Source organism: Nostoc sp. MS1, assembly GCF_019976755.1.
GTDB lineage: Bacteria > Cyanobacteriota > Cyanobacteriia > Cyanobacteriales > Nostocaceae > Trichormus.
In genome coordinates, this window is sequence record NZ_AP023441.1 from 519,043 (window position 1) to 576,713 (window position 57,671).

The window sequence follows — 57,671 nt, forward strand, 5'->3', positions numbered from 1 at the left end:
GCAGGAGCGCTTAATGCAACAGGAGCAGCATCGCCAGCAGCCAAGTCTAAGGGGAAGTTGTGAGCGTTACGCTCGTGCATGACTTCCATACCCAAGTTAGCGCGGTTGATGATGTCAGCCCAGGTGTTGATGACACGACCTTGTGAGTCGATGATCGACTGGTTGAAGTTGAAACCGTTGAGGTTGAACGCCATTGTGCTTACACCCAACGCGGTGAACCAGATACCAACTACGGGCCATGCAGCTAGGAAGAAGTGCAAGGAACGGGAGTTGTTGAAGGATGCGTATTGGAAGATTAAGCGTCCGAAGTAACCGTGTGCTGCAACGATGTTGTAGGTTTCTTCTTCTTGTCCGAATTTGTAACCGTAGTTTTGTGATTCGTTCTCGGTTGTTTCACGAACCAAAGAGGAAGTTACCAATGAACCGTGCATTGCACTGAACAAAGAACCACCGAATACACCAGCCACACCTAACATGTGGAAGGGGTGCATCAGGATGTTGTGTTCTGCTTGGAACACGATCATGAAGTTGAATGTACCACTGATACCCAAGGGCATTCCATCTGAGAAGGAACCTTGTCCGATGGGGTAGATCAAGAATACTGCGGTTGCTGCTGCTACTGGAGCAGAGAATGCTAGGCAGATCCAAGGACGCATACCCAAGCGGTAGGATAATTCCCACTCACGACCGAGGTAGCAGAATACGCCGATTAGGAAGTGGAATACTACTAATTGGTAAGGGCCACCGTTGTACAACCACTCATCTAAGGATGCTGCTTCCCAAATTGGGTAGAAGTGTAAACCAATTGCGTTAGAAGAAGGAACAACTGCACCAGAGATGATGTTGTTTCCATATAGTAAGGAACCAGCTACGGGTTCGCGGATACCATCGATGTCTACTGGAGGTGCGGCGATGAAGGCGATGATGAAGCAGGTGGTTGCAGCTAGCAAGGTGGGGATCATGAGTACGCCGAACCAACCGATGTATAGGCGGTTGTTGGTGCTGGTGATCCAGTTGCAGAACTGCTCCCATACGTTGGCGCTTTGGCGCTGTTGTAAGGTTGCTGTCATAATTTTATGATTGCGGTTGCGTTTTGTACGCAGGAATAATTGCTTATGTCTATTATCTTAGAGTCTTTGTAACAGATTGTAAAGGTATTTAACAAAATTAATACTTATGCTTAATATAAGATAATCTTATAACTAACTTCATACCTGTATTTGAACAATTCTTTCTCTTATTCCAAAACGGTCAGACTCTTTTACTGACAACAATTTGAAAAAATAATGGAACAGATACTTGGATAGGGGCGTATAGCTTTATGCCCCTACAAATAACAGACGTGTTGCAAATCTTTTTTGAATTGGTAAGACTTGGCTTCGGCAGCTTTGTTAAGTTGCTGCTCGTTCACGAGATTTTCAAGGTACTTCCCACTCAGCACGGGCTAAACGCCCAGATACCACTAAGATGACTCAGCACGACGCACGAAAGGTAAAAGGTCTTCTAGGATGGTTTTGTGATAGTGTTCTTGGGGGTAGTGACCGACGTTGTTGAGTTTGATTAATTCGGCATTGGGAACAGTATCAGCAAACTTTTGTGCGACCTCTACAGGCAGCCAAGGGTCAATCATGCCCCATTGAATTAAAATGGGTTGTTGCCATTGTTTAAAGCCTGATTCAATTTCTGTCATGGCTATTGGGAGTTGCAGGTTGCGAATCGTTGTTAAAAGCGCCCGTCCCACAGCAGAGGTTTTCAAGAATGGTCGGCGATAAATATCTAAATCTTTGTCTTCGATGCGATAACGACTACCACCTTCTAGCGTCCTGTCGATTAATAATGGGTCTTGTGTCATCATGTCACCGACAAAAGGTAGACCCATTTGTTTCAACTTCCACGGTAATTTGGCATCTGTGGAAATTGGCGCATTGAGGATGGCTATATTGGCAATTTGTTCAGGATATTTTAAGGCATATTGTAGACCGATAGACCCTAGAAAACCTTGAACAACTAGAGAAAAACGCTCCAGTTCTAATGCTTGAACGAATGCTGCTAAGGCTGTGATGTATGCTTCGGTGGTATAGGCGAAGTCTTGTTTTTCCGGCTTGGCAGAAAAGCCAGAACCAATCCAATCTGGTGCGATCGCTCTTGTTCCTTGACTACCTAATGCTGGTAATATATTACGCCAACTGTAACTCTGTGAAGGTATGCCGTGTAGAAACAATACAGGTAACAAGTCAGTTCTACCAATTGGTGCAGCTTCCCGATAAAACCATTCTAAAGAATTTACTGTTATTTTATTTTCTGTGATTGACACGTTTTTTTCCAAATAGTCATTAGTTATTAGTCATTAGTCCATAGTCAACAGTCCATAGTCAACAGTCCATAGTCCATAGTTACTCTCCCTCATCCCCCTCATCTTCTCCACTCCCCACTCCTCTTAATTGATACAATTTCACAAAAAACCTGATACAGATGCAAACGCTTAAACCTTTGCTACGTATCACTTTCTTAATTTTGAATTTTGAATTTTGAATTTTGAATTGGTATGAGAATCTTCTCACGAATTGCCTGAGCGGTGGCGGGTGCGAGTAAAACGCCGTTGCGATAGTGTCCAGTTGCTAACAGGACGTTACTAAAGCCTGGTAATTCATCAATTACTGGTGCGGGACGACCTTCAGGACGGGGGCGTAAGCCTGACCAAGTGCGGATGATTTCGGCTGTTGCTAATTCTGGACAGAAAGAAATAGCTTGTTGTCTGACAGATTCTAGTAATTCTTGATTAGGGGGAATTTCATCACCATTTGTCGGAAATTCTACTGTTGCACCTATCCAATAGTCTCCACCACCTACAGGGACTATATGCACATCATTACCTGTAATTGCTGGTTGAAAATCGGGATTTCCTAATGAATGCCCTAAGCGCACTTGCAAAGCTTGTCCCAGCACAGGACGAATATCTATTGTTTGGTTGAGTTGTGCTGTTATGGGAGTGGAACCTAAACCAGCCGAGACAATAATCCAATCAGCATTGATTTTACCTTCTGTTGTCTCAACGGACGTGTATTTGTTGCCTTCTATTGTGACGATACCTAATACAGTTACGCCAAATTTAAAAGTTACACCATTGTATTCGGCAGCCTCAACTAAGGCTAATGTTAAGGCAGTGGGGTCTAATTGACGGTCTTGTGGAGAGTAGACAGCGCCAGTAATCTGCGGATTATTGAATTGAGGGCAAATAGCTTTGAGTTTGGCTGTATCCCAGATTTCTAATTGCCAGCCTTGAGAGTGGCGAATGGCTGCTAATTTCTCCCAGTCTTCTGTTTTTTCTGCTTCCAGGCAAAGACTGAGAATACCTTGACGATTGAAAGGGATTTTACGTCCTGTGATGGTTTCGAGTTCAGGAATTAAAGTTTCATAACGCTGGATGCTATATTGCCGCATCTGCCAAGCCTTGCCTTTGACTTTTTGGCTGATGATGCCTACTAAAACACCCAGTGCTGCACCTGTAGAAGCTTGCGCGGGTGGTTGTTTGTCAAAAACTGTAATTTTGATTCCTGGCACTTGGGACAGTTCGTAGGCGATCGCCGCCCCAACTACGCCACAACCGATTATCGCTACGTTCATGAGTGTTGTTTAGTGAAGAGAGTAAGGAGAGTGAGAGGAAGATGGGGAAGTGGGGGGAGTGGAGGAAGATAGGTGAGAAAAACTATAAATTCTTCCTCACCTTCTTCATCTCCCTCATCTTCCTCATCTCCCTCATCTCTTAATTCTCTCTTGTCTAACCCGCCTGTGACTGGCTGCTAGTATCAGGTAGCAGTTGTAGGAACTTATCAATATCTGCAAATGCAGCTTGATAGTTGTTTAAGGCAAGCTGACTATTGCCAGACGTAGCAGCCTGATCGATTTTCACTAGGTGGTTAAGCAAATCTTTGGTGATTTGCCGGGCTGTGGGTTGGTCTTTAGGCAGTAGGTTGGGTGTGATATAGCTCATGGTTAACCTTGCTTCTGCAATGGGGCCATGAATAAAATTACCTACATCAATCCATTCTTTTTTTTGGATCAGGTTTTTCAGTTCGTCCGCGCGATCGCGCACAGCCTGAACATCAGGTGCGTATCCTTGAATCCTTTCAAGTTGTGCAGTTGTGTAGGTTGGGGGTGCAACTGCGGTAGTAGGGCTACCACAACTAATTAAGAAAGTTGCTAATAATGCCAGGAGTAATGAGAAAATTGAGCGTTGACGCGCCATACACTGAAATTGGTTGGTTTCTTTTTGCCGATTCACAGTGTAATTTTAGATCGCAACGGTAATTTATCGTTCTTACTCAGAAATGATTTTCTTAAAAATTTTTGGATCTGCTGAGTTGGTACTTCCTACAGAGGATGTAGTAACAGTTTTTTTTGAGTATAATTACTCAATATAATTTAATATACTGTTTCTACTAAAAGTACATCATCCTCAATATAAGGAAAGCATGATATAGAGTTGCTAAATTCTCCTAGTCTTGATAAGCTAAAACACCAATACAATAAGCCTTCTGGCGGTTTTTTGTTGTTACCTTCACCTACACTGACAAAATAAAGGAGTGTTTTTTAGTGAACGCAGCTGAACAAGCAACCAACCTTGAACTCGCCAGCAAGATTGCTACAGCAGTAAATTTATTCAAGTTTGAGTTTCCTGATGCTAAATCAGACTTGAAACCTTGGAATAATGATCCAGAAACTAGAGAGTTAATTGATCCAGATTCTATTGATATTGGTTTTCATTTTCCTGGTGTCAGCAAATCTTGGCGTAGCCGCAGTGTGTTAATTCAAATCCGATTTTACCAAGATCCCATCACAAAATTACGTCGAGCGATCGGTTTAGAGGTAGCTGGATTTGATCATCGGGGGGAAGTGTGGCGGTTGTCTACAGTGGAAAACTGGAGTTTTGTGGGTAATTCTGTACCATCTCCTCAAGTTGGAAATCAGCTTAAACAAGTTTGCCGACACATTTTAGAGGTATTTAATCAACCTGGGGATTAAGTAATTTATCACTCTTGCAGTTGGTTTAGCTGCTTATACTTATTTACTTCAATATTTCCCCCGATTTACCCTGATTCACTAAAATTCTTCAACAGATCCAAACTCAGAAACTCTTATCAAACTTGGGTTTCTTAGTTTTGAATTGGTATTACTTGTTTTATCATCGAACTTATATTCCTGTTAAGTAGGGCTGGCTGAATAAGGGCGAAAGATAGCAGAATGAAGAGTTTCAGGGTCAGGAAAGAAAAATAAGGTGAAAAGAAAAAGGGTAAGATAAGTAAAAATCCTTGTAGCAAGTTGCGTTAAAATGTATCGAAGAGCGCAAAAGCAAGAAAAAGCAGCAGAAAACTTTGAACTACCCTTTGGGGGAAAACTAGCGTCAGATAACCGATGGGTAATCATGGCGAACATGATACCTTGGTCAAAATTTGAAGCAGAGTACGCAGAAATATTTTCAGCAAGAATGGGAGCGCCAGCCAAAACATTTAGAATGGCGTTGGGAGCATTAATAATTAAAGAAAAATTAGGAATAAGTGACAGAGAGACAGTAGAACAAATTCGGGAGAACCCGTATCTGCAATACTTTATAGGAATGTCAGCATATAGTAATGAATCTGCATTTGACCCGTCAATGCTAGTTCATTTTAGAGAAAGGATAGATATAGAATTAGTCAATAAAATCAATCAAGAAATAGTCAGGAAGATGTTAGAAAATAAACAGGAGGTAGAAGTAAGAGCAAAAAAGCCAGAGGTCGAGGATTCAAAAAGTAAGCCAGCCAATAGAGGAAAATTAATATTAGATGCTAGTTGTGCGCCAGCAGACATAAGTTATCCGACAGATTTAGGATTATTAAATCAAGCCAGAAAGCAAACAGAAACAATCATAGATACATTATATAAGTCCTTATTAGTAAGAAATATCAACAAACCAAGAACCTACAGAAACAAAGCAAGAAAGGATTATTTAGCAGTAGCCAAGAAAAGAAAACCAACAGTTAAAGAAAGAAGGAAAGCTATCAGAAAGCAACTGCAATATATCAACAGAAATTTAACTCATATTCAGCAGCTAATAAATTTAGGTGCGTCACTATTAAAACTGAGCAACAGTCAATATAAGATGTTGCTAGTAGTAGCAGAAGTTTATCGTCAACAGTTATGGTTATATGAAAATCAAAAAATTAGTATACAAGACCGCATTGTCAGTTTAAACCAACCACACATTCGTCCGATTATCCGAGGTAAAGCCGGGAGAACAGTAGAGTTTGGGGCTAAGTTTTCAGCTAGTTACTATGATGGCTATGTATTTTTAGACCATATTAGTTGGGACAACTTTAACGAATCAGGAGACTTAAAATCACAAGTAGAAGCATACAAAAACTACACCGGATATTATCCTGAATCAGTTCATGTTGATAAGATTTATCGGACGAGGGAGAATCGAGCTTGGTGTCAAGAAAGGGGAATTAGAATTAGTGGCCCACCACTAGGTAGACCCCCCCAAAATGTCAGCCCTGAAAAGAAGAAACAAGCCGCTTATGACGAAAGGATTCGTAATTGTATTGAGGGCAAGTTTGGACAAGGTAAACGAAGATTTAGCCTTGGTAGAGTTATGGCTAAACTTCCTCATACTTCTTTCACCGCTATTGCCATAACTTTTTTAGTTATGAATCTTTCTACTCTGCTATTACGGCTTTTTTGTGTATTTTTTTGCCTATTTTTCAAAACTGAGTCTTTTTTTACTTCTTCTATTATCGAAACTGATATTTCATTAAACCTTAAACAACAAAAACTTATCTTTTTTCTGGACTGACTACTTAATCAATTTTTCTCTTCCTTTGAAATGACTTTTTCAGCAAGCCCTAAGTAGCTCAGTGTTAAAAATTATCGCTATGGCAAGGCAGGAGGCAGAAGGCAGGAGGCAGGAGGGTTATAGCCTTGTTTACCTTTCTTAACTTAGCTTTGTTTTTTCCCACCGACTTACTTAGTATCAGGCATTGCTGATGAGGATGAATCAATCAGATCGATTCATCCCTTCATGCAACAACTCCGAATTGTTAATTGCGATTAATCCGAATTAACTCGGTCAAAATGTTGTCCAAACTGCCATTAACTTGAATTTTTTCAATTTTTTCGGCAATTCGTTCCAACACTTCCAACTCTTTCAAACGCAACGCCACAGGATTATCTTCCATTACCTTGGCAGTATTTAACATACTACGGGTAGCAGCCGTTTCTTCACGACGGCGAATTACGTTTGCTTGAGCGGCTTTTTCGGCTTCTACAACTTTGCTTAAAATCGTCTTAATCTCACCAGGAAGAATGATATCTTTTACCCCAACGGAATCGATTTCAATCCCATAGTCGGCAGTTTTTTGACGAATGTATTCAAAAATACTGCTGTCAATTGCGCCCTTATCCTCCAGTAAAGCATCCAAAGTTCTCTCACCTACAGCGCCACGCAAGGCAAACTGCAATTCTTTATATAAATAGTTAGGAATATCCGATAAACCATTTTTGGCTCTCAGAGGGTCGAGAATGCGGTAGCCAGCCGTTAAGTTCAAGCGCAACGGAACTTTATCTTTACTGAGTATGTCCTGCCCGGCTACTTCTAAAATAGAGTAACGTAAGTCAAAAACTTCTGTACGCACAGAACGTCCAAACAACCACCATGCGTGCTTCCCAGATGGGAGTTGTGCTTGAAATTCCTGATTCACATATAGCAAACCAACGTGCTGTGTAGGTACTTCGCAAATATGTAAGTAATTGCGGCTTAAAACTAGAACTTCAGGTAAACCGGAAACTAACTCCGCAATAAGGCGAGTAGGTAACTTGGCATCGTTGCTGATGTCGATTACTTCTACCTCAACACCCCGCCAGAATAGCTTGCGGCTGGTTGGTGGTAGGATAGCAATGACTTTACCTTGATAACGTGCAATCGCTACTTGTTGAGTCTGCAATTGGACAATCTGGCAATAAGCCTCCACAAAATCAGGGTGTTGTTCAATCAAGATTTCTTCTAGTGGAAGTTCAGGATTAGGAATAATACGGCTGAAACTCCGTACCGAAACATCCTGATCAACAGACCAGAAAGCATACTCACCTGTTTCTAGTGGTCGGGAAAAATTATTCTGCACATATAGCAAACCAATCTCATACTCCAAGATGTGGAATCTCTTAATTCCATCCAAAGCAATTCCCCGCACCTGACGGACAAACTCAGCAGGTAATTCCAAGCCTTCTTCTAAATTGAAAAAATGAGCTTGTACCTCAATAAAACCACGCCAAAACGCTCGTAATTGATTTGGTTTTACACTTACCCAACTTTGACCCAAACGTACCAAAGCAGCCTGATTAAATGCCGTTCTGACTATGAGTAAATATTCCTGTAACTCTGAGGCGTGATTTCGTACTAATAGTTCTAAGTTTTCAATATAAGCTTCAGGTTTATTGAGGTCATAAGTAGTTACTCGCCAATGCCGACCAAAATAAGTGTAAGTTCCAGGCTGTAATATTTTCTTAAAATCACTACGATGATATAAAATACCGACTTCGTTAGGCTTGATGTAAAAAGTCTTCCACATAGAAATTAGTGTAAATACCATGATTATTCTGAATCTAAATAACGACCTTTATAACTTAGGAATTTTATTTTGTGCTACTGAATCTATAGTCTGCTCAATTCGTCTTAGCCTCGTTTCTGGACGTTTAGCGCTGGCAATCCAAGAGAGGATATTCTTCTTAGTAGAATTACTTAATCCTGCGAAATATTGATTAGCGATCGCATTTGCAGCTAAAGCCTGTTGTAAATCATCTGGAATAATTAATGCTTCTATTGCATCTAATGTATTCCATGAACCATCCTGTTTTGCAACTGCAATTTTTGCTAAACCAGCTTCAGCCATTAAACCTTGGTCAATAAGTTCTTGAATATATTGCTTATTCAATTTTGACCAGACACTTTTCGGTTTTCGAGGCGTAAATATCTGCATATAACTGTCCTCGTCCAAGGATTTAACTTTACTGTCAATCCAACCGAAACATAAAGCTTCTTTTACCGCCTCACTATATCGAATACTCGGTTTACCACTTTTGACTTTGTAATAAACTAACCAGATACCAATAGCACTTTGATAGTTCCTTTCCAACCATTCCCGCCATTCTTGGCGATTTGCTGCCTGAAATGTTTGTAATTGGTTATCGAAGTTAGGCATAAGGATAACTTAATTCATTACATGTAAATACTCAGATGGAACATGATCCACCAAATAAACCCCATTATCTGAACAATAAAAAGTAAATCCAGCTTGATACATAACCATAGCATCAATAGTAAAAATCACTGGTTTACCATGTCGCATTCCTACTTTTCGCGCAGTTTCCACATCTGTAGATAAATGCACATGGTGACGTGACATTTTTAGTAGTCCAGATTGCAAAATTGCTGGTACTGATTTCTCCCCTGTACCGTGATAAAGAATAGTGGGTGGAAGTTGTGGTTGTAGTTGCAAATCTACTTCCACACTATGTCCTTGATTAGCTCGAATTTTAGTTCCAGTCTCATCAAACGAAAAACGCTGCTTATCGTTGTTAGCAACAACCTGTTTCAATTCTGCATGGGAAATAGGAAATCGATGAGATTGACAAGCACTCAGTAACTCATCAATTGCTACCCAACCGCCAGGAGCCAAAACTAAACCAAGGCGTTCTGGTGTATGACGCAAATGCTTACTTAAAAATTTGCTGATTTTGACCTGGCGTTCTTGATTCATTGTCTCTCAGACTTCAACTTTCCATGCTTATACTACATATACTACATTATATTTTAAAACTCTGCAAATGTAGGTGTGGCAGTTCGGTTGCGGACGAGATGCGTCTTCAAAACTGGATTAAGATTGCTGCTACTCGCTTCTAGGCTACCCTTGGGTACTCTAGAATAACAGCTTTCAAATACGTCGTTCATTTTGCCTAATTGGGAAAATGAAGGAACATACTCAAGTTATGGAGAGGACATTCGCTCTAGCTTCTTCACTGCTACTATTGACCATCACTAGGTGATGACCAACAGTAAACCTACATCGCAGAGTTTTTACTAAAGTTAAAGGGGCTACTTTTACAGAGTAGTGTCTTTTAACCCGGACAGGGTTGGGAGAAAGTATAGGAATCGAACCTACAACAAATCGATCCGCAGTCGATCGCTCTACCAGTGAGCTAACTTTCAAAGGTGTTTGATTTTGACCAGATCAAACGGTGTAAAGCAGTAACCCATAACTTTACGGCATACGCTCAAGCCAGAGGTTGGCGCACCAGTTGGGCATACAGAACCCAAACCATAGCTCGGTAAATGTATTACTACCTTGTAATTCAATGTAGCACAGGAAAATTTCAGGTGGCAATGGATATAGCGGTTCTCAGTTGGGTGCAATATAGTAACAACAGTGAGTAAACCATCCAATAATGTCTTTTTTAGTCACTGCATCTAGGGCATTTGTGATAGCTTGATCTAATTCTTCGTAGGTTCTAGCAGCTTGCGAGCGCAAAAATTCTGTCACCTTAGACCAACAATTTTCAATTGGTGAAAAATCAGGAGAATAGGGAGACAAATAAACCAACCTGGCCCCCACAGCTTCAATCGCCCACTTTTTGTATTTCACTCAAGCGAGAACCGCTATAGGTAGGAGGTAGGGGGGAGATGAGGGAGATAAGGGAGAAATTGTTACTTAATACTCACAACGGGCTAAACGCGCCGCTGCCGCTAACACAACTCAGCACTAAACCAGATTATCTCCTGCTGGCTGACTAATAACTAATCGCAAAACTGATAAGCCTAAAATTATCAAAAAAAGTACAAGTCCAATTGTGCAGGCGTAGCTAATTTCTAAATCACTAAAGGCTCGCTCATATAGATAGTAAACAATTGTTTTCGAGCTATTGAGCGGCCCGCCTTGAGTCATAATGTAAACTTCTTCAAATACCTTGGTGGCAGAAATTGCCGAAATTACAGCTACTAGAGCTAAATAAGGTTTCATTAAGGGAATTGTCACATCCCAATGTTTGCGAATCCCATCTGAGCCATCAATGGCGGCGGCTTCGTACACATCAGCCGGAATTGATTGCAACCCAGCTAAATAAATCACCATATAGTAGCCAAGTCCTTTCCATATCGTCACAGCCATGACACTGGCAAGAGAAATTGGCACAATGCCGAAAACTTTAGCGGAAGTGGTGAGCCAGGGAATACCATCTGGCAAACCAAAGGTTTTGAGCAATTGATTGAGTAAGCCATTTTCTGCATATAGCCATTTCCAAGCTATACCTGCAACCACCATAGAAATTACCACTGGTGTATAGTAGGCGGCTCTAAACCAATTAATTGCGCGGAGTTTTTGATTAACTAAAATTGCCAACCCTAAAGGCGCAATCACCAAAATAGGTACTACACCGACAAGATAAAGAAATGTATTTTCTAAAGTTTTCCAAAAAACGGCATCTTTCCACAATCGGAGGAAGTTAGTAAAACCTATCCATTGCGGTGGTTGGCTCAAGTCTTCGTAGCTGGTAAAACTGAGGTAAAACGCTTGCAATGCTGGCCAAAAGACAGTCAAACCCAACAAAATCAAAGCAGGTAGCAAGAACAGATAAGGAGTTAGCCGTCCTTTGATGAGTATCCAATCTTTAGCCGTCAATTGATTCATAAAAGCGTTTTTCATCAGTAGATAGCAAAGCTAATTCATATTAACAGGGAGCGGGGAGTGGAGAAGATGTGGTTCGACTACGCGGGAGTTTCGACTTCGCTCAACTCCCGCGTAGTCGAAACTCAACTCTCGCGGAGTCGAGATTCACCAGCCGGGGGAGGGGGGAAACTAGGGAATAAAGAAAACTGTTTACTATGAACTATGGACTAATGACTAATGACAAATTGTTATGCTATATTAAACGTAGTCGTTATGAGTTCGTATATATATCATGTCTAACCCAACTGTAGAAAACTTAGTAATTATCGGTTCTGGGCCAGCAGGGTACACGGCGGCTATCTATGCGGCGAGAGCTAACCTGAAACCTTTGGTATTTGAAGGTTTTCAAGCTGGGGGTTTGCCTGGCGGACAGCTAATGACAACGACTGAAGTAGAGAACTTTCCAGGGTTTCCTCAAGGTATTACTGGGCCAGAATTAATGGATCGGATGAAGGCTCAGGCGGAGCGCTGGGGGGCTGAGTTATATACTGAAGATGTGACATATGTTGATTTAAGTCAGCGTCCATTCACTGTGCGCTCCGATGAAAGGGAAGTTAAGGCGCATAGTATTATTATTGCCACTGGTGCAACAGCAAGACGTTTGGGTCTACCTAGTGAGCATCAATTTTGGAGTCACGGAATTTCCGCTTGTGCAATTTGTGATGGTGCAACCCCCATTTTCCACGGTGCAGAATTGGCTGTAATTGGTGCTGGCGACTCGGCGGCGGAAGAGTCAATTTATTTAACTAAATACGGCTCGAAAGTTAATTTGTTGGTGCGTTCTGAGAAAATGCGGGCTTCTAAAGCTATGCAAGACCGCGTTTTGAGTAACCCCAAAATCACAGTGCATTGGAACACAGAAGTTGTGGATGTGTTTGGTAATGGTCACATGGATGGGGTACAAGTCCGCAATAGCAAAACTGGGGAAGAAACTAAGCTGCAAGTCAAAGGTTTGTTCTACGCTATTGGTCACACTCCTAACACATCCTTATTTAAGGGACAACTGGAACTGGATGAAATTGGTTATGTTGTAACTAAACATGGTTCACCAGAAACTAGTGTAGAAGGTGTGTTTGCAGCTGGTGATGTACAAGACCATGAGTATCGCCAAGCAATTACGGCTGCGGGTAGTGGATGCGCGGCGGCGTTGTTGGCGGAACGTTGGTTATCTGCTAGTGGTTTGATTCAAGAGTTCCATCAAGAACCAACAATAAATAATGAGTTAGAACATCAGCCAGAAGCGCAGAAAACCGAGGCTGAACAAGCGGCGGAATTTGATTTGCAAGCAACACGCCATGCTGGTGGTTATGCTCTAAGGAAATTATTCCATGAAAGCGATCGCCTACTAATTGTTAAATACGTTTCTCCGGGTTGTGGGCCTTGCCATACCCTTAAGCCGATATTAAATAAGGTAGTCGATGAATTTGACGGCAAAATTCACTTTGTGGAAATTGACATCGACAAAGACCGTGATATTGCCGAAAATGCCAACGTAACCGGAACACCAACTGTCCAGTTTTTCAAGGATAAAGAACTGGTAAAAGAAGTCAAAGGTGTGAAGCAAAAGAGTGAATATCGTCAGTTGATTGAGAGTAACCTTTAGAGACTGGGTATTGGGGATTGAGAAATAGCATTCTAACTGTATTATCTCATCCCCATACCTGTTATTTAATGTTTACTACAGACTTAAAAACTTAGGCAATAGCATATTCTGTGTGTTGCCTAACATTAGGTGGGTGAATCCTAAAACAATTTTATCTTTGGGAATACCTGCGGCTACTAATTCATCCGCTACGCCTTCTTGGGAGGAACGCAGTGAGGTTGGGTAAAAAATGTGCGATGGCTACGCCCACCACAAGCATCGTTAAAAACCAGATTTAAGGACTGCGAACTTTGTATAATCCCTTTCAAGAGTTGTTTTGAAGAGTATTCATGAAAAATCTCGCACCAGATATTTTTAGACAACGACTGCTCATTGAGGGTTTTTACGTAACTGATATGAGCGAAGAAGTGTTAGAAAAGTATCTTTTGAGTATTGCCGAACATCTCAATCTTCGTACATATGGCAAACCGATTATTTTCTCACCAGCATCAGGAATGGGACGCGAGGAAAATGCAGGATACGATGCTTTTGTACCTTTGATTGATTCTGGTATTTCAGCCTATGTTTGGAGTAGTGTCCAGTTCTTCTCAATTGTGATCTACACTTGCAAGGGTTTTGATGAACAGGCAGCGATTGAATTTACACGAAATTACTTTGCAGTATCCGGGGAAATAGCCAGCACATCCTTCTGAAACAGTCTAATTAAACACAATCTGCCAGTTAGGCAGATTGAATTGATACTATTTTGAAACACTTAGGCAATAGCATACCCTGTGTGTTGCCTAACATTAGGCGGGTGAAATCCTAAGACAATTTTATCTTTGGGAATACCTGCGGCTACTAATTCATAAGTCACACCATCTTCTGTGTCGTCCCTTTGCACCCAAATTTTGCCATCAATAATGTCAAGATGAACTAAACAACCGTGGATTCTTTTGACACCATCCCAACCTAAAGTTACAAGCAAATAACTGTCATTTTGACTATCAAATATAGTCTTGCACTCAATGGATGCGTAAGAATAAGGGATTTGTGTATAGGGCAGTAATACAGCTTTAATAATATGCCGATAATTTTCTAAGTTATCCATTGGATAATCCTCTCAGTTTCTGGATTAAACACAAGTAATTTTAGACTTTCAGCTTCTATTAAAAGTGTACCAATTGGTTCTTCAAATAAAGCTGTAAAAACACTGTCGCGCACAGCTAGATATAAGGTTCTTTCTGGTTCTAGACGATTAATAACAGCACGATACATTATAAACCCACCAATAGCATCTTTGAGGTCTGCCATTTCTGAAGGACTAACAAAACTTTTAATTTCTACAGCGATTTTTCTACTTCCTTGTTCTGCTGCTAAAAGTTGTTTAGCCCCTAAATCTACATACATATCTTTTTGCCCCCATTTTAAATGTAGGGGGTCATCTGTAATTATCCATCCTTCTTGAATTAGGGCATTCTTAACAGCTTCATGATAAATATCTCTTGCAGGCATATTTTGGTAAAGTAATCATATTTATTTAGCTCATCTCTACCAAATTACAATCATTTACACAGTTCCCAGTCCCCAATCTTTACTTTGATATGTAAAATGGTCAGCGTATCTTGCGCTATGCAGGCGATCGCTCATGACCATAATTAAACGTCAGTTGCCTAAATTGGGACTCTTTGTCAAAAATCCCAACCTTTCCCACAAATTAATGTTAATTGGGTTAGCCATGACCCTGTTTTTCATCTTCCTAGCATTCTTTGCACCTGTATTTCAGGCTTTGGGATGGCTACAAGATCCCACAAAATTCCTCAACAATGATCCTCAAGTACCACCATCGGCTCAACACTTGTTTGGTACTAGTCTTTTAGGACATGATGTATTTTCCCGCACCATATTTGGCGCTCAAGCAGCATTAAAAGTAGTGATTTTAGCTACAGCATTAAGTATGTTGATTGGTGTGCCTTTAGGGATGGTAAGCGGCTATCTGGGTGGTAAGTTAGATAAGCTGCTACTATTTATTATGGATAGTATTTATACTTTACCTGGGCTGTTACTGTCAGTAACATTAGCATTTATAGTAGGTAGGGGAATATTAAATGCTGCGATCGCAATTAGTATTGCATATATTCCCCAATACTATCGCGTTGTCCGTAACCACACCGTTAGCGTCAAAACCGAAGTCTTCATCGAAGCCGCGCAAGCAATGGGTGCTTCTACTTGGACTGTGCTATCTAAGTATCTATTTTTCAACGTTATTCAAAGCGTACCTGTACTTTTCACCCTCAACGCCGCCGATGCAATTTTGGTACTAGGCGGTTTAGGCTTTTTAGGGCTAGGATTACCGGAGGATGTTCCAGAATGGGGCTACGATTTAAAACAAGCTCTAGAAGGACTACCGACTGGGATTTGGTGGACTACACTTTTCCCTGGTTTAGCAATGACATTGATGGTGGTAGGGTTATCACTACTTGGTGAAGGGCTAAATGAATTTGTCAATCCGCGTTTGCGGGGAGAAAATCGGAAGTAGTCATGAGTCATTAGATTTTTGACTGTTGACTATGGACTGTGGACTATTGACTTTAGATATTACTGAGAGATTAAAGTGAAAGATAACATTTCGTTAATAGCGGCGGCGGCTGGTGGGTTTATGCTTTCTGTGGCGCTGGCGGGAATTTTAAAAGGTGCGCCAGTTACAGTTGCACAGGAAAATTCTAGTTTTCGTACTAGCTTTGTTACAGATTTAAGAGTTACAAGCAAAAAAACAGATAACTTAGAATTTTCAGGGCCAGCAGCACCAAAAAGCTAAAGCTCGTAGTAAGGACTTTAGTCCTTATAATCTTATATAGCGGTGTTGAGGCGCACAAATCATGCTTTTCGTGACAGATAATCTCGAAATATGCGCCTAACACACCGATGATTTTATTTTCACTCAATAAATAACCTTTTAAGCTTCTATTTACTAATTAGCTCTGTATTTCGTCAAGTCATGTGTTATACATGATAAGTGTTATTACTGTAGGGCTGATGTCTGATTCTCAACCTTCTACCTCTTCTAACGCTAATCCCTTGGATTACTTTGAGCTAGATTTATTGAAGCAGGAATATTTTTTCCTGCAAAATACTATTGAAGACTACAATAAGCAGATTTGGGCAATTAAAGCCCTTGGTATCACTGGAACTGGTGCTGTAATTGTCTTAGCACTGCAACAGAACAAGAGTGTACTGGCTTTGGTTGGCTGCGCTATTCCTATCTTTTTTTGGGTTTTAGAAAGTCAGTGGAAACATTTTCAGCGTGGCTTTTATCCCCGTGTTGGCGAAATTGAAAAAATCCTCTTGGAAAGCTGCAAATTAAGAGGGCCTGCTATCTTTAATAGCTGGAGTTATTCATTGAAACGGGTTACTGTTCCCAAACGTAAAGGTTATATTTGGGACGGTTTGCTCAATCCCACCGTCTTTATCAGTTACGTTTTAGAAATTGTTTTTCTCCTAATTGCTTGGAAGGTAATCCCCTTAATTTGAGGCTGGTTAATAAGGAATTTTCTCAATGGCTCAAACACTGACATGGCTACATCTTTCAGACCTCCATGCTTGTAAACCTAAGACTGGTTGGGATGCTAGACGAGTGACTGATACTCTCTGCAAGGATCTAAAAAAAATGCAGGAGAGGTATGAGTTAAGACCGGATTTGATTTTCTTTACAGGTGATGCCGCGTATGGTCACATCGGAAATAGTGATGGAAAATCAATAACCGAGCAATTTCGTGAAGCTCATGATTTCTTAACAGCCGTTCGAGAATCTTTTGAGCCAGCCATTGAGCAAAGAAACCTTTTTCTTGTACCGGGTAATCATGACGTTAATCGAACTAAAATATCTAGGTTTGAGAAACAAGTATTAGAGAGTATTACCTCACTTGATGAAATTACTAGTATTGTCAAAGATGCTGGTATAGATTGGCAAAGAATCAAGATTCGGTTAGAAGATTATGCTCACTTTCTCGAAACTTATGGTTATGACCATTTACTTACAGGAAGAGAGCATTTAATTTATGCCGATGCTCGTGAAGTGGCGGGTTTGCGTGTTGGTATTGCTGGTTTTAACTCTGCTTGGTCATCATCAGGAGCAGGTCGTTCAGAAGCAGGTAAATTATGGATGGCTGGTAGGTTTCAGTTGGAAACTCTGCTGAGTAAACTTCCAAAAAACGATTTTGCTATTGCCCTTTTACATCATCCTGCAAATTGGTTAGTTCCTGAAGAAAACCCAACTTTTGGTAGGCAGTTAGAACGAGATTTCCCTTTTGTATTACATGGGCATGAACATCAGGATTTTGTTCGCCCTAATGCTTCAAACGGACACACCATTATTTCCACAGGTGCTTGTCATGAATGGTCTGATAGTAAAAATAATGGTTATAACTTTGTGCGGCTTGACTTTGCACAAGGAACTGGTGAAGTTTGGTTGCGCCAGTACGATTCTACAGGGGCGGGTTGGATTCCTAGCGTTATTTATGGGCAAACAGATGATTTAGGATGTTGGAATCTAACACATTTAAAGCCTTGGATAGAAAATTTATGTAGTTCTGTTTCTGCAAAAAAAAACTCTAACTCTGCTGTAGAAGTATCAATAAATAATAATTCGATTGAGATTACTCCTGAGAGTAAAGATGACCCAGCAGCAGATTATGAAGTTCGTTATCGTCAAGCTGTGGTTAATAAGTTAGATTATGTACAGCTTTTCGGGATTGAAGTACCCAAGGAGTCTAAAGAATATTCACTGACTGTTGCTTATGTATCTTTGAATTTGTCCGATGAAGATGAGGAGATTACAGAAGCAGAAGAATTAGAAGGTGATATTAACGAACTAACAGCACAAGATGCAAATACATTTCCAGCAGAGGAGGTTTTCGATAATCTTTGTGTGAAAAAGCGTTTGCTGATACGTGGAGTCGCTGGTAGTGGAAAAACAACCCTTTTGCGTTGGGCGGCTGTGCAATCTGCTAAAGATGAACCAGTTTCTAGAGACAGAGCAAAACAAAAATTACCATTAATTAAGTCTTCATTGAGTCAGTTTGATGGTGAGGCTGATACTCAATTTGCAGATAATTCTGGTGACTGGCGAGAAAAAATTCCCTTTATTATTCGCTTGCGGGATTACACTAAAGGTCAGTTGCCACGACCTAGCACATTTCCTGTTTTACTAGCAAAAGAACTACCTGATCCTCCTGCTAATTGGATGGATGATGTTTTAAACAGTGGTCGTGCTTTGGTGATGTTTGACGGTGTAGATGAAGTTCCCCAGCAAGTGCGGGATGAAACTATGCGGGAAATCCGTCAATTAATTAATACTTACCCAGATAATTACTATGTGGTGACAACACGCCCTGAAGCAGTTGAACGAAAAGAGTTTATTGAACTTGGGTTTGAATCCGCGCGGGTTGAACCGATGACCCCTGTTGATCGGGATACCTTCATTGATAAGTGGCATGATGCGATGGAGGTTCGGTTACGAAATTGGAACGAACCAGCCGATTTACGACCTTTGGCTAAACGCTTAAAGCAGCGCCTTGAAGCTAACTCTACTGTGGCTCGATTAACCAGTAATCCTTTGCTTTGTGCTGTAGTTTGTGCGCTTCATCGGGCAAGAAATGAGAACCTTCCAGAAACACCTGTTGATTTATGCGAAAAGCTGTGTGAGATGCTGCTAGATCGCCGGGATAAAGAGCGATCGCGTTTTGAAGACCAAAAATGGATTAATAAAGCGTATAGAGGCTTAGAATTTCGGGTTCGTAAAGGATTGCTGTCTCAACTTGCTTTCCACATGGTTAGTTCAGGTTTATCTGCAATTACTGTGGCTGAAGCCCAACAACAAATTACTCAAGCTTTAGAAAGTTACAAGCTTTCTAATATTAAAGCTGCCGATATTCTTCAAGCACTTGTAGAACGTAGTGGAATGCTTCAGGTATTGGGTGAGCAAGTTGAATTTCTGCACAATACTTTAAAAGAGTTTCTCGCAGCCGAACGTTTTGTTAATATCGGTGATGTTCAGACATTAGCAAATCATACTGATGAAGCTTCCTGGCAACCTGTGATTTTATTTGCTGTTGCGTTACCACGAGATGGTTCTAGCTTTGCTACTGACCTTGTAAGAGCAATTCGTAAAAAAGTTTCTTTAGATGCTCCCGCTAAAGCACGGTCGAAAAAAGACCGAGTAGAAGCTGCAAAAATTAGGACACAGCAGTTTTTTTTCCTTCGGTGTTACACAAATGCCTACCAGCTAAATAATTCAGAAATTACTGAAGCTTTTACCCAGTTATCAAAACAGCTTTTACCACCTCAAAATATAACGGATGCAGTAGCCTTAGCATCCTGTGGTGAAGCTATCATACCTTATCTTAAAAATCGAACAGGCTGGAAAGCACCAGACCGTGCAGCTTGTGTGCGAATGCTGGGATTAATTGGTGATCAAAGAGCTAACGAGCTTCTGAAAGAGTTTTTAGATGATAAGACTCTCACAGTTGCTCAAGAATTAGCCAACTTTGTTGATGATTGGAGTCAAATATCACTCATTAGACAACAAGTTGAAGAATATGGGCTTCTTCCAATTTCAATTCCTAGAAAATTAGGTGCATTAAATCCATTGTCCAATTTAACCAACCTCAAAAAGTTAAATCTTTGGGGAACACAAGTGAGGGATATTTCGGCTCTGTCCCACCTGACCAACCTTACAAATATTACTCTTCTAGAAACACAGGTGAGCAATATTTCGGCTCTTTCCAACCTGACCAACCTTACATCGCTCTATCTTAAGGGAACGCAGGTGAGGGATATTTCCTCTCTGGCTCACCTGACTAACCTCACAATCTATCGATGAGGCTAATAATCCCACAAAATGAGGATAAAAACCTATGATGCCTCTACCTTAGATAAAGTGTAGCTGTGAGTGTCACCCAAGAATACTAAAAAAACGATCGCTCGCTCTTCCCCTCCCCAACCGATCGCCTACAGTGGACGTTAGGTGCGATCGCAATATAATCTTAATAATCCTGGTTCTGAGTGATAAATCACTTACTACGAACTAAAATACTACTTTGTCTTGAATAATATCCACCTAGTTGAAAAAAGAGCCAAGTAACCAAGCCCCTTTTTCAGTCCTGGTGGTGTGAGGAAATTAAAGTGGCAGATACTCAAGTAATTGGCATTGACTTGGGGGGAACGGCAATTAAACTAGGGCGATTTACCCAAGATGGTACTTGTTTACAATCTTTAACTGTAGCGACTCCCCAACCCGCCATACCTGAAGCAGTTTTCATGGCGATGGTGGATGCGATCGCTCAAATTGACCCCGATAATCAAGCTATAGCTATTGGTGTCGGTACACCCGGCCCGGCTGATGCAGCAGGACGCATTGCCCAAATTGCCATTAACTTGCCACAATGGGTAAATGTGCCTTTGGCTGATTGGTTAGAAGTGAAAATTGGCAAGCCTACGGTAATTGAAAATGATGCCAACTGTGCGGGAATAGCCGAAGCATGGTTAGGAGCCGGTCGCCAGTACAAAAATTTTATAATGCTAACCTTGGGAACTGGTGTAGGCGGGGCAATTTTTTTGGATGGTAAATTATTTGTCGGACATTGCGGCGCGGCGGGAGAACTGGGATTAATTACACTCCAACCTGATGGCCCTATGTGTAAGAGTGGTAATCAAGGTTCCTTAGAACAATACACTTCAATTAAAGCTATTCGTCACCGTACTGGTAAAGAACCTGCCGAATTAGGTTTATTGGCTAAAGAGGGTGATGTAGAGGCTTTAGCATTTTGGCGAGAATATGGTAGGGATTTAGGTACAGGTTTAGCCAGCCTAATCTATATTTTAACACCAGAAGCGATCGTCCTTGGTGGTGGTGTCAGTGCTAGCTTTGAATTTTTCTTTCCCACCCTCAAAGCAGAATTGGAAAAGCGAGTTATGTATACATCTCGCGCAGGGTTACAAATCCTTCAAGCAGAATTAGGCAACTCAGCAGGTATGGTGGGTGCAGCGAAGTTGGCGTGGGATAAATTAATTCGTAATTCGTAATTCGTAATTCGTAATTAAAAGTGACCTTATACTATTGACTGTGGACTAATGACTATGGACTAATGACTAATGACTAAGAAAAAGAATATCCTGTAGTCCTCTGTACGTAATCCAAAACTTTTCCATAAGAATCTGGATTACTTACGGGGTTGATAATTATAGGAATAGTGCCATCGGGCAACCAAAATGTGATTCTGCCGTTTGCTTCTTGGCAAAAAGAACTAATGCAATTGAGATTGATTACGTATTCATTTCTTTCGTAATTAATTTTTACCCAATGGGCATTTTCCACTTCTAAGCCTGTCACTTTTTCTAGATATTCTAGAATTTTGTGATAGTCTTCTAAGTTAGTTTGGGGATTAATTACAATAGGAATGGCACTGTCTGGCAACCAAAATGTGACTCTGCCGTTCTGTTCATAACAAAAAGCATTTACGCGCTCAAAATTGATCACATATTCTTTCCTGTCATAGAGAATTTTCACCCAGTAAGCCACACCAGCTCCTCAAGTCCGAAATTCATGAATGATGCTACCCTGTATGTGATGAAATATGCTGACGTTCTAAGTTAATGTTGCCCAATGTTACTGCAAAATCCCAAGATTAATCTTGAATTTTATGAAAAGTTATCTGGACAATAAGTTAAAGGCTGTTGGAGGGTGTTTCTCAATGAAAAATATCCAATCTCGTAAGATGGGCTTTTTGCCCACCCCACAAGATAGATGATTTATTTACTGGAAATACTTGAAGATACTTCCACTGGTGTTGGGAAATTGGTAGTTGGATGATTCCGGGCGATCGCAGCCTGCATAAACCCTTTAAATAAAGGATGGGAAGTGCTGGGACGCGATTGAAATTCTGGGTGAAACTGGCAAGAGATAAAAAATGGATGATGGGGATATTCCACAATTTCCACTAAGCGTCCATCGGGTGATGTGCCGCTAATCACATAGCCAGAATCTAACAACAACTGGCGGTAATCATTGTTAAACTCATACCGATGGCGGTGTCTTTCTTGTATAACTTCGGCTTGGTAAAGTTTGGCGGCGAGGGTATTAGGTAGAATATGGCAATCATACAGACCTAAGCGCATTGTTCCGCCTAAATCTACTACATCTTGCTGCTCTGGCAACAAGTTAATAACTGGATGCTTAGTGGTTGGATCAAATTCCGCACTATTAGCGCCTGTTAACCCACCGACGTTTCGCGCCCATTCAATTACGGAACATTGCATTCCTAAGCATAAACCTAAGAAGGGAATTTGGCGATCGCGGGCGTATTTAATCGCCGCAATTTTGCCATCAACCCCACGAGTACCAAAACCTCCAGGTACAACTATGCCATCCACACCCGCGAGATAATCCTCTACTGGTTGGTTTTCCAAATCTTCAGAGTTTACCCAACGTAAGGTTAATTTTCCTTGCGTAGCGATCGCCGCGTGTTGTAACGCCTCGACTACGGATAAATACGCATCACTCAATCTGACGTATTTACCAACGATGGCAATTTCTACGTTATGCTTAGGACTATACAAGCCTTGCACCATTGCTTCCCATTTGGCTAGATTTGGTTGCCGTTGTTCCATTTGCAACAAATCTAGGGCTTGTTCTGCTAACCCTTCCCTTTCTAGAATTAAAGGTACTTCGTAGATACTTCTGGCATCTTGGGAGGTAATGACACACTCTACAGGAACATCGCAAAATTCCGATAATTTTTGCTTTAGTCCTCTAGGAATGGGGCGATCGCTCCGACATACTAAAATATCTGGTTGAATACCAATTGATCTAAGTTCCTTCACCGAGTGTTGTGTCGGCTTAGTTTTCATTTCCCCAGCCGAAGCAATATAAGGCAAAAGGGTAAGGTGCATATACAGCACATTTTGCCTTCCTACCTCTTTGCGTAGCTGGCGTATAGCCTCCAAAAATGGCAGGGATTCAATATCGCCTACCGTACCACCAATTTCCGTAATAACTACAGATGGATTTGTTTCTTTAGCGACAGACAAAATCCGCTCTTTAATTTCATTCGTAATATGGGGTATTACCTGTACTGTGCCGCCATTGTAGTCACCGCGACGCTCACGCATGATTACAGCTTGGTAAATAGAACCAGTCGTAACGCTGTTGAGTCGTGACATCGAAGTGTCGGTAAAGCGTTCGTAATGTCCCAAGTCTAAATCGGTTTCTGCACCATCTTGGGTAACAAACACTTCGCCGTGCTGAAAGGGACTCATTGTACCCGGATCAATATTAATATAAGGGTCGAGTTTAAGAATCGACACCGAATAATCTCGTGATTTGAGTAAACGGCCCAGACTTGCTGCTACAATGCCTTTGCCAATACTGGAAACGACACCTCCAGTTACAAAGATAAACTTAGTCATAGTAGTTTGAATTTTTATCAACTGCTAACAATACCTTTCAAAAGACATCCCGTCATTGTGCCACAGTCACATAATTAATACGCTTCTGTGATAATCCTGTGAAAAATTTCCTCGTACCAGTAATCTTAAGCTTCCTTGTCACCTCCTCCATTGCTTTGGCTTCCTCACCTTTCAAAGTTGTTTATCCCCCGACAAACCACCAGACTAGTGCAGAAAAAATCTTTTTTATTGGCACAGCACCACCAAATGGACAAGTTCTCATCAATGGTAAGCCAATTACTCGTAGTCGCTCAGGTCATTTTGCACCAAGTTTTCCCCTACAGTTAGGAGAGAATATTTTTACCATCACTCACCAAGGTCAAACGCTTCAGATTAAGGTGACAAGGGTGAGTAATCAACCAGAGATACCCCAAGGTTTAGCTTTTGCTAAAGGTTCTCTAACACCAGTCGCCGACATTGCCAGACTACCGGGAGAACTAGTTTGTTTTAGCGCGGTTGCATCTCCTAACGCTAGTGTATCTGTGAAACTAGCTAATCAAACTGTGGCACTTTTACCACAACCACAACAAGCACAACTACCAAATAATTTGGCAGCCTTGACGGGACAGAATCAACCCACTACCCAGTCTAGCGTGGGAATTTACCAAGGTTGCACAACATTGTTAAAGCCTAGCTCTTCCGTAAATGGGCAAGTTGTCTCAGATGCTGGTAGAGAGATAGAGTTGGGGCAACCTCAGTTTCAACTGACACTTAATGGTAAGACAATAACTCAACCAGGGACTGGTAAAATTACCATTCTCTCACCTGCGCAGTTACCAGTTGCTGAGGTGGTAGCAGACGCAGGAACTGCACGTACTGGCCCTAGTACCGACTTCTCTCGACTTACGCCACTGCCTAAAGGAACACGAGCCACTGTCACAGGTAAAGAAGGTGAATGGTTCCGTCTAGACTATGGTGCTTGGATTAATAGTAAGGAAACTCGCGTTCTCCCAGGATCTATTCCGCCACGAACAATTGTTCGCAGTGTCGGATATCGGAGACTTCCCGGTGCAACAGAGATGCGTTTCCCACTAGAAACCCCTGTACCTGTGAGCGTAGAACAAGGAGAAAAAACTTTCACCCTGAGACTCTACAACACCACTGCCCAAACTGATATTATTCGCCTGGATGATGACCCTTTAATTTCTCGTCTAGATTGGCAGCAGGCAAACCCAACAGAGGTAAGATACACCTTTAACCTCAAAAAAGCTCAACAGTGGGGATATAAGCTGAGATACGACGGTACGACCCTGGTGTTAGCTTTACGCCATGCGCCTGTTATCAAGCAAAATAGGCAAAAGCCCTTATCTGGTATCAAGATTCTACTCGATCCTGGTCATGGTGGTAAAGAATCTGGCGCATCTGGGCCGACTGGATATTTAGAAAAGGACGTAAATCTGGCAGTATCGAAGCTATTACGTGATGAATTGCTGAAATTGGGTGCAAATGTAGTGATGACGAGGGAGGATGACAGGGATGTCTCTCTACCAGAACGTCAAGCAATTATCAATCGAGAGGAACCAGCAATTTCAATTTCCATCCATTACAATTCTCTACCGGATGACGGTGATGCGGAAAATACTAAGGGAGTTGGTGCATTTTGGTACAATACCCAAGCTCAAAGCCTCGCCGTCTTCATGCACAATTATTTAGTAAATAAACTCGGTAGACCTTCCTACGGTGTATTTTGGGATAACCTCGCACTGACACGCCCAGCCACCGCACCTTCGGTATTATTAGAGTTGGGTTTTATGAGTAATCCTAATGAATTTGAATGGGTGACAGATCCCCAAGAGCAGAAAAAGTTAGCTAAGGCTTTAGCGGGAGGGATAACCGAGTGGTTTAGAAGTGTTAACTAGTCGTTAGAGTAAAGTAAAAATTAGTCTTATAGAACCGCCATTATAAGGTGCATTATGCTTTACTTTAGTGCCTCTTACTGAAGTGACACTACTGCAATAACGCTGTTAAAACTTATATAGGTAATTTGTCTACTTTAGCTCAAGGTCACTTATCTTTTTGCACATGGATAAAACTAAAATTCTATTTCTGTCAGCTGATCCTAGCGATGCTGGCCGTTTGCGTTTAGGTCAAGAGTTGCGAGATATACGTGAGAAACTACAACTCTCAAAGCAAAGAGATATTTTCCATCTAGAGCCTCGTGAAGCAGTGCGTCCAGGAGATATAAGTCAAGCAATTTTTGATATCGAGCCGCAAATTGTTCACTTCTCAGGACATGGAACGAGTACAGGAGAACTATGCTTTGAAAATCTCACAGGACAAGTTCAACCTGTTGTTCCTTCTGCACTTAGCAGCTTATTTGAGCTAGTATCACATCAGGTTAAATGTGTGGTTTTAAATGCTTGTTATTCAGAAATCCAAGCAAAAGCTATTGCCGATTATATTCCCTACGTTATTGGCATGAATCAAGCTATTGGAGATACTGCTGCAATAGCATTCTCAGTTGGCTTTTATAGAGCATTGGGATCTGGTCGCACGTTTGAAACAGCTTATAAGTTTGCTTGTGTAGAAATTCAGTTAGAGGGTATTCCTGAACATTTAACTCCAGTTATCTATACAAAAAAAGTAGAGAACACCAAAACTGATGATGTAATTTCTTTAGGAACTAAAAATAGCTTTACTTATACATCTATCACAATAAAGCAAGACAGGAGTTTGTTTCTTCAACTACTCAAAGATTTTCCACCTAATGGAAGAGGTGCAAGATTTTTGAAAGAGCATGACGTAGGAAATAGTATTCGTAGTAAAGATTTAGAAAGTATTGATGATCTTATTGATACTTGGACAGATGTAATGCACGAATTTTTAAATCCTGAATTGGAGGCAAAAAGGAGAAATTTTATGAGTATTCTCAGAGACTTCCAGTCAAAGTTAAATGCAAACATTTGGCCAATTGAAGGGCGTGAATTTTTCTCTATGTATCTTCATGACTTTGAAGTTCGAGAACACCGTCTTGAGACAAGAGATCAACTTAATCAGATGGCTACGAAAGCTTTTGATTTATATGAAGATGTGTTGCGCTGTTGCAGAATCATGCTTGGTACTGTTGATTATGAGCAATGAAAATTATTATTTTATAATGTTTTTTTTCTCTAATGCCAATAATACCTTAGCTACATTCTCAGCTATTTCTATAGCTTCTTGTACTGTTTTACCTTCGGCAACTAACCCCTGTAAATCGTCACTTGTGGCTACAAAATATTCTTGCTCATCTTCAATAAATCTTTCTATTTTGAGTCGAATTAGAGTTTGCATTTACTTAACCTTATAACCCAATACGGTTCAGTTAAGGCGCAAAGTTGTGTAAATTAAGGATTGTAATTAACGCTGAAAGTAAACTGTAGTGCATCTCAAAGATTTTTCCCTGTTGTCTCCAATGATACAAAGCGATGATTTGCTAAAAGCAATAGAGACAGCCATACCTGCAACTGCCATTGAACAAGCGATTACAACCAGCAAAGCTAACGAAGAAAGAAATCGTTCTTTACCAGCACATTTGGTAGTGTGTCTTGTAGTAGCAATGAGCCTGTGGTCGAGAGATTCAATGCGAGATGTACTAAAAAACTTATTAGAAGATGGCTCCTACTTATCGTGGATTAATCCTTCAGGAAAACTACGCTCAAAAGGTTGTCAGCCAATTCTTGTGAGAGTTATTGAATACACAATTGAGCATCCAGAAAACCCTACGGAACAACTTACTTATCGCTTAATTACGAATTTATTAGATATTGATAAATTTCCCGCAGAATTATTAGCCAAAGAATATCATCAACGTTGGGAAGTAGAAAATATCATTGATGAATTGAAAATACATCTTTTGGGGCGTAAAACTCACGTTCGTTCTCAAAAACCACGAGAAGTCGTGCAAGAAATTTATGGTTGGTTGTTAGGTCATTGGTCAGTACGAGTGTTAATGTTTCAAGCTGCAACTACTGCTGGGGTTCCACCATTACGCTTGAGTTTTACAAGTACATTACGAGTCATTCGTCGTGCTATTCCTAAATTTCAAGATTTACAGACCGAAGACTTACCTTTTTTTTCGATTGGTTAATTGTCGAGATTTTAGATACGTTTTTATCTGAACGTGTTCACCGTGTTAATCCCAGAGTTGTGAAAAAACCTGTATCAAAGTTTCGCTCTAAAAAGCCGCAACACAGAGGTACTGGACAACGAGTAGAAGCTCCGAAATTTCACATCACTAATCAGCTTTCTAGGCTTAACTGAACCGTATTGCCTTATAACCGAAAAATAGTTATAAAATAATTCCTTAACTACCCTACTTGTATCTACATTATTCCAGGCTTAAACCTGTATCTGGATCTATACCCATTGCTCGTAAACGTTCTGCTAGTTGTGCGGCTTTTTGCTCTGCTTGTTGCGCCCTTAGTCTTTGTAATTCGGCTTCTTCTTTACCCACAAGTAATAAATTACCATCTAAATCCCACCAGCGCAGCCATAGTTGCTCAGGATTATTTAAGTAACTTCCTTGCCAAAGCCCTAATTCTACACCTAAAGGCGGGATGGGATAATGTCCCCGTTGATTAGGCTGCATTTTTTGGTAGGAAAAATCTACTAAATGATAAACTTCTAATTTCTGATTATTAACTTCATAAATAGCGTAATAGGGAATACGAATTACGCGCTCATATACCCAAAATTTACCAGGCTTTGCACCTTGGCGATCGCCACTTAGAGGTAGAGGTGTTTTATCTCGTTCTTCTTCACCATTACCACTGGCTAATTATATAGCAATTAATGGGGGAATATATTCTCGCCATAACACATAGGAACGGCGAATTTTTCCGTCTAATCTTGGTGGTACACCAGGAACATAAAACCAATCTGGTGCTACTGTACCTTTTTCTGGTGGTTCTGTTTCGCGCCAATAAATACCACAATCTTGACCTATACAGAAATTTCCGTCTGCATGTAAATTTTGTAATGTTTGGATGATAGAGTCTGTAATAATAATGCTTTGGGGATGTTCTTGAAAATTCTTGCCTCCGGCACGCTGCGCGAACACAAATGTACCATCAGACTCTGGTAGTTGAGTATGATCTGGAAACTGTGGTGGTACATCAATATCAGCCAGCGTTTCACTCATACCATTCAAAGGATTACAGTATTGATTTAGTATAACTTGGAGAGTGTGGGCATTACTTGCCCTGTATTTCGCTTGTCGTCCTATTTCAAATATTCTTTTAACTAATCTTTATTGTCCCAAGCATGTAAAAATGGCATCATGAACAACCCCCAAGCCACACCTGTAATCAAACCGAAGGGCGTAACTAAATAATTATTAAAATCCCACAAACCAAAAATTTGCGCTGCTAATTCCACAGGATAAGCCATCATCAAGACAGTGGCTAAAGCCGCACCACTCCAACCATATTGACTCAGCCAATAAATACCTTTACCGCCAGTTACAGCATAAAGCAGGCGGGTAATTAACAAACCTGTGACAGTACCATAACAGCGCATACATACAGCCATGATGAAGGGGGATGCTAATTCCAAACCCATAGTAGGTTGCGGACATACATGATTACCCATAAAGTAAATGATGTCCGCAATACCCCCAAGCAACCAGACACCAGACGCAGCCAAAAAAGGAGCAATAGGAGGCCCAAACACCATTCCCACCAACAGGAAATCAGCAAAAAAACTGACCCAATTAACCTGTAACTCTCGTGTTAAAGCCACCCTTTGCATCTTCCTTCCTTTGCTCCTTTGCGCTACGCCAGTTGCTTTAAGTCGGCAGAGCAGCCAAACGCACTGGCTCCTCTGTGTGAGATAATTCTTAACCTACCTTAGACACATACGGACTTGTCAACTTATCTAGCTGCTGAGTTAACAGACTGAGGAATAAACCTACGTCAGTGACTACACCTACTGATTCTATTGAACCGCGATCGCTCAATTTGGTCACAACAGCCGGGTTAATATCCACACAGACCATTTTTACACCAGATGGGGTCATATTCCCCACACCAATTGAGTGCAGCATTGATGACAGCATGAGAATCATCTCCGCACCTTCTAAGTGTTTGGCGTACTCCTCCTGCGCCTTGATTAAGTCCATTTGGGTATCGGGTAAAGGCCCATCATCCCGAATGGAACCAGCTAGAACAAAGGGAACTTGATTGTGGACGCATTCATACATGACACCGCTATTAATTACCCCTGCTTCCACAGCTTTGGCGATGCTACCGTAGCGACGGATGGAGTTAATTACCTTCAAGTGATGGCGATGTCCTCCACGAACGGCTACACCCCGCTTCATGTCCACACCCAAGGATGTACCCATGATATTTTGTTCGATGTCATGGACTGCGATCGCATTTCCACCCAGTAAGGCTTGTACGTAACCTTCCCGAATTAATCTTGATAGGTGTTCGCCACCACCAGTATGAATGACCACAGGCCCGGCTGTGACAACTACTTTACCGCCAGCATCACGAATTTTCCGTAGTTCCCAAGCGACTTGTTCAACCACCAATTCCACGCGGCGTTCGCTAGAAACACCCGCCGACATAAAGCTGAACTCTTGGGTGTTACGTTGTTCCCGCGATTCAGTTTTGCGGATGGTGCGGATACCTTGTACGTCTACTACAACTTGTTCGCCTACTTCTAGGTCACGTAATATTTTACACCTTGCTTTTAGACCATTGGCAGTTTGAGTAATAGCGATCGCGCCGTCCATCCGTTGATTTTCGACTTTAATCCACTGCCCTTTAATCCGCACTTCCGTAGGATAAATGGTACTGACATAGAAATCATCAGGGGCGACACCATTTTGAATCACAGGCTCAAGTTTGACATCGCGCTCATCTTGAGGCAAGTCTACCGCACCTAAATCAATTAATTGGGAAAGGATTTCTTCCATCACCTCGTGAGAAGGTGCGGAAACCTTCACTTCGGCGGCGGATGTACTTTGGCGTTGTTCACCCAAGTTGAAGTTTAATACTTGGAAACTACCACCAGTATCGACAATTAAATCCAAGGCGCGGTTAATCAAGCCAGAATCAAGTAAATGTCCTTCGATACGCATAATTCGGCTTTCGACGGACACGTTGGCGTGAACTTCTGCTCTAACTGGTTCTGTTACGCGCAAGGTAAGACACTTAGCCGCACCACCAGCTTTGAGAAATTCGGTCAGAGGTGTTTCCAGTACGCGGAAACCAACATCAGATAAACGCTGCTTTAAAGTTTCGCTGGCTTTGTTCATAATGACGATGCTGTCAACATTCACCGCATTACAAGCAAAATTCACCGCATCGGCTTCAGCAATAGCTATGCGCTTTTCTGGTGCAACTCGCATCTCAATTAAGCGGTTGGAGTAGGAATCAAACGCACCAGGGTAATAGAGTAAATAACCGTTAGCTAGTGGGCAGAAACAGGTATCTAAATGATAGAAACGCTCATCTATCAACCGCAGTGATAGGACTTCAATATCTAGCCATTTAGCCAGATATGGGTGAGAATCTAACTCGGAACGGAAACCATAGCCAGCCCACAGCCAACGTCCTTCTCTATCTAATAATGCGTCGCCTGCACCTTCAAAGGGTAAGTCTTTTGGTAGTTCATAAACTGTATAACCATTGCCTTCAAACCATTGTTTGAAGTATGGTTCCTCACCTTGACGCTCTTTGTGTAAAAAGCGGCTCAGAACAACATTATCACCCAAGACTAAGCCAGCGTTGGCAGTAAACACCATATCTGGCCAGCCTTTTTCAGGGGTGACTAAATCTACAATGGCGTGTTCTTTAAGAATTTGGTATAGCCCCTGCCACTGATCAACTGCGCGATCGCGTGAAGATTTGTGAATATTCCCTTCCATCCAGGGGTTAATCACATAATCCACTTCGTAGTGGTCAGGAGAACACATCAAAAAACGAATACGAGAGGTCATAAAAATATTACAAATGTTACAGACTTATTTTGGACACCAGCATTTTCTTTTCCAGGTTCGTACAATCCGTTACACTACCTCTATCTTGAGATAGTGGCGAATTTAACAAAAATTTTGCTTCTTTTATTACTGGAAAAGACACAGTAATATTAGCAAAGCTATAGGTTAATCAACCGCTAGGTTATGGGCATAGGCCTAAAGTAATAATTTACTGCTATTGTGTTGTCATTAAATTTCTTAAAGTAAATGACAGATTTTGTTTTTAACATTGAGGATAAACCCGATCCAAAGGATATTCAGGCTGTAATTAGTAAAATTGTTGAATTTAACAATAATAGCCTTCAATATAAAGATATTGCTTATCCTTTAAGCGTTTTAATTCGAGATGATAATGGAGAAATTGTTGGTGGTCTAGTGGGAAAAACACATTGGGGATGGCTGTTTGTATCTCACTTATGGGTAGATGAGAGCTTGCGTGGTCAAGGTTATGGAAAGCAACTTTTACTCAAAGCTGAACAAGCAGCCAAGGAACGCGGCTGTAGTCATGCTTATCTCGATACTTTTAGTTTTCAAGCTTTAGGATTTTACCAACGTTTGGGATACGAAATATTTGGAGTTCTAGAAAACTTCCCCCCAGGACATCAAAGATATTTTTTAAAAAAACAAATTTAGCAACTCCCTTTCACTCTTTAAAATTACGAATTACGAATTATTTCTACCTCCGCCACAGTCAAGCTGAGGACTTGTGCAACCTGTTCTTGACTCATACCCATATCTAGTAATTGAGATACAGCGTTTAATCTTGCTTGTCTTTCAGTGTCAGCCCGTTGCTGTTCAGCGTCAGCTCGTTGTTGTTCAGAGTTAGCCCGTTGCTGTTGTGCTTCTTCTGGTAACAGAACCACATTACCCGCCTCATCGTAAAACCTCAGCCACACAGCATCATCATCTTCTACTTGACCTTGCCAAGTTCCCACCCACAAGCCTATACTTTGACTCCATAACCAGCCTTGGGGGTTGGGAGTAATTGGTTGATAGCCTTGATCACTATCTAAATGCCAACCTTGCAAAGAATTAACTTTGAACGGATGAAATACAAAATAATCTTTAGTTTTAAATACTTGCTCGTATAGTTGTTTTTTCTCTCCCAAGTCTTTAGCTTCTGTTGAATCGGAAAGTAGTTCAACTATCATATCAGGATAGCGGCCATTTTCTTCCCAAACGACCCAACCCAAGCGCGTAGGATTATTCTCTATATTTAGAACTACAAAAAAATCAGGGCCTTTAAAATCTCTATTTCTTGCCTGCTTACTGCTGTAGTAAATAAACATATTACCGCCAGCAAAAAAATTAGTTCGTTCTGCCCATTGATATTTGAGAGAACGGATCAATAAATTCATGGCGATGCGATGGCGGTTACTTTCCAAGGGTTCTCCGTCGTCAAAAATTAAATCCGTGGGTGGCATGGGTGGTTCCCATTCCAAGGATTCTACTTTTGGGTCTTGGGGTAGTTGTGTAGTTTCCATTGACATAAAGTCAACTCCCAAATGGAGTGATTATTCAAGAGTAAGATTAATTCGTAATTCGTAATTCGTAATTATGAAAGGCAATTGCCATCATATTTGTAACTTGTAAATATCTCAGTTCTATTTATTTGTATTGACCGTTAACTTTTAACGGTCAATGGTCGACCTTGCTAAAGAGATAATGCACAAGAGTGTAGTTTTGTTTGGAGAAATCCTTTTAAGATGCGCTTGAGGGAGTCTTTTTTTATGAGTTTGATAGCTTGTTTTGCATCTAGCCATCGTCGGTATCTTTTATTAGCCTCTGGATAACAATCGCTGAGGTTTTCAACTGGTAGTAAATACATTTTAACTCGGTAGATTTTGCCTCGTTTACGATACTTATAAGTACCCAATTCATTACCATCTACCTGCCCGATTACTCCAGCTTCTTCCCAAGCTTCCTTAGCGGCTGATGCAGGGGGAGTCATACCATTAACGATCCCACCTTTGGGAATTACCCATTCTTGACGATCGCGTGTTGTAATCAATAGTATTTCAATCTTTCCATCCCTCTCCCTATAAGGAATTACTCCAGATTGTTTCAACACTTTATTAACTTTTCGTCTCACCAGAATTGTCTCCTCTGATTAATAATTTCTATGTACAATATTTACTTTGAAATATTAGCTACAGATTGAGAATTAATTTTTATTAATTTATGTTTTAGCTTATTAACTTTAATATAGTCATTAGTCATTAGTCATTAGTCAACAGTCCATAGTTGTTCTCCCCTACTCCCGGTTGGTGAATCTCGACTCCGCTCGATTTCCCGTCTCGCAGAGAACCACATCTTCCCTTACTCCCCACTCCCCTAAACTGGCTTTTGATCCAAACGAGTTGCTTGTTCAAGGGCTGCTTTTTCCTTTGCTCTGTGGGCATAGGGTTGTAATTGAGTGCGATCGCAGGCTGTAATAATGCTTAAATTCTCTAAAGTCATCCCTCGCATTAACATTTCTACGCGCCAAGTATGTTTTGCTTGGTCAATTTGAGGTGTTTGTCCTTGCGGGGTTAATAATGCTTGAGTCCAGACTTGCCAACAAGCTAAAACCTCAGATTCCGAGATTGGTTCACCTGTCGCGTTAATAAACATGGGAGCATGATTATCTTTACGACTTTTTAACCATTTAGTTAAGGGATTATCTGTATAGGAACCATAGCGTTTCCCTAAAATCCACTGGTTTACCGGGACTTGGCGGACGAATCCGGGGATGGTAATTTGCAGGAAGTGACCGTGAGAGTCATAAATTTGATGATTTCGTTGTAAGTTAACTAGTTCTGTAGCGGATAAGCCAGCCGCAAATAAAACGTATGCGATCGCGTAATCCTGTAGACTCGATTTTCTAGCTTGTCGGAGAATTTCATGAACTAACGCCGCAGGTATATCCGCTACGTCTTGAGGTATTTCTCTGATTTCTAAGCTGTTGTGAGCTAATTTCATTGCGGGTGACATCGTTCCGTGAAGAAATAACTCCACTAAGTTTTCTAGAAAATCGTCCCGACTTTCCCAAAGTTGATGAAATTCGCTGGTAAACTCAATAACGGCGTATCCCAAAATCATGCCGTTGAGTAAACTGGCTAATTTCTCTGCGGGTAGATAGGTGTTTAAATCTCCCTGTTCAATTACTGTAGCTAAGTATTGAGCTACATAGCGGTTAGCCTCTGTTAAGCCTCGTCCCAAGGCGCGGCGATTCTCTGCTGGAAATTGGTCAGCTTCACCTACTACAGACCTGACCAAATCTGGCACTCTTTCCAATGCGTGTAAGCTAGCACTTGCATAGTCTTTTAAAGCTTGGTAAACATCCCCCGGAGGATTAGCCCGTTGTACCAGGGACTCACCTAAGTTGATAAAGGCTGCTGATTCTTCTAATACAGCCAACAGCAGCCCATGTTTATTACCAAAATTGCGGAACAGCGTCACTTCATTGACTGCGGCTTTTTCAGCAATTTGACGGGTAGTAGTTCCACTGACTCCCTGAGCAGTAAATAATTCCAGTGCTGCTTTAATCAAGCGTTGGCGAGCTGAAAGCGGTTGAGAGGCCATAAATAAAATGCAAGTGCTACTTGCAATAAAACAAAAACAAGTGCTAGGATGACAAATGTAAGTGATACTTGCTCTAATTTACTGTAACGCATGAGTCTAAATAGGTAATAGCAATTCGCCAAAAGAAAATTACAAACACCTTAATGACGAATTTGTCAATTCCTGTTGAGCATGAAAAATTACCAGCTACAAGAGCAAATCGCAACCTGATCCATTAATTAGGAATTGTTATGACTGCAAAACATCTGGCGATCGCACCTGATGCAGAGAAACCATTGCGCATACGGTGGATAAACGTATTATTCTTTACTTCGTTTCATGCCGTAGCCTTGTTGGCTCCTTGGTTTTTTTCCTGGTCAGCATTAGGTTTGCTATTGGTTCTCCACTGGTTGTTCGGCAGTATTGGTATTTGTTTAGGGTATCACAGACTACTTAGCCACAAGAGTTTTCAAGTACCTAAATGGTTGGAATATGCGATCGCCACTATCGGCGCATTAGCTATGCAGGGGGGGCCGATTTTTTGGATTGGAGGACACCGCCAGCATCACGCACACACCGAAGATGTCCACCTAGATCCATATTCTTCTCAGCGCGGGTTTTGGTGGAGCCATATGTTATGGATTATGTATCCCCGCTCAGAATTTTTCGACTATGAAATCTATCAAAAGTACGCACCAGACTTAGCTAGACAACCTTTCTATCGTTGGTTAGATCGTTACTTTTTGTTATTGCAAATTCCTTTAGGATTAGTTCTTTACGCCTTGGGAGGCTGGTCATTTGTCATCTATGGTGTGGTTGTCAGAGCAGTATTACTATGGCATTCCACTTGGTTTGTTAACTCTGCTACTCATATGTGGGGTTATCGCACCTTTGATGCTGACGACAATGCAAGAAATTTATGGTGGGTTTCCATTGTTACTTATGGCGAAGGTTGGCACAACAACCATCACACATACCCTAACGTAGCCAAAGCTGGGTTCCAGTGGTGGGAGATTGATGTAACTTGGTGGAGTATTAAATTATTACAAACTCTAGGTTTAGCAAAGAAAGTAGTTTTACCACCAACAAAAAGTATAAATCAAGGAAGAATGACTCTTTCATGATTAAGCAACCAACGCTTGCGCTCTAGTCCTCCTGCATATCCTGTGAGTAAACTGTTTGCACCAATGACTCGATGACAAGGAAGGACTATCGCAATTGGGTTAAGTGAATTTGCCAAGCCGACAGCACGAGCAGCAGTCGGCTTATTAATTTTTGCTGCTAACTCACCGTAAGATATGGTAGTTCCCCAAGGGATAGTTTGCAGCGCCAGCCATACTTGCTGTTGAAAAGGAGTTCCCCCAGTATCTACAGGAATATTATTTAAGCTGTGGCGATCGCCTTTTAGATAAGCTTGAACTAGGCTACTAAATCCCTGCGGATTCTTTGTCTCTTGAAAATAGAAGCTAGGATAACGTTTTTGCAGCAGTTTCAACATTCTTTGCTCATAGTCTGCAAAATCCAAAGCGCAAAGTTTTTCCCCATCAGAGACAATTAAAATCGTGCCAATTTCTGAACTGATTTTATCAATAAATAGTTTTACCAAATCAACCATGCGACTAGTCTTAGGGTAGTTCATTTCGTTAAATTTTTATGACATAAATCTAGTAAGCCAACCTAAATATTGTCAACTAATCAAAATATTTATATGCAATATCCCCCAGCACCCTGGACACTAAAAGGTTATGCTATCCAAACTCTACATTTAGTAGATATAGACAAAGTACGCTTACTCCTTCCCCCTGAGTTAAACCCATTTTCTCTATGGCCTGGTAAAGCGATCGCTAGCGTATATTTATCGTATTACAGTTCTGATTCTGTAATGGAATACAGTGAGTTAATTGTAGCCTTAGCTGTAACGGCTGATAAGGGATTTGGTGGTTGGGTATCTCACATTTATGTAGATAATGAAAACTCTGTAGCTGGCGGTCGAGAAATTTGGGGATTACCAAAAGAATTTGCACAATTCACTTGGCAAGAAAAATCTGTAACAGTCCGTCAAGGAAACCAACATCTTTGTACTTTAAACTTTAACCAACCCAGCTTCGCATGGCGACAAACACTAGCTGCACCCGGTTTTAGTAAACTTGATCATAATTTGCTAACCTTTACAGCTAAATTTGAGGGTTTAATAGGTTTTGTAGGCGCTAATTTAGAAGTGCCTAATACCAGTCCTTTTTCCAGCATAGGTTTAAGTCAACCTTTTGTTACTGTGCGTTATGACCAAATGACCTTACAAGTAGATGCACCAAAAGTCATTAGTCATTAGTCATTAGTCATTAGTTATTCTTCCCCTGCTGCCCCACTTCCTCATCTCCCCCCACTCCCCACTCCCTACTCCCTACTCCCTGACAGGTGTAGGTTTTTTACAATTAGGAGGAATTGAAGCAAAAGAAATCGTCAACAGGAGTATGAGGAAAAGCACTCCAACTGGGAAGATGAATAGGAAGATGGTTGAGTAAATCAGCAATCAGGGTCAACAGGCCTAACAAAAAACAAGAAATCTGACGCTGAGGATGAAGGTGGAAAGGCTGAGAAAAGACAACATGTCGAGGTGGAAGTTGTTCGAGAGTTGGGGGAGAAGATTGATTTTCCGCTTCGCCCCCCAGCATCACCATCCAAAGAGTGGCAACAGCGATGGCTAACCACAAACGTTCAGCACGTTGTGGTGAGAGCAAACGAGTATGATGCCAATCCCAACCATCTCCTTTGACATCCCGATAAACACATTCTGTAGAAGGACGTAAACCGTACCAGAGTGCAGAGGCGCTCATGGGTTCAAGGTCAGTCAAAATCAACCAAGGGTCTTTGTAACCAAAATCCCAACGGGCAAGCAATGTACATTCAACGGGATTGGTGACAAAGCAAATAATTCGACCTGACCAAGATGTTCCAGGGGTACAAACCACATCTTTTAGTGGATGCCATGTATTCCCAGATGGCAGGCGATAAGTTCCTTGATGGTTAATACGTAAAAACGGATGCCAGCCAGCAGCCACAATCAATTCATACAACCAACAAGCATACAGTCCTCTGTCAGCAGTGACTATGACATCAAACTCAGTTGGGATGGCATCTTTGATTGCTGTGAGCAGATTGTGCCAATGCCCTTTCCAACTTCCTGGCTCATGTGCTTTGACCACACACCATGCTATCGGGATTCCACAACCCGCCAAGAGTATGTTTACTGATAAGACTACAAACTTATTGCCGATACTGGTTGCGTCTAGTGCTAGCGCAATACGCTTGATATTGGTAGGTAGCAAACTGATCACCCATAACAGCAATGGCGCAAAACAACTACTTACATCTAGAGTCCGACGATGAAGCCCTTTTTTGGCAGAGGCTTCCTCATACCATTCTTTTAATCTTTGACGTACTGTATTTGCCTTTTCTGAGTTGACTTGAGCTATGAATTTTGACACTTTGCTCAAGCTACTTGATCTTGTCATCACTATGCCAAAACTCCATGTTGCCAGCCCTACCACTTGTGGTAACGTCAGATGTGGCATTTTCTGTGACACTATATTTGTCCATTGTTTGAGGTACTCATTTTTCAGCATTTGAGCCTCTGTTTCACTTTGTCAGTCTGCTTTTATTTTCTGTCAAGCGTGAATGAATGCTCACACTCTTGTAAAAAACCTACACCTGTCAGCTCCCTACTCCCCACTCTGATAAAAGCCAATATCGCTACCTTTCCCCGCATGAACTAATGCTAACTTTTTGTAACGTTCCGCATGTTTGATGAGGTCTGCGGCTTCTTCTGGGGTGACGGGACGGGAAATTTTCCCAGGAAGACCTACAACTAGTGACAAGGGGGGTATATTCTTAGTTACAACAGATCCAGCACCTATGATGCTACCAGCACCTACGCGGACTCCATTTAAAATTACTGCGCCGATGCCTATTAAACAACCGCGCTCAATATGGGCAGAATGTATTACAGCACGGTGTCCTACAGTAACAAAGTCTTCCAATACTGTTGGCAAACCGGGATCACCGTGTAGAATTGCTCCATCTTGAACATTTGTGCATTCACCAATGTCAATGCTTTCCACATCTCCCCTAACTACTGCACCGTACCAAATGCTTGCTCCTGCTGCTATTTTGACGGAACCAACAACAACAGCATTGGCGGCGATGAAGGCGGCGTGAGAAAAATCGGGAGAAGGCCAGTAAGAAGAGGTAGACACGATAGAATATGAATAAGGTACCCAGGAACACTGGAATAACTCCATCCTTGGAGGCTGGTTGCAAAACCAGAATATCACAGTGTCCACCCTCTAAGTTGAGGAAGACAACGGTGAAATTGTTTCTGCCGCAATACCTTATTGGTGCAGCAGTGAACAAATCCCCCAGATTGGTGGAGCCGAAGTGTAAAATCCAACGCACTGGTGCTGGTGAATACGAGACTATGTTTGTACGCACTTCATGATGAATCCAGGCTTGCAGTACCCTATATTTGGCCCTGATATACAGTGTCCCCATTGTCGCCAAACGATTCCGGCGCTGACACTGACTGATACCTATTTGTGTCCCCGTCATGGCGCTTTTGAAGCTAACCCCAAAAATGGGGAATTAGTTCATCTACAATCTGGTCGCCATTGGCGGAGATGGAATAATGAATGGTATCGACAACATACTCATCCCGATGGCATTCGGTTTGAAATCCACGAAGCCTTAGATAAGCTATACACCCAAGGGTATCGAGCTACAAAGGTAATTATTGCCAAGCGTTATCAGGAATTGATGAGTGGTTATTTAGAACGCAGCACTCCTTGGCGTTCTGGACAGCCGGAAACCTCATCGGCAAGATTATACGGCTTACCTGTTGAATTTAGTCCCGACTCATCAGATGACCCCTGTTGGGAAGTGATTAATTTCGATTTGGATAAAGAACCGGGTGTTCCTGTGCGCTACCCTTATTTCCGATTATTTGAATAATAGTCCATAGTCCACAGTCAACAGTCAATAGTCCACAGTCAACAGAAAAAAAATTTTTAACTCACTGATGACCAATGACTAATGATTAATAACTATGGACTATTGACTAATGACTATTGACTAAACTATGCACCACGCCTCTATTCGGACTGCGAATATCCATCGAGCGATCGCCTTTTATGAAATACTAGGCTTTACAGTTTGTGAACGCTTCACAACAGGCTATACCCTAGCTTGCTGGATGGAAGGACTAGGCGGCAGAATTGAACTCATCCAAATTCCTGAACCAAAACCAGCCCCCGATGCTTTTGCAGATGAGCATTATGTGGGTTATTATCACCTGTCATTCGATTTAACTCAAACTACACCAGATTTACCTGGATGGTTGACAGATTTGCAAGAACGTGTATCTCAGGTTGCAGAATTGTCACCATTGAAAATACTCTTAGAGCCGACACAGCAGCAGATAGGCGATCGCATTTTTGAAGTGGCTTTTATTGCTGATACAGATGGCTTACCATTGGAATTTATCAGAGCTTTAAGTAAAATTAACTAAAATTAATTGTATTTTTATATACGACAAATGTGTTTTCTTTGTAACCTACGCTTAAAAGCATTAAACTGGGGTTGTTAATAAAAAAGAATAACTTCAAAACATCTACCAAATAAATGTCTGTATCGTCTATCTGGTATCGTTACCGTCTTTATGTTTTATTGTTCAGTATCTCTTTAATTACAGTATTATCCTTTAGTAATAAACCTGCTGAAAGTCAATATAGAACCGCATTGAGCCAAGACAATTCCCAGACAATATTAGTGGCAAAACAATCCAATCAATTTCAGGTAACAGGAAATGTCCACAAGACAGTGCTGGACAATGGTTTAACTGTATTAATCAAAGAAGTAAATGCTGTACCAGTTGTCAGTGTACAGATGTGGTACAAATTTGGTTCGCGCCAGGAAAAACGAGGAGACAACGGCATTGCCCATCAGCTAGAACATATGATGTTCAAAGGCACACAAAGCCGTCCTATTCAATTTGGCACTTTATTTAGTGCTTTAGGCAGCGAATCCAACGCCTTCACCAGTTACGACCAAACAGCATATTACGGCACAGTAGAAAGAGACAAGCTAAAAGCACTGCTGCTGCTAGAAGCAGACAGAATGGAAAATGCAGTCATTGACGCGGAGAAACTAGCCAGTGAGAAGCGAGTAGTTATTTCCGAATTACAGGGTTATGAAAATAACCCAGAATACCGCCTTAACCGTGCGGTGATGCAAGCCGTATTTCCCAACCATCCTTATGGCTTACCCGTAGGCGGAACTAAGGCAGATGTAGAAAAATTTCAAGTTGAGCAAGTACAAAAATACTATCAAAACTATTACAGCCCTGACAACGCCGTCTTAATAATTGTCGGCGACTGCCAAGCCGAAAAAACCTTGGCAATGGTAAAAGAGATATTTGGTGATATACCTAAGCGTCAACAGTCCACAGTCAACAGTCCACAGTCAACAGTCAACAGTCAACAGTCAACAGTTAAAACTCCTATAGTCCTGAAAGAACCAGGCGGTGCAGGACTTTTACAAGTGATTTACCCACTACCACAGGTGACTCATCCAGATATACCAGCCTTGGAAGTTGTGGATTACATTTTGACTGAGGGGCGCAACTCTCGGTTGTATCAGGCGTTGGTAGAATCGGGTTTAGCTAGTGAAGTAGAAGCCTCTATTGGTGGTTTGCAGGAGGCTGGTTGGTATGAGTTGCTAGTGACGGCAGATCCAGACCAAGATTTAGGTAAAATTGATTCGGTAGTGAAGGGTGCGATCGCTAATCTTTCTCGCAATGGTGCAAAAGCGGAGGAATTAGCCAGAGCGAAAAGACAGTTAGAAGCTACCATTATTTTGAGTAACCGTACCATAACTGACCAAGCTACCCAGTTAGGCAATGATGAGACAACGGCTAGTGATTATCGTTTTACTGACTATTATTTAGCTGCTGTTAGGCAGGTACAATCACAAGATGTAGTGCGTGTAGTTAACAAATACTTACAGAAATCTCAACGGAAAGTAGGTATTTTTACACCAACATCGTATCAGCAAAAAGAAATTAATAGCAAAAAACCATCACACCAAACGCAAGAAAACCTTACTGGTGGTGTGTCTGTGCCATCATCGGAGGTGATGAAATATTTACCATCTCTAGAGTCAACAGATACAACTGGTCATAAGTCTTCAACACGTTTACCACAGCAGTTTACTTTAGCTAATGGCTTACAAGTATTTTTACTACCTGATAAAAGTACACCCACTGTTACCTTGAGTGGATATATCAAAGCTGGTACAGAATTTGACCCAAATGGACAAGCTGGGTTAGCCTCGTTAGTAGCAGATAGCTTGATGAGTGGGACTAAGAGTAAAAATGCTTCAACTCTGGCTAAAGTTTTAGATGACAGGGGTATTACTTTAGATTTTGCTGCATATCGTAACGGAATGCGTATCCAAGGGGATAGTTTAGCTGAAGATTTTCCGGTGCTAATTCAGACCTTAGCGGATACGCTGAAAAATAGCAAATTTCCCCAACAAGAACTGGAACTGAATCGCCAACAAGCTTTAACTTCCTTAAAAATGGAATTAGACGACCCCGAAGAAGTTGCCAGAAGGGTATTTTTACAATCAATTTATCCTAAAAAACATCCCCTGCATGATTTCCCGACGGTGGAGAGTTTACGCAAGATTCGCCGTCAAGATGTGATTGCTTTTAATCAAAAATATTATCGTCCAGATACTACTGTGTTGGTGTTGGTGGGAGATTTTGAACCTAACCAAGTGCGATCGCAAATTGAAGCAGAGTTTGCTAATTGGCAAGCTACTGGAGAACCACCAACTATAAAATATCCCCAAGTACCCTTACCAAAAACTATCACCAGAGTAAATCCTGTCATTCCTGGAAAAACTCAAGCTATTACTTACATCGGTTATACAGGTATTAAGCGCCAAGACCCTAGATTTTATGTAGCGCAAGTATTAAACCAAATTTTGGGAGGAGATACCTTATCTAGTAGATTAGGGTCAGAAGTGCGCGATCGCCAAGGTTTAACTTACGGCATTTATAGCGACTTCCTCGCCGAAAAAGATTTTGGGACATTTTGGATTGAAATGCAAACCAGTCCTGAAGATGTGAATAAAGCGATCGCCAGCACCCAAAAAGTGCTTGCACAAATTAACCAAGAAGGTGTAACTACATCAGAAGTAGATACAGCCAAACGTACTTTAACTGGTAACTATAATGTATCTTTGGCAGACCCAGAAGAATTAACCCATAAAATCTTGATGAATCATGTTTATGGGTTAGATAAGAGCGAACTGCACTCTTATACTGAGAAAATAGAGCAAGTCACCCTAGCCGAAGTGAATCAAGCAGCTCGTGAGTTACTCCACCCAGATCAAGTAGTAGTAGTAACAGTTGGGCCTTCTATGGTAGCTACACAAGGCGTTAAGTAAGACAGTTGACAGTTGTTATTCTCCTCTCCTGTTCCCCTCCCAGGAGGGGTTAGGGGTGGGTTACTCCCTCATCTTCCCCATCTTCCCCATCTTCCCCATCTTCCCCATCTCCCCCCACTCCCCACTCCCCACTCCCCACCTGACAGGTGTAGGTTTTTGATGTGGGTATGAGTGGACACTCTCAAACAGAGTTCTAAACGTGGTTCAAATAACGAAATTTCGTTCTTAGGTAAAAAATCAAAGACTAAAATTGAGTTTTTAACTAACGGAAAAACCCCATTTCAGCCACGTTTGTAAAATACCTACACCTGTCAGCCACTCCCCACTCCCTACTCACATTCCCGTTTAGTTACAAAATGGCGGTAGCGAAACATAGCTTCTAATTGTGCTTGTACTAGCCAGCCGCCGATAAACTCCACAGCATCTCCACCGGGCATAACATAGGAAATATCATCAGTCAGCTTGGTTTTACCATTTTCTAGTTCAAAACGATGACGATGTATCCAAGATTCAAAAGGCCCGGATATTTGTGTATCGGTAAACAAGCGATATTTCTCGCATTCCGTGTGACGCGCTAACCAAGTTAAGGGAACGGGGCCGAGAAATAACTTAAACTCTGTAATTGCCCCTACTTCTAACCCTCCTTCCCTGCGGACTACTCGCATTGGTTGCCAAGGTGGTGTTAGTAGTTGCAAAATATCCGATCTTTCATGGAATTTCCAAACTACTTCTGGGGAAGCGTTAATTACTGAAGAATGTTGAAAGTGCAGCATGGAAAATAATTCAAAATTCAAAATTCAAAATTCAAAATCTAGCTAAGTCACACAAATGAGAGATATGAGGGAGAATAACAACTGTCAACTGTCAACTGTCAACTATCAACTCCTACAACTACCCTTCATATTCTGTATCAATTTCGATATCTAGGGTATCTTCGTCAACTCTGATATATAAGATATTTGGACGACAACAAACTTGGCAATCTTCTACATAAGATTGTTGTCCACCTGCACTTAAATCAATAAAAGTTAAGTTTGGTTCCCCACAGTAGGCACAGTAAAATTCGGCTGTATTTTGCATTCAGTTTCCAACTATTAATTTAATGGCTGTAGTTCTTTGCGGAAATGACTAGTGGCTTCAGCCAAATGCTTTAGTAGTGTAGACTGTGGTAACGGCCCTTGCAAGTGGCTCCAAGGTAGTACTTGTTCTGTTGACCAATCGCTATGCACGTAAAATTCTAAGTCAGGGATTTGGCCTTTAAGTTGTTTGAAGGCACGTTTGTAACTGCCCAAGGAGTCGCCAAAGTTGCGTGTGAGTTGAAGCAGTTGGGAGATGCGGCGATCGCCTCTAGATATCAAAGCCTGGATTATAGACCAATTATAACTTTCTGGGCGGAAATCTATCCCTTGGGGTTTTAATTGTTTCTGTAAGGACTGTAGACGCTTTTCTGCTTGACGATTTACCCCATACCATTGGAATGGTGTATGGGCTTTCGGGACAAACGTACTACAACCCAAAGTTAGGCGCAACCCTGGGGCAGCCTTTTTAATACTCCGCATCATTGCTACAGTTGCGTCTAAATCTTCCGCTTCTTCTCCTGGGATGCCTACCATACCGTAGAGTTTCAAGGCTGACAAACCACCAGCTTTGGCATTGACGGCGGCTTGAATGATTTCGTCATTGTGGAGTTTTTTGTTGACGATTTGCCGGACTTTTTGGGAACCACTTTCTACAGCAATAGTAAGCGATCGCGTGTCTCGTTTTGCCAAAGTTGCCGCTAGTTGTTCTGTCACCGTATTCGTGCGGACTGAGGCAATACTGAGGCGCACATCATCATACTTTGGTTGACTAATATAATCCAATAGGGCGGTAAATTCTGGATGCTGAGTTACAGAAGCACCCAATAATCCTAAGCGATTTGTTACCTGTAAGCCTTTCTCAATTGCTGGAATTAATGAACCTTCTAAACTAGCTGTTCTAAAGGGTAATGTTAAGTAACTCGCTAAACAGAAGCGGCACATTTCTGGACAACTGCGCACCACTTCCACCATGAAAATATTTTCCCAAGCTGCCTTTTCGGTAACTACAGTTGATGCTGATAAGGTGTTCCCCCGATAAGTCTGCTTCTGCACTATGGCTGGAACTTCCGCCGAAATTGGTTTAATAGAACTTATCGCCCCATCTGCTGCTTCATACTCCACAGTATACAAACTAGGAACATAAATTCCCGGTACTTGTGCGAGTGCTAAAAGTTGAGTTTGCCTAGAAGCATTTCTCACTTCTTTATAAGCATCAATTAAATTACCTAATAAATTCTCTCCATCTCCTAACAAAATGACATCAAAAAACTCGGCAAAAGGTTCTGGGTTAGCTGTAAGAACAGGTCCTCCACCGAAAACTATGGGATGAGAATCATCACGATTAATTGTGCTGGTAGGAATTGATAAAGACTCCAGCAAATTGAGAATATTTACATAATCTAATTCCCAAGAAATAGAAAATCCAACAATTTCAGGATTTCTTGGTAGCGGTTCATAAGTATCAGTAAATAATCGGCTAACCTGGACATCACTACGCATTGCCAAAGTCGCCCATACTACCTGATAGCCTAAGCTGGTGATTCCCACTGTATATTCATTGGGAAACGCAAATATTATTGGTATGGCGTTACTTTCTGGCGTAGCAGGTGTAAATAAGAGGCGTTCAGAACTAAATAAAGAAGATGTCACAGGTATTATATTAAAACATATTTATCTATATTTAATTTTAAGCCATAAAATTATAAAATTTAAAACTAAAGTGATACTGTTAGCCAGAATAATTGGCAAAGCATTGAGGATAATTCCATAAATTAACCACAAAAAAAGACCACTCATAAAGGCAATCAGCATGATGAAAGAAACATCTTTTGCTGACTTTGTTTTCCACGTTCGCCACACTTGCGGCAAAAAGGCAACAGTGGTTAATGTTGCGGCAATGAGTCCGAGAATTGTCAAAAAATCCATGCAATATATTTGTTAGTCATTGGTCATTAGTCATTAGTCCATAGTCAACAGTCAAAAGTTAACAGTCAACAGTTATTATCCTTTACCTCCTTTACTGGTATTAGGGAATAATAACCGATGCGATCGCATCTAGGAGGTTTTGGGGGTCGATGGGTTTTTCTAGATGGGACTGAAAGCCAGCTACGAGGATTTTACGCCGATTGGTATCACCTGCATAGGCTGTGAGGGCGATCGCGGGAATATCTCGGTTGAATTGGGGCGGTAAACCGCGTACCTGACGGATGAATGTGTAGCCGTCCATTTCTGGCATCCCAATATCACTAATGAGTAAATCAAATTGAGATTGGATCAGTAGTCGTAGGGCTGCGGTAGCAGAGAAAACTGAACAGACAGTCGCGCCTTCTTCCTCTAAAATCACCTTAACTAGTTCTAGAGAATCAGGCTCATCATCTACCACAAGCACGCGCCGATTCTCTAAATTCACTGTTGGCTGGTTGAAAGTAACAGAAGTATTGGGGTGAGAAGTAGGCATTAAAGGTAATTGGACGGTAAAGGTTGCCCCCTTTCCTTCACCAGGACTGACAGCCGTAATTGTACCACCGTGGGCTTCGACAATCTGACGGGCGATCGCTAACCCTAAGCCCAACCCACCATAAAAACGAGTACTAGAACTATCCTGCTGTTGGAATAACTCAAATACATGGGGTAAAAATTCGCCTTCAATGCCTCTACCCGTATCACTTATCTGAATTTGTGCATAGTGGTCAATTTGGGTAAGTTGCACCGTCACCCGTCCGCCTGAAGAATTGAATTTAATCGCATTTGAGAGTAAATTCCATATCACCTGTTGCAACCTGCCTGCATCTCCTCTCACTTGCCTCACCGATGAGTCAATCAATACCTCAATGTGAATTTCTTTGGCTTGTGCGGCTAAATTCACAGTTTCCAAAGCTGCCATAATTGGCTCAGATAAATTGATAGCGGCAAAGCTGAGGGAAAGTTTTCCACGGATGATGCGAGAGATATCTAGCAGATCCTCAATCAGTTGCACCTGTTGCTTGGCATTACGCTCGATGGTGGCTAACCCGACTTGGAGTTTTTCAGTACTGATATTGGGGGATTGAAGTATCCTAGCCCAGCCTAAAATCGGGTTAAGCGGTGTCCGCAATTCATGGGAAAGAATAGCCAGAAACTCATCTTTGGTGCGGTTGGCACGTTCTGCGGCTTCTCGTGCTGCTTGTTCTTGTTGAAATAACTTTTCTTTCTGGGCTTCGGCTTGTTTTTGCTCAGTAATATCCAGCACCGTACCAATAAAACGTAGCGGTTTTCCTTCGGCATTATAATAAGCTTGTCCTTTCGACCTCAGCCAGCGTTCAACTCGATCCTCAATGCCGATGGTGCGATACTCAGTGTCATAATAACCACCAGACGCTGGGTCGAGTGCTACTTGAAGAATTTCCTGGAGGCGATCGCGGTCATCAGGGTGTAAGCCCTGAAAAAACATCTCTATGCTAGATTCAGCATCAGATGGTAAACCAAACATAGCCTTGCAAGCAATATCCCATTTCAATTCCCCAGTGACTAAATTCCAATCCCAGGTTCCCAATTGAGCAGAGGCGATCGCCATTCGCAATCTGTCTTCACTCTCCCGTAGGGCTTCCTCTGTTCGTTTGCGTTCGGTAATCTCTTGACAAACAGTGTTAATGCCAATGACGCAATCGCCCTCTTTCAACGGCAAAAAACTTTCTAACCAGATGCGTTCTACTCCTGGTTGTGCTGGAGTCTCCCCACGAATTTCTACATTTAGTAGTGCTTGCCCCGTTTCCAAGATGGGGCGCAGCAACTCCTCAGCCGTATCTGCGATGTCAGGTAATAACTCTCGAACTGTCCGCCCGATGTGTTCTTCTATAGAAAATCCGTTGATTTCTGCCAATCTTTGATTAATCCGCACAAAGCGCAGATCAGGATCGAGGACATTTAACCCAATTGGGGCAGACTGGTAGATAGTTTCAATTTCTGCCAGTTGCCTGTGTAAAGTGGCCCGGCTTGCTTCTAATTCGGCTTCCAGTAGTTTACGTTGCGTCACATCTGCCGTAATGCCAATCAGTCTAGTTAACTGTCCCATCTGGTTAAACAGGGCGCGTCCACTTTCTTCCAATGTGAGGATCTGCCCATCTGGACGCACGACTCGATAGGTAATTTTGTAAGTGTTATTTTCGAGTGTTAGTGCTTGTAATTCGGCTAGGAAGCGATCGCGATCATCTGGATGGACTTTTTGAAAATAATCTGCACCTGTATCATGTTCTGCCGATGGGCAACTTAACCCCAGAATAGCCGCACATTGAGGCGATCGCTTGACGGCATCGGTGTTTGGTTCCCACTCAAAGGTAAATATCCGCGCCACTTCCATTGCCAATTGGTTGCGCTCCTCGCTTTCTCGTAGTGCCGCATTGACTTGTTCTAACTGGGCAGTACGTTCAGCCACGCGCTGTTCTAGCTCCTGGTTAGCACTTTGCAAGGCAGCTTCTAGTTGGCGACGTTCTGTAATGTCGGTGTGAGAACCCACCATCCGCAGCACCTCGCCTGCCTCATTCCAAATTGCCTGACCGCGATCTAAAATCCATTTATAACTACCATCCTTGCATTGCACCCGATGTTCGGAAATGTAAAATGGCGTTTTCTGCTCAAAATGCTCTTGGATCAGTTGTATTACTTGGTCGATATCATCAGGATGCACCCGCTTTTTCCACTCGTCCAAATGGTTGCTGATTTCCTCCTCTTCAAACCCCAACATCTTTTTCCAACGGGCTGAGAAGAATACTTCATTAGTTTGCACGTTCCAATCCCAGATGCCATCATTGCTACCCCTAAGAGCTAATTGCCAGCGTTCTTCACTTGCACGTAGGGCAGATTCCGTCTCTTTTTGCCCTGTTACGTCACGGGCAACGCAGTATATTACCCCTTGGTCAATCTGGGGTGATGCTGTCCATGCCAACCATCGGTAGTACCCAGCCTGCGTCCGGTAACGATTCTCGAAATAAAGCGTAGGAGCGCCTGCCTTTAATTTCTCCATTTCTGCTAATGTGGCGGCGTGGTCTTCTGGATGGACAAAATCTAGAAAAGGGTGAGCTAATAATTCTGCTGGTGAATGACCGAGAGTTTGGATAAATGCAGGGTTGAACCGCTTAAAGTGGCTATCTAGACCAATCACTGTCAGCAGATCGAGCGATCGCTCAAAGAAAAAGGCTTCTTCGGATAAAACCAATTTATTCACTGATGAGGCAACAGGGTCTTCAGAGGTCATACAAGAATTATGGAACAGATAAGGCGAAGTCATCACCAAGCAGATGTGATTAAATTGCGGTGAAGTAGCATTCAAACTGGTAACACAACTTAAAAGTTTACACATCAAGGAAGTTACGCAACAAGACACCCAATCATAGAAACGTGTAAGGGTTTTAACTTAAAGTACTCCTGCCAAAGCTCTCAATTTTTCGTTTTCGGGTGTAAGTCCTAACATCAGCATAGCTAATAATTTTTTTCTTCCCAGCCAACAAAGGGCAATCATTAGCTTTATCTATAGCTATATGCCAATTTTTGAACTCAAGGCAACTGTTTCTTCCCCCTACTCCCTGCCGTATCTACGTAAACCACTGAAAAAGCAAATGCACCTAACAAGTAGGTGCAAGGTTTAGGCAATTACAGAATGAGTACTACTCTGTAAAACTAAGTAAGTAATATTTTAAGGAGTGAATAGAGTTTATCTGAATACTCCAAAAATCATTGCCGTAAATATACTGAATTTTTGGACAAAATTTATCAAAGCCTCAATAGTTAGTATTTTTACTCCTGTTAAATTTCCTTAAGTAAGGAAAAGTTAACATCAAAAACCTTGAAATAGCTTGAAAATCTCTATGTAAAGTCTATGTACCGTAGGGGCTACCGTATAGTAATAACACTATGTAAATATGAAGCATTTATATCTATCATCCTGCGCTTGCGTTATTCTAATTACGTAGAAATGACAATAAATTGCAAAAAAAGATAGTAAATACACATTTATGCGCTTTGATTGTTTTAAACCTTTTGGTAAACACCTATCTACCAAGGACTACTAGTTATGTTGACCGTACTAATTTTAGATTTTAAATTTTGGATTTTGGATTATTTTTGGTTCAAGCCCAGCCCCTGGTGGGCGGAACAAATCGCGCTGCTTCGTCAATCCAAAATCTCCAAGCTGCATCCCCTTGTGGGTGCAGTCAATCCAAAATCGTCAATCCAAAATCTAAAATTGTTTGACGCTCCCCGCATTCCGTTTAACTTGCCTACGGCACGCTAACGCGAACATACGGGGATTCATGTTTCACGGTGTGAAGTTCAACACTCCACCTCTTTATAAGGCTTCGTCACTGACCAATGACTACTGAAAAAACTCCATTCCTTTAGGAGTAGCGTTTTTATGCTTTTTTCGTAGGTGCATTAGTAACTCGTGCATCTACAATTGCTTGCGAGACATTGGGAATAAACCAATTGACTTGAGTAGATTTGACTACTTGAGTTCCAGCTTGACTAAATTCAATAGCGCCAGTATCAGGATTTGTCTTCAGAACTAAGTTAGTACCATTAGGAACTTTGATGACCACGCCACCAGTCAATTCTTGACCTTGACCATTTGAGTTGATAGCTACAGCATTGACATCGCTAGGTAAATACACACCCTTGCAATTCCATCTATCTTCAGTAGTCTGACCATCACCTAAAAAGTACAGTGCTGCACCTTCAGAGTATTCATCCTCATCTAAATTTGGTTCTGGCCCGTAAATAGCTAAAGTCTTGCCAGTTTGATTACTGCATTGTCCCCAGTCAATCCCTGACTCAAAAGCATATTTTTGAAACTCTAACTCATTAATTTTCTGCTCAATTTGTTCTGGAGTGTAATCTTCTAATTGAGCTTGCTTTTCTTTAGCTTTTGTTAAAGTTTTTAATTGTTCTGTTAGTGTAACGTAATCAGGATTCTTGCTAATTTTTGGGCGGTCTGCTAATGAATCAGGTTGAACAAATATCAAGCTTGTCAAGAAGACAGCTAGTACCAAAAAGTATTTAAAAGCTTTCATGTTTGCGTTCCAATTTTTACAAATTGCAGATTAGGACTATTTAGCATTCTTGTCAATATTATAACTAACTCATACTTTTAAGAATTTACAATAATACTTCTATGTTAGCTTTGCTAAATATCGATTTTTATTTTACATTACCATTGAAATTTAAAATTTACAACAATATTAACTTAATTATATTTTATACTTTTTTCATTTAAGTGCTTAAAGGAATAAAGTCTTATAAAACTATATATATCAATATTTTTAACAGTTAAGTAACTTAAACGCTCTTATTCTCATCGCCTTATGTGCGTATTTTTTGTCACCTCTATATTAGTAGCATTATTATATTGATTTATTAGAATAAATTCTACTTAATATCGATAAGTTTTGAGTACTTTTAATTTTTTCTTAAAAATTACATTTGATTTTTTACTCATACTTGATTGTAGAAAATACATACGGTAGGATGAAATCTATCTGAAGAAAGATAACTAAAGAAACAGGTGTCCCAGTGGTAGATATATAGATATCTGCAAGTAGTAAATAAGGGATCGCTTGCCAGGGTAATTCACAAGTAGTAATACAATTGCCCTGAACTCTATCGATATGTGTGCCATTTCTAAACCTAAAACCTAGTAATGAAAAAAGAGATATCATCCCATCAGAGTCTTCATGGATTAAAGCCAAATTGTCTTTCTTTTGCTGAAGTATTAGCCCAATCTTTTGCTGTAATTGCACCAACAACAATACCAGCATCTAACATTGGTTTAATTGTGGCGCTTGCTGGAAATGGTACTTGGTTGAGTTGTTTGATTGGCTTGATAGGACTGTTATTTGTCAGCATCAATATCAATCAATTTGCTAGCCGTTCAGCCTCTCCTGGGTCACTCTACACATACATCACAAAAGGCTTAGGCCCCACAGCCGGAGTAGTTTGTGGCTGGAGTTTAGTTTTGGCTTATCTATTCACAGGAATGTCAGTTTTGTGTGGTTTTGCCAATTTTAGCGGTATATTGATTGGCCATTTGGGTATTCATCCTTCTAGCATTACTTTACTAGCCGTTGGTGCTGGTATCTCTTGGTATGCAGCCTATAAAGATATTCAACTTTCCGCCGTTGCTATGTTGTGGATTGAAGGAGTCACAATTTCACTTATAACTATTTTGTGCATCATTATCTGGGCGCATCAAGGTTTTGCTTTGGATATGTCTCAATTGACCTTAGCCAACACCAACCCAGGTAATATTGCCACTGGGCTAGTTTTAGTAATGTTTGCTTTCTCTGGTTTTGAAAGTGCCACTTCTTTGGGTGATGAAGCCAAAAAACCGTTAAAAACCATTCCTAGAGCCGTTATCGGTAGCGTTGTCCTAGCTGGCGTATTTTATGTGGGAACAACGTATATAGAAGTTTTGGGTTTTCAAGGTACTGGCGTATCTATAACCAATACGGAACAACCTCTGAGCCTTCTGTCGCAACGTTTAGGGCTTGGTTGGTTAGGTGAGTTAGTGGCTTTCGGGACTTTATTTAGCTTCTTTAGTTGTGTTCTGGGTAGTATCAACCCGGCGGCGAGAATCTTCTTTTTGATGGCGCGTCATGGCTTATTTCACTCTAAGTTGGGTGCGGCGCACTCAGCCAATAAAACACCACATGTTGCAGTAACACTGTGTTCAATAATTGCTTTTTTAGTACCTACGGTAATGTGCCTATTCAATATCAAACTCTTTGAGAGTATGGGTTATTTAGGCGCAATTGCTAGCTATGGTTTTCTCATTGTATATGTTTTGATTTCTGTTGCTGCACCAGTTTATCTATATAAAATCAAACAATTGCGATCGCCTGATATTCTCTTTTCAGTTCTGGGTGTCGGCTTTATGGTGATGCCTATTCTTGGTAGTGTTGGTATTCCCGGAAGTATACTCTTTCCTATTCCCGAAGCTCCCTACAATAGTTTTCCCTATCTATTCTTGCTATATCTAGCTGCTACTTGTGGATGGTTCATTATCAAAAAATCACGCTCTCCCCATCTGGTAGTAGGTATGCACCAAGCAATTGAAGAAATTCATGCAAAATTCAGCGATAACCGCAAAGTTCCTTAGTTAAAAGTCAACAATTAATATGAGTGGATTAGTCTCTGCAATCAGCACTGGTGTATTCGCCTTCAGCGCCACCAATATAGATGATTTATTCATCTTGACCTTATTTTTCTCCCAGGTAAATGCTCAGTTTCGTCGTTGGCATATTATAGCTGGTCAGTATTTAGGGTTTAGTGCATTGGTATTAGCGAGTATTCCTGGTTTTTTTGGTGGTTTAATTTTACCCCGACCCTGGATAGGACTATTTGGTTTATTACCGATAGCTATCGGTATCAAATGTTGGTTGGATAGAGGTACCGATGACAGTCCCACGCCACAAAATCAATTTCTCAATTTGCAAATTTATAGTGTGGCAGCAATCACCTTTGCCAATGGTACTGACAATATTAGTATTTATGTTCCCTTGTTTGCCAGCAGTAGTTGGGAGAGCTTAGTAGTTATTTTAGGTGTCTTTTTTACCTTTGTCGGCTTGTTATGCTTTTTAGCTTACCAACTAACTAATCAAAGTGCGATCGCTGATCTTTTAACTCGTTATGGCAATCAGTTTATGCCATTTGTTTTGATAGGGTTAGGTGTATTTATAGTTTTAGATAGCGGTAGCTTGACTTTGATCAATTTACTCAACGCAGAAATATCACCTTTATTTTAAATCAGTCAACACTTATCAAAGCATATAGTGGGAGATGAGTAACCCAAAGCTCAACCCACCACCAATAATCTTACTGATAACTGTTAAACAGGGGTAGGCGATTTGAATATATTAGAATTTTCTCTACTAGTCTGGCTTGGCTCATTTAGCGCCGGTTTTGTGGGTGCGCTAACTGGGTTAGGCGGTGGAGTTGTCATTGTTCCGTTATTAACTTCTATATTTGGTGTTGATATTAGATATGCTGTTGGCGCTTCCCTTGTATCTGTAATTGCCACTTCCTTGGGTGCAGCATCTACATATATTAAAAAAGGTTACGCAAATCTGCGATTGGGAATGTTTTTAGAGGTAGCCACAACAATTGGTGCGATCGCTGGCGCGATTATTGCTACATTTGTCTCAGTCAAAGCCTTAACTATTGTACTGGCGATCGTTCTGATCTATTCAGCCTACCTTTCGCAACGACCCAGACATGAGCAAATAGAAGATGAGATTGCCGATCCCGTCGCTGACTTTCTCCAACTCAATAGCACCTACCCAACCCCTGAAGGGTTAGTACCTTACCAAGTCCATGCAGTCCCAGCCGGATTTAGTGTCATGTTAATAGCTGGCGTATTGTCTGGTTTACTCGGTATCGGTTCGGGAGGGTTCAAAGTCTTAGCAATGGATCAAGCTATGCGTCTACCTTTTAAAGTTTCTACTACTACCAGCAACTTTATGATAGGTGTGACAGCCGCCGCATCAGCCGGAGTTTATTTAGCTAGAGGTTATATTGATCCCGGTTTATCAATGCCTGTGATGTTGGGTGTATTACCTGGTGCTTTTTTGGGTGCGAAAGTTTTAATAGGCGCTAAAACACAGATTTTGAGAATAATTTTCAGTCTTGTATTAGTGGTAATGGCTTTAAAAATGGTTTACAACAGTCTAATGGGAGGGCTGTAAATGTATAAATATAATTCTAGTATTGACTGGAACTCAACAGTACAGCCAAATAGCGAAGCTGTTGTTACCTCTGCGCCGCCGACACAACAGGATGATGACCAAATAGCAGCACAAGAAGACACCAAAAATCTTGAGATTGATGCTAACCAAAACTGGGTGGAAACATCAACTCAACAACAACTAGAATTTCTACTCAGCAACCTCTTAAAATATGGAGTTTTGCTAGCCAGTGCGGTTGTGTTGATTGGCGGCATACTTTACTTAATCCATCATGGGAGTGAACCTGCTAACTATCACATTTTTTATGGCACACCGTCTGAGTTTCGTTCACCAGTAGGTGTTGTAGGCGCAGTTTTATCAGGTAGCCGCCGTGGCATTATCCAACTTGGACTTTTATTATTAATTGCTGTACCCATTTTACGGGTAATTATATCTTTATTAACTTTTCTATTAAAGCGCGAATTTATTTATGTCCTGATTACTTCATTAGTTCTAGCAAGCCTAACCTATAGCCTGATAGGCGCTTACTATTAAACTATTGACGTGCTTCTGTAATTAATCTGAAGCTGCAAATAATATGTCGAGATTAATTGAAAGCAGATGCACGCGGCGAAAAGTTCTGTAGGAGGGTTTCCCTCTGTAGGAAACTTTTCAAGACAGATAAACGCGGATAAATCAATATATTTTCTAATTATCTGCAACCTAATCTAAGATTGATATCAGCCTAAATACTGTTGAATTTGTTGTGTGAGATAGTTTCTAATTATATCGAAGGTTTCCATCTGTAAACCAACCATCCCCAAAGCAAATAATAGGCTGGATACTCCTAAAAACAAGGCTAATGTTCTACCAAAGCAGCCAGGATTAATTTCCGCAAATCCTAGTTTGGTTTGTCCTAAGACAGCTATTAAAAGAAACCCAATTCCTACTATTAATAAATAATTAGTTAAAGGCGAATTAGTCATTTATAAGCGTAGCATTTCAACATTTTTATTATAACTACTTTGACGATGAATGTAGTATTCATAGCTTAATATTTGAGCAAGGTTCTTAACTAACAGAAAACCATCGTCCTTAAGTTTGACAGCCAGCCGCAGTGCATCTGGAGGCGATCGCCAAGCATTTTGCGAAAAATAACGCTATCTTAGTAATATCTGGCAAATTTCGCCCTCTGGTAGTCTCCTCATATCCCAACTACCTCCCTTGGTAAGTCGCCTAGCGCCTGTAGCCTAGTAAAAACAGGCAGCTAATACACAAAATCTTATAAAATTCCCAACTGTATACCTAATGCACTAGACTTTTGGACAATTTCTAGATTAAACTACACTAAGTTGGTAGGATTATCGGGTTTTATGGAAAGCGTCCAAAAAGTTGATCAAGAGTTAAGCATAGTAGAAAATGGCACTCAAGAACAGTCTCAACAGGCTAACCCTGGCGAACTCAAAACAGACATTTTCAAAAAACTCAGAGGCGGATTTTTTCTAGTGTTGGGATATCTTTTATCTCCCTTATGTTGGTGGAATGACTTGATATTTAATCTGCCTCTCGCCTACGGTTTTGGTTATGTATGCAGTTTATTCTCCGCAAATTTGCTCGTACCTTGTTCAATTGCGGGGTATTGGATATCGAACGTTATAGGTATTCTGATGATGCAGTTTGGTTCTCAGGATATATTTCAGAAAGAACCTAAAGAACGCAATCTCAAAAAAGAAATATTTTCTGGCTTGATATCTTCAACTGTCTATACTTTAGTAATTGTTGCCTTAATTCAGTTGAAAATTCTGGATGCACCTAATTTATTTTCTAATGGCTAATCATTAGTCATTATTTGCATTGTAGTAAGGCTTGTTATTCGTGTCTTTGCGGTAAGAAGATTTGTTTAACCACAGAGACACAAAGGCACAGAGTTAAGAGGTTTGGAGAGGGGTCACTAGTATACTTTTTGACTTTCCAAGCATCCTCTTAACTACTTTTTATAACCTTTTACAAATTCGCTAAAATCCCAAACCTTTGGACTTTCTTTACCAA

General features: G+C 41.2%; 54 protein-coding genes and 5 pseudogenes (2 of these 59 only partly in view). 26 read left to right on the forward strand and 33 right to left on the reverse strand.

The genetic code is table 11. From position 1 onward, the window contains the following. From psbA to psbQ, 4 genes are all read right to left on the reverse strand, one after another. Positions 1 to 1,070, reverse strand: the 5' portion of a protein-coding gene (gene psbA / locus NSMS1_RS02170) for a photosystem II q(b) protein (protein ID WP_224090557.1). 13 nt of this gene lie to the left of the window's left edge; 1,070 of the gene's 1,083 nt are visible here — the first part of the coding sequence; its start codon is at positions 1,068 to 1,070; the stop codon falls past the left edge of the window. 392 nt (positions 1,071 to 1,462) lie between these two features. Continuing rightward, positions 1,463 to 2,314 (reverse strand): alpha/beta fold hydrolase, encoded by an 852-nt coding sequence (locus tag NSMS1_RS02175; RefSeq protein ID WP_224090558.1) that lies wholly within the window; start codon positions 2,312 to 2,314, stop codon positions 1,463 to 1,465. A 194-nt stretch (positions 2,315 to 2,508) separates the two neighbouring features. After that, a complete protein-coding gene (locus NSMS1_RS02180) occupies positions 2,509 to 3,624 on the reverse strand; it encodes an NAD(P)/FAD-dependent oxidoreductase (RefSeq protein WP_224090559.1) in 1,116 nt (371 codons plus the stop codon). 154 nt (positions 3,625 to 3,778) lie between these two features. Further along, the gene (gene psbQ / locus NSMS1_RS02185) at positions 3,779 to 4,282 is read right to left on the reverse strand and encodes a photosystem II protein PsbQ (RefSeq protein WP_411908658.1); all 504 of its coding nucleotides are present in this window, start codon (positions 4,280 to 4,282) and stop codon (positions 3,779 to 3,781) included. Between the two features lie 311 nt (positions 4,283 to 4,593). On the opposite strand from psbQ, the gene NSMS1_RS02190 reads away from it, so the two are divergent. Both NSMS1_RS02190 and NSMS1_RS02195 read left to right on the forward strand, forming a co-directional pair. Next, positions 4,594 to 5,022 carry a hypothetical protein gene (locus NSMS1_RS02190; protein ID WP_224090560.1) on the forward strand — a complete coding sequence of 143 codons (429 nt, stop codon included), beginning with the start codon at positions 4,594 to 4,596 and terminating at the stop codon, positions 5,020 to 5,022. 307 nt (positions 5,023 to 5,329) lie between these two features. Further along, entirely contained in the window at positions 5,330 to 6,832 is a 1,503-nt protein-coding gene (locus NSMS1_RS02195; RefSeq protein ID WP_224085439.1) for an IS5 family transposase, read from the forward strand. Between the two features lie 244 nt (positions 6,833 to 7,076). Here the strand turns inward: NSMS1_RS02195 and NSMS1_RS02200 are convergent, their stop codons facing one another. From NSMS1_RS02200 to NSMS1_RS02225, 6 genes and pseudogenes are all read right to left on the reverse strand, one after another. After that, positions 7,077 to 8,603: a slipin family protein gene (locus NSMS1_RS02200; RefSeq protein WP_224095430.1), complete on the reverse strand. Its 1,527-nt coding sequence runs from the start codon at positions 8,601 to 8,603 to the stop codon at positions 7,077 to 7,079. Between the two features lie 48 nt (positions 8,604 to 8,651). Beyond that, on the reverse strand, positions 8,652 to 9,233 hold the full coding sequence (locus tag NSMS1_RS02205; RefSeq protein WP_224090561.1) for a YdeI/OmpD-associated family protein: 582 nt from the start codon (positions 9,231 to 9,233) through the stop codon (positions 8,652 to 8,654). A gap of 9 nt (positions 9,234 to 9,242) precedes the next feature. Then, the gene (locus tag NSMS1_RS02210; RefSeq protein WP_224090562.1) at positions 9,243 to 9,791 is read right to left on the reverse strand and encodes an RNA 2'-phosphotransferase; all 549 of its coding nucleotides are present in this window, start codon (positions 9,789 to 9,791) and stop codon (positions 9,243 to 9,245) included. A 53-nt stretch (positions 9,792 to 9,844) separates the two neighbouring features. Then, positions 9,845 to 9,982, reverse strand: a complete 138-nt coding sequence (locus tag NSMS1_RS02215; protein ID WP_224090563.1) for a hypothetical protein — start codon at positions 9,980 to 9,982, stop codon at positions 9,845 to 9,847. Between the two features lie 448 nt (positions 9,983 to 10,430). Then, positions 10,431 to 10,652, reverse strand: a pseudogene (locus NSMS1_RS02220) (transposase); the annotation flags it as partial. A 138-nt stretch (positions 10,653 to 10,790) separates the two neighbouring features. Further along, positions 10,791 to 11,714: a carbohydrate ABC transporter permease gene (locus NSMS1_RS02225; RefSeq protein WP_224095431.1), complete on the reverse strand. Its 924-nt coding sequence runs from the start codon at positions 11,712 to 11,714 to the stop codon at positions 10,791 to 10,793. Between the two features lie 66 nt (positions 11,715 to 11,780). Between NSMS1_RS02225 and NSMS1_RS34995 the strand changes: the two genes are divergently transcribed. Together NSMS1_RS34995 and trxB are read left to right on the forward strand one after the other, a co-directional pair. Continuing rightward, positions 11,781 to 11,912, forward strand: coding sequence for a hypothetical protein (locus tag NSMS1_RS34995; protein WP_263432557.1), 132 nt, complete (start codon positions 11,781 to 11,783; stop codon positions 11,910 to 11,912). A gap of 73 nt (positions 11,913 to 11,985) precedes the next feature. After that, positions 11,986 to 13,356, forward strand: coding sequence for a thioredoxin-disulfide reductase (trxB, locus tag NSMS1_RS02230; protein WP_224090565.1), 1,371 nt, complete (start codon positions 11,986 to 11,988; stop codon positions 13,354 to 13,356). 91 nt (positions 13,357 to 13,447) lie between these two features. Here the strand turns inward: trxB and NSMS1_RS35415 are convergent. Further along, positions 13,448 to 13,551 (reverse strand): annotated as a pseudogene (locus NSMS1_RS35415) (element excision factor XisI family protein); the annotation flags it as partial. A gap of 134 nt (positions 13,552 to 13,685) precedes the next feature. Between NSMS1_RS35415 and NSMS1_RS02240 the strand changes: the two are divergent. Then, on the forward strand, positions 13,686 to 14,048 hold the full coding sequence (locus tag NSMS1_RS02240; RefSeq protein ID WP_224090567.1) for an S-adenosylmethionine decarboxylase: 363 nt from the start codon (positions 13,686 to 13,688) through the stop codon (positions 14,046 to 14,048). Between the two features lie 62 nt (positions 14,049 to 14,110). Here the strand turns inward: NSMS1_RS02240 and NSMS1_RS02245 are convergent, their stop codons facing one another. Beyond that, a complete protein-coding gene (locus NSMS1_RS02245) occupies positions 14,111 to 14,446 on the reverse strand; it encodes a XisI protein (protein WP_224090569.1) in 336 nt (111 codons plus the stop codon). Next, positions 14,434 to 14,850 (reverse strand): XisH family protein, encoded by a 417-nt coding sequence (locus NSMS1_RS02250; RefSeq protein ID WP_224090571.1) that lies wholly within the window; start codon positions 14,848 to 14,850, stop codon positions 14,434 to 14,436. Before NSMS1_RS02250 ends, NSMS1_RS02245 begins: the two co-directional genes overlap by 13 nt. A gap of 133 nt (positions 14,851 to 14,983) precedes the next feature. On the opposite strand from NSMS1_RS02250, the gene NSMS1_RS02255 reads away from it, so the two are divergent. The 5 genes from NSMS1_RS02255 to NSMS1_RS02275 all read left to right on the forward strand — a co-directional run bounded on the left by NSMS1_RS02255 (position 14,984) and on the right by NSMS1_RS02275 (position 21,417). After that, on the forward strand, positions 14,984 to 15,874 hold the full coding sequence (locus NSMS1_RS02255) for an ABC transporter permease (protein WP_224090573.1): 891 nt from the start codon (positions 14,984 to 14,986) through the stop codon (positions 15,872 to 15,874). A gap of 75 nt (positions 15,875 to 15,949) precedes the next feature. Then, positions 15,950 to 16,153, forward strand: a complete 204-nt coding sequence (locus NSMS1_RS02260) for a hypothetical protein (protein WP_224090575.1) — start codon at positions 15,950 to 15,952, stop codon at positions 16,151 to 16,153. Between the two features lie 218 nt (positions 16,154 to 16,371). Further along, positions 16,372 to 16,866, forward strand: coding sequence for a hypothetical protein (locus NSMS1_RS02265; RefSeq protein ID WP_224090577.1), 495 nt, complete (start codon positions 16,372 to 16,374; stop codon positions 16,864 to 16,866). Positions 16,867 to 16,891: 25 nt separating this feature from the next. Next, on the forward strand, positions 16,892 to 20,215 hold the full coding sequence (locus tag NSMS1_RS02270) for an NACHT domain-containing protein (RefSeq protein ID WP_224090578.1): 3,324 nt from the start codon (positions 16,892 to 16,894) through the stop codon (positions 20,213 to 20,215). 302 nt (positions 20,216 to 20,517) lie between these two features. Beyond that, positions 20,518 to 21,417, forward strand: a complete 900-nt coding sequence (locus tag NSMS1_RS02275) for an ROK family protein (RefSeq protein ID WP_224090579.1) — start codon at positions 20,518 to 20,520, stop codon at positions 21,415 to 21,417. 73 nt (positions 21,418 to 21,490) lie between these two features. On the opposite strand, the gene NSMS1_RS02280 is transcribed toward NSMS1_RS02275, so the two are convergent. Both NSMS1_RS02280 and NSMS1_RS02285 read right to left on the reverse strand, forming a co-directional pair. Beyond that, positions 21,491 to 21,913 (reverse strand): hypothetical protein, encoded by a 423-nt coding sequence (locus NSMS1_RS02280; RefSeq protein WP_224090580.1) that lies wholly within the window; start codon positions 21,911 to 21,913, stop codon positions 21,491 to 21,493. 230 nt (positions 21,914 to 22,143) lie between these two features. Continuing rightward, a complete protein-coding gene (locus NSMS1_RS02285; protein WP_224090581.1) occupies positions 22,144 to 23,799 on the reverse strand; it encodes a CTP synthase in 1,656 nt (551 codons plus the stop codon). 98 nt (positions 23,800 to 23,897) lie between these two features. On the opposite strand from NSMS1_RS02285, the gene NSMS1_RS02290 reads away from it, so the two are divergent. Both NSMS1_RS02290 and NSMS1_RS02295 read left to right on the forward strand, forming a co-directional pair. Then, complete coding sequence (locus NSMS1_RS02290) at positions 23,898 to 25,697, forward strand: N-acetylmuramoyl-L-alanine amidase (protein WP_224090582.1); 1,800 nt, start codon at positions 23,898 to 23,900, stop codon at positions 25,695 to 25,697. 163 nt (positions 25,698 to 25,860) lie between these two features. Then, positions 25,861 to 26,919: a CHAT domain-containing protein gene (locus tag NSMS1_RS02295; RefSeq protein ID WP_224090583.1), complete on the forward strand. Its 1,059-nt coding sequence runs from the start codon at positions 25,861 to 25,863 to the stop codon at positions 26,917 to 26,919. A gap of 6 nt (positions 26,920 to 26,925) precedes the next feature. Here the strand turns inward: NSMS1_RS02295 and NSMS1_RS02300 are convergent, their stop codons facing one another. Beyond that, a complete protein-coding gene (locus NSMS1_RS02300; RefSeq protein WP_224090584.1) occupies positions 26,926 to 27,111 on the reverse strand; it encodes a type II toxin-antitoxin system HicB family antitoxin in 186 nt (61 codons plus the stop codon). 121 nt (positions 27,112 to 27,232) lie between these two features. On the opposite strand from NSMS1_RS02300, the pseudogene NSMS1_RS35000 reads away from it, so the two are divergent. Both NSMS1_RS35000 and NSMS1_RS02305 read left to right on the forward strand, forming a co-directional pair. Beyond that, positions 27,233 to 27,418, forward strand: a pseudogene (locus NSMS1_RS35000) (transposase domain-containing protein); the annotation flags it as partial. A 3-nt stretch (positions 27,419 to 27,421) separates the two neighbouring features. Then, a pseudogene (locus NSMS1_RS02305) lies at positions 27,422 to 27,907 on the forward strand (transposase); the annotation flags it as partial. A 240-nt stretch (positions 27,908 to 28,147) separates the two neighbouring features. Here NSMS1_RS02305 and NSMS1_RS02310 read toward each other — a convergent pair. The 3 genes and pseudogenes from NSMS1_RS02310 to NSMS1_RS02320 all read right to left on the reverse strand — a co-directional run bounded on the left by NSMS1_RS02310 (position 28,148) and on the right by NSMS1_RS02320 (position 31,768). After that, a pseudogene (locus tag NSMS1_RS02310) lies at positions 28,148 to 28,960 on the reverse strand (Uma2 family endonuclease). 101 nt (positions 28,961 to 29,061) lie between these two features. Beyond that, positions 29,062 to 29,568 carry a DUF2085 domain-containing protein gene (locus tag NSMS1_RS02315; RefSeq protein ID WP_224090598.1) on the reverse strand — a complete coding sequence of 169 codons (507 nt, stop codon included), beginning with the start codon at positions 29,566 to 29,568 and terminating at the stop codon, positions 29,062 to 29,064. 88 nt (positions 29,569 to 29,656) lie between these two features. Beyond that, positions 29,657 to 31,768, reverse strand: a complete 2,112-nt coding sequence (locus tag NSMS1_RS02320) for a TIGR00300 family protein (RefSeq protein ID WP_224090600.1) — start codon at positions 31,766 to 31,768, stop codon at positions 29,657 to 29,659. A 246-nt stretch (positions 31,769 to 32,014) separates the two neighbouring features. Here NSMS1_RS02320 and NSMS1_RS02325 point away from each other — a divergent pair, with 246 nt between their 5' ends. Continuing rightward, entirely contained in the window at positions 32,015 to 32,440 is a 426-nt protein-coding gene (locus NSMS1_RS02325) for a GNAT family N-acetyltransferase (RefSeq protein ID WP_224090602.1), read from the forward strand. Between the two features lie 23 nt (positions 32,441 to 32,463). Here NSMS1_RS02325 and NSMS1_RS02330 read toward each other — a convergent pair whose 3' ends face one another. The 3 genes from NSMS1_RS02330 to NSMS1_RS02340 all read right to left on the reverse strand — a co-directional run bounded on the left by NSMS1_RS02330 (position 32,464) and on the right by NSMS1_RS02340 (position 35,371). Further along, positions 32,464 to 33,297, reverse strand: a complete 834-nt coding sequence (locus NSMS1_RS02330) for a Uma2 family endonuclease (RefSeq protein ID WP_224090604.1) — start codon at positions 33,295 to 33,297, stop codon at positions 32,464 to 32,466. A gap of 164 nt (positions 33,298 to 33,461) precedes the next feature. Next, positions 33,462 to 33,899 (reverse strand): NUDIX hydrolase, encoded by a 438-nt coding sequence (locus NSMS1_RS02335; RefSeq protein ID WP_224090606.1) that lies wholly within the window; start codon positions 33,897 to 33,899, stop codon positions 33,462 to 33,464. Positions 33,900 to 34,141: 242 nt separating this feature from the next. Next, positions 34,142 to 35,371 carry a TetR/AcrR family transcriptional regulator gene (locus NSMS1_RS02340; protein WP_224090608.1) on the reverse strand — a complete coding sequence of 410 codons (1,230 nt, stop codon included), beginning with the start codon at positions 35,369 to 35,371 and terminating at the stop codon, positions 34,142 to 34,144. Positions 35,372 to 35,601: 230 nt separating this feature from the next. Between NSMS1_RS02340 and NSMS1_RS02345 the strand changes: the two genes are divergently transcribed. Next, positions 35,602 to 36,474, forward strand: a complete 873-nt coding sequence (locus tag NSMS1_RS02345) for an acyl-CoA desaturase (RefSeq protein WP_224090610.1) — start codon at positions 35,602 to 35,604, stop codon at positions 36,472 to 36,474. On the opposite strand, the gene NSMS1_RS02350 is transcribed toward NSMS1_RS02345, so the two are convergent. Then, complete coding sequence (locus NSMS1_RS02350; RefSeq protein WP_224090612.1) at positions 36,450 to 36,989, reverse strand: methylated-DNA--[protein]-cysteine S-methyltransferase; 540 nt, start codon at positions 36,987 to 36,989, stop codon at positions 36,450 to 36,452. The two genes, NSMS1_RS02345 and NSMS1_RS02350, sit on opposite strands and share 25 nt — an antisense overlap. Positions 36,990 to 37,058: 69 nt before the next feature. On the opposite strand from NSMS1_RS02350, the gene NSMS1_RS02355 reads away from it, so the two are divergent. After that, positions 37,059 to 37,679, forward strand: coding sequence for an acetoacetate decarboxylase family protein (locus tag NSMS1_RS02355; protein WP_224090613.1), 621 nt, complete (start codon positions 37,059 to 37,061; stop codon positions 37,677 to 37,679). 103 nt (positions 37,680 to 37,782) lie between these two features. Here NSMS1_RS02355 and NSMS1_RS02360 read toward each other — a convergent pair whose 3' ends face one another. Beyond that, positions 37,783 to 38,973: a transposase gene (locus NSMS1_RS02360; RefSeq protein WP_224087111.1), complete on the reverse strand. Its 1,191-nt coding sequence runs from the start codon at positions 38,971 to 38,973 to the stop codon at positions 37,783 to 37,785. A gap of 96 nt (positions 38,974 to 39,069) precedes the next feature. Further along, entirely contained in the window at positions 39,070 to 39,603 is a 534-nt protein-coding gene (locus tag NSMS1_RS02365) for a gamma carbonic anhydrase family protein (RefSeq protein WP_224090614.1), read from the reverse strand. Between the two features lie 238 nt (positions 39,604 to 39,841). Here NSMS1_RS02365 and NSMS1_RS02370 point away from each other — a divergent pair, with 238 nt between their 5' ends. The 3 genes from NSMS1_RS02370 (at position 39,842) to NSMS1_RS02380 (ending at position 43,855) form a co-directional block, all read left to right on the forward strand. After that, positions 39,842 to 40,354, forward strand: a complete 513-nt coding sequence (locus NSMS1_RS02370) for a TIGR02652 family protein (protein WP_224090615.1) — start codon at positions 39,842 to 39,844, stop codon at positions 40,352 to 40,354. A gap of 127 nt (positions 40,355 to 40,481) precedes the next feature. Beyond that, a complete protein-coding gene (locus NSMS1_RS02375; RefSeq protein WP_224090617.1) occupies positions 40,482 to 40,910 on the forward strand; it encodes a VOC family protein in 429 nt (142 codons plus the stop codon). Positions 40,911 to 41,023: 113 nt separating this feature from the next. Further along, positions 41,024 to 43,855, forward strand: coding sequence for a M16 family metallopeptidase (locus NSMS1_RS02380; RefSeq protein ID WP_224090618.1), 2,832 nt, complete (start codon positions 41,024 to 41,026; stop codon positions 43,853 to 43,855). Between the two features lie 329 nt (positions 43,856 to 44,184). Here NSMS1_RS02380 and NSMS1_RS02385 read toward each other — a convergent pair whose 3' ends face one another. The 5 genes from NSMS1_RS02385 to NSMS1_RS02405 form a co-directional block, all read right to left on the reverse strand. After that, entirely contained in the window at positions 44,185 to 44,628 is a 444-nt protein-coding gene (locus NSMS1_RS02385) for an SRPBCC family protein (RefSeq protein WP_224090619.1), read from the reverse strand. A gap of 118 nt (positions 44,629 to 44,746) precedes the next feature. Further along, the gene (locus NSMS1_RS02390; RefSeq protein ID WP_224090621.1) at positions 44,747 to 44,935 is read right to left on the reverse strand and encodes a CPXCG motif-containing cysteine-rich protein; all 189 of its coding nucleotides are present in this window, start codon (positions 44,933 to 44,935) and stop codon (positions 44,747 to 44,749) included. Between the two features lie 14 nt (positions 44,936 to 44,949). After that, a complete protein-coding gene (locus tag NSMS1_RS02395; protein WP_224090623.1) occupies positions 44,950 to 46,584 on the reverse strand; it encodes a B12-binding domain-containing radical SAM protein in 1,635 nt (544 codons plus the stop codon). A gap of 21 nt (positions 46,585 to 46,605) precedes the next feature. Continuing rightward, positions 46,606 to 46,860, reverse strand: coding sequence for a SemiSWEET transporter (locus tag NSMS1_RS02400; RefSeq protein WP_224090625.1), 255 nt, complete (start codon positions 46,858 to 46,860; stop codon positions 46,606 to 46,608). Positions 46,861 to 46,960: 100 nt separating this feature from the next. Beyond that, positions 46,961 to 50,164: a PAS domain-containing hybrid sensor histidine kinase/response regulator gene (locus NSMS1_RS02405; RefSeq protein WP_224090627.1), complete on the reverse strand. Its 3,204-nt coding sequence runs from the start codon at positions 50,162 to 50,164 to the stop codon at positions 46,961 to 46,963. Between the two features lie 816 nt (positions 50,165 to 50,980). On the opposite strand from NSMS1_RS02405, the gene NSMS1_RS02410 reads away from it, so the two are divergent. Continuing rightward, positions 50,981 to 51,199: a hypothetical protein gene (locus NSMS1_RS02410; RefSeq protein ID WP_224090629.1), complete on the forward strand. Its 219-nt coding sequence runs from the start codon at positions 50,981 to 50,983 to the stop codon at positions 51,197 to 51,199. A gap of 118 nt (positions 51,200 to 51,317) precedes the next feature. Here NSMS1_RS02410 and NSMS1_RS02415 read toward each other — a convergent pair whose 3' ends face one another. Further along, positions 51,318 to 51,974, reverse strand: coding sequence for a hypothetical protein (locus tag NSMS1_RS02415; protein ID WP_224090631.1), 657 nt, complete (start codon positions 51,972 to 51,974; stop codon positions 51,318 to 51,320). Between the two features lie 626 nt (positions 51,975 to 52,600). Here NSMS1_RS02415 and NSMS1_RS02420 point away from each other — a divergent pair. The 4 genes from NSMS1_RS02420 (at position 52,601) to NSMS1_RS02435 (ending at position 56,177) form a co-directional block, all read left to right on the forward strand. Continuing rightward, the gene (locus NSMS1_RS02420) at positions 52,601 to 54,058 is read left to right on the forward strand and encodes an APC family permease (protein WP_224090633.1); all 1,458 of its coding nucleotides are present in this window, start codon (positions 52,601 to 52,603) and stop codon (positions 54,056 to 54,058) included. A gap of 19 nt (positions 54,059 to 54,077) precedes the next feature. Further along, positions 54,078 to 54,704 carry a cadmium resistance transporter gene (locus NSMS1_RS02425; RefSeq protein WP_224090635.1) on the forward strand — a complete coding sequence of 209 codons (627 nt, stop codon included), beginning with the start codon at positions 54,078 to 54,080 and terminating at the stop codon, positions 54,702 to 54,704. A 102-nt stretch (positions 54,705 to 54,806) separates the two neighbouring features. Next, on the forward strand, positions 54,807 to 55,643 hold the full coding sequence (locus NSMS1_RS02430; protein ID WP_224090637.1) for a sulfite exporter TauE/SafE family protein: 837 nt from the start codon (positions 54,807 to 54,809) through the stop codon (positions 55,641 to 55,643). Then, positions 55,644 to 56,177 carry a DUF1634 domain-containing protein gene (locus NSMS1_RS02435; RefSeq protein WP_224090638.1) on the forward strand — a complete coding sequence of 178 codons (534 nt, stop codon included), beginning with the start codon at positions 55,644 to 55,646 and terminating at the stop codon, positions 56,175 to 56,177. Between the two features lie 185 nt (positions 56,178 to 56,362). Here NSMS1_RS02435 and NSMS1_RS02440 read toward each other — a convergent pair whose 3' ends face one another. Beyond that, a complete protein-coding gene (locus NSMS1_RS02440; protein ID WP_224090648.1) occupies positions 56,363 to 56,608 on the reverse strand; it encodes a hypothetical protein in 246 nt (81 codons plus the stop codon). A gap of 387 nt (positions 56,609 to 56,995) precedes the next feature. Here NSMS1_RS02440 and NSMS1_RS02445 point away from each other — a divergent pair, with 387 nt between their 5' ends. Then, on the forward strand, positions 56,996 to 57,457 hold the full coding sequence (locus tag NSMS1_RS02445; protein WP_224090651.1) for a hypothetical protein: 462 nt from the start codon (positions 56,996 to 56,998) through the stop codon (positions 57,455 to 57,457). A gap of 152 nt (positions 57,458 to 57,609) precedes the next feature. On the opposite strand, the gene NSMS1_RS02450 is transcribed toward NSMS1_RS02445, so the two are convergent. After that, on the reverse strand, positions 57,610 to 57,671 hold the 3' end of the coding sequence (locus NSMS1_RS02450) for a prohibitin family protein (RefSeq protein WP_224090653.1). 748 nt of this gene lie beyond the right edge of the window; 62 of the gene's 810 nt are visible here — the last part of the coding sequence; the start codon falls outside the window, past its right edge; the stop codon is at positions 57,610 to 57,612.

Coding starts and splice junctions, on each gene's coding strand:
- NSMS1_RS02180 (WP_224090559.1), bottom strand. CDS start 3,624: ATGAACGTAGCGATAATCGGTTGTGGCGTAGTTGGGGCGGCGATCGCC.
- NSMS1_RS02195 (WP_224085439.1), top strand. CDS start 5,330: ATGTATCGAAGAGCGCAAAAGCAAGAAAAAGCAGCAGAAAACTTTGAA.
- NSMS1_RS02200 (WP_224095430.1), bottom strand. CDS start 8,603: ATGTGGAAGACTTTTTACATCAAGCCTAACGAAGTCGGTATTTTATAT.
- NSMS1_RS02205 (WP_224090561.1), bottom strand. CDS start 9,233: ATGCCTAACTTCGATAACCAATTACAAACATTTCAGGCAGCAAATCGC.
- NSMS1_RS02210 (WP_224090562.1), bottom strand. CDS start 9,791: ATGAATCAAGAACGCCAGGTCAAAATCAGCAAATTTTTAAGTAAGCAT.
- NSMS1_RS02215 (WP_224090563.1), bottom strand. CDS start 9,982: ATGAACGACGTATTTGAAAGCTGTTATTCTAGAGTACCCAAGGGTAGC.
- NSMS1_RS02225 (WP_224095431.1), bottom strand. CDS start 11,714: ATGAATCAATTGACGGCTAAAGATTGGATACTCATCAAAGGACGGCTA.
- NSMS1_RS34995 (WP_263432557.1), top strand. CDS start 11,781: ATGTGGTTCGACTACGCGGGAGTTTCGACTTCGCTCAACTCCCGCGTA.
- trxB (WP_224090565.1), top strand. CDS start 11,986: ATGTCTAACCCAACTGTAGAAAACTTAGTAATTATCGGTTCTGGGCCA.
- NSMS1_RS02240 (WP_224090567.1), top strand. CDS start 13,686: ATGAAAAATCTCGCACCAGATATTTTTAGACAACGACTGCTCATTGAG.
- NSMS1_RS02245 (WP_224090569.1), bottom strand. CDS start 14,446: ATGGATAACTTAGAAAATTATCGGCATATTATTAAAGCTGTATTACTG.
- NSMS1_RS02250 (WP_224090571.1), bottom strand. CDS start 14,850: ATGCCTGCAAGAGATATTTATCATGAAGCTGTTAAGAATGCCCTAATT.
- NSMS1_RS02255 (WP_224090573.1), top strand. CDS start 14,984: ATGACCATAATTAAACGTCAGTTGCCTAAATTGGGACTCTTTGTCAAA.
- NSMS1_RS02265 (WP_224090577.1), top strand. CDS start 16,372: ATGTCTGATTCTCAACCTTCTACCTCTTCTAACGCTAATCCCTTGGAT.
- NSMS1_RS02270 (WP_224090578.1), top strand. CDS start 16,892: ATGGCTCAAACACTGACATGGCTACATCTTTCAGACCTCCATGCTTGT.
- NSMS1_RS02285 (WP_224090581.1), bottom strand. CDS start 23,799: ATGACTAAGTTTATCTTTGTAACTGGAGGTGTCGTTTCCAGTATTGGC.
- NSMS1_RS02295 (WP_224090583.1), top strand. CDS start 25,861: ATGGATAAAACTAAAATTCTATTTCTGTCAGCTGATCCTAGCGATGCT.
- NSMS1_RS02300 (WP_224090584.1), bottom strand. CDS start 27,111: ATGCAAACTCTAATTCGACTCAAAATAGAAAGATTTATTGAAGATGAG.
- NSMS1_RS02315 (WP_224090598.1), bottom strand. CDS start 29,568: ATGCAAAGGGTGGCTTTAACACGAGAGTTACAGGTTAATTGGGTCAGT.
- NSMS1_RS02320 (WP_224090600.1), bottom strand. CDS start 31,768: ATGACCTCTCGTATTCGTTTTTTGATGTGTTCTCCTGACCACTACGAA.
- NSMS1_RS02325 (WP_224090602.1), top strand. CDS start 32,015: ATGACAGATTTTGTTTTTAACATTGAGGATAAACCCGATCCAAAGGAT.
- NSMS1_RS02330 (WP_224090604.1), bottom strand. CDS start 33,297: ATGTCAATGGAAACTACACAACTACCCCAAGACCCAAAAGTAGAATCC.
- NSMS1_RS02340 (WP_224090608.1), bottom strand. CDS start 35,371: ATGGCCTCTCAACCGCTTTCAGCTCGCCAACGCTTGATTAAAGCAGCA.
- NSMS1_RS02345 (WP_224090610.1), top strand. CDS start 35,602: ATGACTGCAAAACATCTGGCGATCGCACCTGATGCAGAGAAACCATTG.
- NSMS1_RS02350 (WP_224090612.1), bottom strand. CDS start 36,989: ATGAACTACCCTAAGACTAGTCGCATGGTTGATTTGGTAAAACTATTT.
- NSMS1_RS02355 (WP_224090613.1), top strand. CDS start 37,059: ATGCAATATCCCCCAGCACCCTGGACACTAAAAGGTTATGCTATCCAA.
- NSMS1_RS02360 (WP_224087111.1), bottom strand. CDS start 38,973: ATGCTGAAAAATGAGTACCTCAAACAATGGACAAATATAGTGTCACAG.
- NSMS1_RS02370 (WP_224090615.1), top strand. CDS start 39,842: ATGATGAATCCAGGCTTGCAGTACCCTATATTTGGCCCTGATATACAG.
- NSMS1_RS02375 (WP_224090617.1), top strand. CDS start 40,482: ATGCACCACGCCTCTATTCGGACTGCGAATATCCATCGAGCGATCGCC.
- NSMS1_RS02380 (WP_224090618.1), top strand. CDS start 41,024: ATGTCTGTATCGTCTATCTGGTATCGTTACCGTCTTTATGTTTTATTG.
- NSMS1_RS02385 (WP_224090619.1), bottom strand. CDS start 44,628: ATGCTGCACTTTCAACATTCTTCAGTAATTAACGCTTCCCCAGAAGTA.
- NSMS1_RS02390 (WP_224090621.1), bottom strand. CDS start 44,935: ATGCAAAATACAGCCGAATTTTACTGTGCCTACTGTGGGGAACCAAAC.
- NSMS1_RS02400 (WP_224090625.1), bottom strand. CDS start 46,860: ATGGATTTTTTGACAATTCTCGGACTCATTGCCGCAACATTAACCACT.
- NSMS1_RS02405 (WP_224090627.1), bottom strand. CDS start 50,164: ATGACCTCTGAAGACCCTGTTGCCTCATCAGTGAATAAATTGGTTTTA.
- NSMS1_RS02410 (WP_224090629.1), top strand. CDS start 50,981: ATGTTGACCGTACTAATTTTAGATTTTAAATTTTGGATTTTGGATTAT.
- NSMS1_RS02415 (WP_224090631.1), bottom strand. CDS start 51,974: ATGAAAGCTTTTAAATACTTTTTGGTACTAGCTGTCTTCTTGACAAGC.
- NSMS1_RS02420 (WP_224090633.1), top strand. CDS start 52,601: ATGAAAAAAGAGATATCATCCCATCAGAGTCTTCATGGATTAAAGCCA.
- NSMS1_RS02425 (WP_224090635.1), top strand. CDS start 54,078: ATGAGTGGATTAGTCTCTGCAATCAGCACTGGTGTATTCGCCTTCAGC.
- NSMS1_RS02435 (WP_224090638.1), top strand. CDS start 55,644: ATGTATAAATATAATTCTAGTATTGACTGGAACTCAACAGTACAGCCA.
- NSMS1_RS02440 (WP_224090648.1), bottom strand. CDS start 56,608: ATGACTAATTCGCCTTTAACTAATTATTTATTAATAGTAGGAATTGGG.
- NSMS1_RS02445 (WP_224090651.1), top strand. CDS start 56,996: ATGGAAAGCGTCCAAAAAGTTGATCAAGAGTTAAGCATAGTAGAAAAT.